The organism is Novipirellula herctigrandis (assembly GCA_007859835.1).
GTDB classification, from domain to species: domain Bacteria; phylum Planctomycetota; class Planctomycetia; order Pirellulales; family Pirellulaceae; genus Novipirellula_A; species Novipirellula_A herctigrandis.
Genome location: SJPJ01000001.1, coordinates 5,935,526 through 5,979,315, shown reverse-complemented (window position 1 = coordinate 5,979,315; position 43,790 = coordinate 5,935,526). Strand labels below are relative to the sequence as shown.

General features: G+C 52.8%; 37 protein-coding genes and 2 tRNA genes. 20 read left to right on the top strand and 19 right to left on the bottom strand.

Annotated features, from left to right (window positions below; genetic code table 11):
* Positions 1-99: 99 nt before the first annotated feature.
* The 3 genes from trpA to CA13_RS21890 all read right to left on the bottom strand — a co-directional run bounded on the left by trpA (position 100) and on the right by CA13_RS21890 (position 3,880).
* Positions 100-903: a tryptophan synthase subunit alpha gene (trpA, locus tag CA13_RS21900; RefSeq protein WP_146400265.1), complete on the bottom strand. Its 804-nt coding sequence runs from the start codon at positions 901-903 to the stop codon at positions 100-102.
* Positions 904-1,145: 242 nt separating this feature from the next.
* On the bottom strand, positions 1,146-2,471 hold the full coding sequence (locus CA13_RS21895; protein ID WP_419194675.1) for a hypothetical protein: 1,326 nt from the start codon (positions 2,469-2,471) through the stop codon (positions 1,146-1,148).
* Positions 2,468-3,880, bottom strand: a complete 1,413-nt coding sequence (locus CA13_RS21890) for an NTP/NDP exchange transporter (RefSeq protein WP_419194674.1) — start codon at positions 3,878-3,880, stop codon at positions 2,468-2,470. The genes CA13_RS21895 and CA13_RS21890 overlap by 4 nt, the downstream gene beginning before the upstream one ends.
* 183 nt (positions 3,881-4,063) lie before the next feature.
* On the opposite strand from CA13_RS21890, the gene CA13_RS21885 reads away from it, so the two are divergent.
* A complete protein-coding gene (locus tag CA13_RS21885) occupies positions 4,064-4,918 on the top strand; it encodes a cysteine peptidase family C39 domain-containing protein (RefSeq protein WP_146400261.1) in 855 nt (284 codons plus the stop codon).
* A 120-nt stretch (positions 4,919-5,038) separates the two neighbouring features.
* Here the strand turns inward: CA13_RS21885 and CA13_RS35470 are convergent, their stop codons facing one another.
* Positions 5,039-5,233, bottom strand: coding sequence for a hypothetical protein (locus CA13_RS35470; protein WP_419194673.1), 195 nt, complete (start codon positions 5,231-5,233; stop codon positions 5,039-5,041).
* Between the two features lie 13 nt (positions 5,234-5,246).
* On the opposite strand from CA13_RS35470, the gene CA13_RS35465 reads away from it, so the two are divergent.
* From CA13_RS35465 to CA13_RS21870, 3 genes are read left to right on the top strand one after another with little or no spacing between them, the layout of a single operon-like run.
* Positions 5,247-5,594 (top strand): TadE/TadG family type IV pilus assembly protein, encoded by a 348-nt coding sequence (locus CA13_RS35465; RefSeq protein ID WP_419194672.1) that lies wholly within the window; start codon positions 5,247-5,249, stop codon positions 5,592-5,594.
* The gene (locus CA13_RS21875; RefSeq protein ID WP_146400257.1) at positions 5,591-6,775 is read left to right on the top strand and encodes a TadG family pilus assembly protein; all 1,185 of its coding nucleotides are present in this window, start codon (positions 5,591-5,593) and stop codon (positions 6,773-6,775) included. Before CA13_RS35465 ends, CA13_RS21875 begins: the two co-directional genes overlap by 4 nt.
* Before the next feature lie 7 nt (positions 6,776-6,782).
* On the top strand, positions 6,783-7,217 hold the full coding sequence (locus tag CA13_RS21870; protein ID WP_146400256.1) for a TadE/TadG family type IV pilus assembly protein: 435 nt from the start codon (positions 6,783-6,785) through the stop codon (positions 7,215-7,217).
* A 104-nt stretch (positions 7,218-7,321) separates the two neighbouring features.
* On the opposite strand, the gene CA13_RS21865 is transcribed toward CA13_RS21870, so the two are convergent.
* From CA13_RS21865 to CA13_RS21855, 3 genes are all read right to left on the bottom strand, one after another.
* Positions 7,322-8,308, bottom strand: a complete 987-nt coding sequence (locus CA13_RS21865) for a hypothetical protein (RefSeq protein ID WP_146400254.1) — start codon at positions 8,306-8,308, stop codon at positions 7,322-7,324.
* 102 nt (positions 8,309-8,410) lie between these two features.
* Positions 8,411-8,953 (bottom strand): hypothetical protein, encoded by a 543-nt coding sequence (locus CA13_RS21860; protein ID WP_146400252.1) that lies wholly within the window; start codon positions 8,951-8,953, stop codon positions 8,411-8,413.
* Between the two features lie 183 nt (positions 8,954-9,136).
* Positions 9,137-10,129 carry an FAD:protein FMN transferase gene (locus CA13_RS21855; RefSeq protein WP_146400250.1) on the bottom strand — a complete coding sequence of 331 codons (993 nt, stop codon included), beginning with the start codon at positions 10,127-10,129 and terminating at the stop codon, positions 9,137-9,139.
* A gap of 229 nt (positions 10,130-10,358) precedes the next feature.
* Here CA13_RS21855 and CA13_RS21850 point away from each other — a divergent pair.
* Together CA13_RS21850 and CA13_RS21845 are read left to right on the top strand one after the other, a co-directional pair.
* Positions 10,359-10,447, top strand: a tRNA-Ser gene (locus CA13_RS21850).
* A gap of 120 nt (positions 10,448-10,567) precedes the next feature.
* Positions 10,568-10,640, top strand: a tRNA-Lys gene (locus CA13_RS21845).
* Between the two features lie 164 nt (positions 10,641-10,804).
* Here CA13_RS21845 and CA13_RS21840 read toward each other — a convergent pair.
* From CA13_RS21840 to CA13_RS21830, 3 genes are read right to left on the bottom strand one after another with little or no spacing between them, the layout of a single operon-like run.
* Positions 10,805-12,028, bottom strand: coding sequence for an MlaD family protein (locus tag CA13_RS21840; protein WP_146400248.1), 1,224 nt, complete (start codon positions 12,026-12,028; stop codon positions 10,805-10,807).
* 56 nt (positions 12,029-12,084) lie between these two features.
* Positions 12,085-12,921: an ABC transporter ATP-binding protein gene (locus CA13_RS21835; RefSeq protein WP_419194671.1), complete on the bottom strand. Its 837-nt coding sequence runs from the start codon at positions 12,919-12,921 to the stop codon at positions 12,085-12,087.
* 8 nt (positions 12,922-12,929) lie between these two features.
* On the bottom strand, positions 12,930-13,691 hold the full coding sequence (locus CA13_RS21830) for an MlaE family ABC transporter permease (RefSeq protein ID WP_419195141.1): 762 nt from the start codon (positions 13,689-13,691) through the stop codon (positions 12,930-12,932).
* Between the two features lie 408 nt (positions 13,692-14,099).
* On the opposite strand from CA13_RS21830, the gene cls reads away from it, so the two are divergent.
* Positions 14,100-15,578 carry a cardiolipin synthase gene (gene cls, locus CA13_RS21825; protein ID WP_146400242.1) on the top strand — a complete coding sequence of 493 codons (1,479 nt, stop codon included), beginning with the start codon at positions 14,100-14,102 and terminating at the stop codon, positions 15,576-15,578.
* A gap of 84 nt (positions 15,579-15,662) precedes the next feature.
* Here the strand turns inward: cls and CA13_RS21820 are convergent, their stop codons facing one another.
* Genes CA13_RS21820 through ectB form a run of 3 tightly spaced genes read right to left on the bottom strand, consistent with a single transcriptional unit; the run spans position 15,663 to position 20,479 of the window.
* Positions 15,663-16,514, bottom strand: coding sequence for a serine aminopeptidase domain-containing protein (locus CA13_RS21820; RefSeq protein ID WP_146400240.1), 852 nt, complete (start codon positions 16,512-16,514; stop codon positions 15,663-15,665).
* Complete coding sequence (locus CA13_RS21815) at positions 16,514-19,135, bottom strand: non-ribosomal peptide synthetase (RefSeq protein ID WP_146400238.1); 2,622 nt, start codon at positions 19,133-19,135, stop codon at positions 16,514-16,516. The genes CA13_RS21820 and CA13_RS21815 overlap by 1 nt, the downstream gene beginning before the upstream one ends.
* Before the next feature lie 3 nt (positions 19,136-19,138).
* On the bottom strand, positions 19,139-20,479 hold the full coding sequence (gene ectB, locus CA13_RS21810) for a diaminobutyrate--2-oxoglutarate transaminase (RefSeq protein WP_146400236.1): 1,341 nt from the start codon (positions 20,477-20,479) through the stop codon (positions 19,139-19,141).
* 428 nt (positions 20,480-20,907) lie between these two features.
* Between ectB and ilvN the strand changes: the two genes are divergently transcribed.
* The 5 genes from ilvN to CA13_RS21785 all read left to right on the top strand — a co-directional run bounded on the left by ilvN (position 20,908) and on the right by CA13_RS21785 (position 26,154).
* Positions 20,908-21,450, top strand: coding sequence for an acetolactate synthase small subunit (gene ilvN / locus CA13_RS21805; protein ID WP_146400234.1), 543 nt, complete (start codon positions 20,908-20,910; stop codon positions 21,448-21,450).
* Positions 21,451-21,534: 84 nt separating this feature from the next.
* Complete coding sequence (gene ilvC / locus CA13_RS21800) at positions 21,535-22,539, top strand: ketol-acid reductoisomerase (RefSeq protein WP_146400232.1); 1,005 nt, start codon at positions 21,535-21,537, stop codon at positions 22,537-22,539.
* A gap of 133 nt (positions 22,540-22,672) precedes the next feature.
* Complete coding sequence (locus CA13_RS21795) at positions 22,673-23,281, top strand: DUF4254 domain-containing protein (protein ID WP_146400230.1); 609 nt, start codon at positions 22,673-22,675, stop codon at positions 23,279-23,281.
* A 355-nt stretch (positions 23,282-23,636) separates the two neighbouring features.
* Positions 23,637-24,857: a BON domain-containing protein gene (locus tag CA13_RS21790; protein WP_146400228.1), complete on the top strand. Its 1,221-nt coding sequence runs from the start codon at positions 23,637-23,639 to the stop codon at positions 24,855-24,857.
* 760 nt (positions 24,858-25,617) lie between these two features.
* Entirely contained in the window at positions 25,618-26,154 is a 537-nt protein-coding gene (locus CA13_RS21785) for a hypothetical protein (protein WP_146403821.1), read from the top strand.
* A gap of 126 nt (positions 26,155-26,280) precedes the next feature.
* On the opposite strand, the gene CA13_RS21780 is transcribed toward CA13_RS21785, so the two are convergent.
* Positions 26,281-27,078 carry an SDR family NAD(P)-dependent oxidoreductase gene (locus CA13_RS21780; RefSeq protein ID WP_146400226.1) on the bottom strand — a complete coding sequence of 266 codons (798 nt, stop codon included), beginning with the start codon at positions 27,076-27,078 and terminating at the stop codon, positions 26,281-26,283.
* 499 nt (positions 27,079-27,577) lie between these two features.
* On the opposite strand from CA13_RS21780, the gene aceE reads away from it, so the two are divergent.
* Together aceE and CA13_RS21770 are read left to right on the top strand one after the other, a co-directional pair.
* A complete protein-coding gene (aceE, locus tag CA13_RS21775) occupies positions 27,578-30,310 on the top strand; it encodes a pyruvate dehydrogenase (acetyl-transferring), homodimeric type (protein ID WP_146400224.1) in 2,733 nt (910 codons plus the stop codon).
* Positions 30,311-30,446: 136 nt separating this feature from the next.
* Positions 30,447-31,886 carry a 2-oxo acid dehydrogenase subunit E2 gene (locus tag CA13_RS21770; protein WP_146400222.1) on the top strand — a complete coding sequence of 480 codons (1,440 nt, stop codon included), beginning with the start codon at positions 30,447-30,449 and terminating at the stop codon, positions 31,884-31,886.
* Positions 31,887-31,964: 78 nt separating this feature from the next.
* Here the strand turns inward: CA13_RS21770 and CA13_RS21765 are convergent, their stop codons facing one another.
* Positions 31,965-32,639 (bottom strand): hypothetical protein, encoded by a 675-nt coding sequence (locus CA13_RS21765; RefSeq protein WP_146400220.1) that lies wholly within the window; start codon positions 32,637-32,639, stop codon positions 31,965-31,967.
* 294 nt (positions 32,640-32,933) lie between these two features.
* On the opposite strand from CA13_RS21765, the gene CA13_RS35460 reads away from it, so the two are divergent.
* Complete coding sequence (locus CA13_RS35460; protein ID WP_419194670.1) at positions 32,934-33,071, top strand: hypothetical protein; 138 nt, start codon at positions 32,934-32,936, stop codon at positions 33,069-33,071.
* On the opposite strand, the gene CA13_RS21760 is transcribed toward CA13_RS35460, so the two are convergent.
* Positions 33,068-34,054 (bottom strand): TIM barrel protein, encoded by a 987-nt coding sequence (locus tag CA13_RS21760; protein WP_146400218.1) that lies wholly within the window; start codon positions 34,052-34,054, stop codon positions 33,068-33,070. The two genes, CA13_RS35460 and CA13_RS21760, sit on opposite strands and share 4 nt — an antisense overlap.
* Positions 34,055-34,356: 302 nt before the next feature.
* Between CA13_RS21760 and CA13_RS21755 the strand changes: the two genes are divergently transcribed.
* The 4 genes from CA13_RS21755 to CA13_RS21740 all read left to right on the top strand — a co-directional run bounded on the left by CA13_RS21755 (position 34,357) and on the right by CA13_RS21740 (position 40,372).
* Positions 34,357-35,790, top strand: coding sequence for a sulfatase (locus tag CA13_RS21755; RefSeq protein WP_146400216.1), 1,434 nt, complete (start codon positions 34,357-34,359; stop codon positions 35,788-35,790).
* A 38-nt stretch (positions 35,791-35,828) separates the two neighbouring features.
* Positions 35,829-37,229 carry a DUF4832 domain-containing protein gene (locus CA13_RS21750; RefSeq protein WP_146400214.1) on the top strand — a complete coding sequence of 467 codons (1,401 nt, stop codon included), beginning with the start codon at positions 35,829-35,831 and terminating at the stop codon, positions 37,227-37,229.
* Positions 37,230-37,694: 465 nt separating this feature from the next.
* Entirely contained in the window at positions 37,695-39,311 is a 1,617-nt protein-coding gene (gene gpmI / locus CA13_RS21745; RefSeq protein WP_146400212.1) for a 2,3-bisphosphoglycerate-independent phosphoglycerate mutase, read from the top strand.
* A 74-nt stretch (positions 39,312-39,385) separates the two neighbouring features.
* Entirely contained in the window at positions 39,386-40,372 is a 987-nt protein-coding gene (locus CA13_RS21740; RefSeq protein WP_146400210.1) for an ROK family protein, read from the top strand.
* 6 nt (positions 40,373-40,378) lie between these two features.
* Here CA13_RS21740 and CA13_RS21735 read toward each other — a convergent pair whose 3' ends face one another.
* Entirely contained in the window at positions 40,379-41,197 is an 819-nt protein-coding gene (locus CA13_RS21735) for an SDR family NAD(P)-dependent oxidoreductase (protein ID WP_419194669.1), read from the bottom strand.
* Positions 41,198-41,402: 205 nt separating this feature from the next.
* On the opposite strand from CA13_RS21735, the gene pyk reads away from it, so the two are divergent.
* On the top strand, positions 41,403-42,836 hold the full coding sequence (gene pyk / locus CA13_RS21730; RefSeq protein WP_146400206.1) for a pyruvate kinase: 1,434 nt from the start codon (positions 41,403-41,405) through the stop codon (positions 42,834-42,836).
* 256 nt (positions 42,837-43,092) lie between these two features.
* On the opposite strand, the gene CA13_RS21725 is transcribed toward pyk, so the two are convergent.
* Positions 43,093-43,293 carry a hypothetical protein gene (locus tag CA13_RS21725; RefSeq protein ID WP_146400204.1) on the bottom strand — a complete coding sequence of 67 codons (201 nt, stop codon included), beginning with the start codon at positions 43,291-43,293 and terminating at the stop codon, positions 43,093-43,095.
* A 127-nt stretch (positions 43,294-43,420) separates the two neighbouring features.
* A partial coding sequence (locus tag CA13_RS35455) for a DUF1559 family PulG-like putative transporter (RefSeq protein ID WP_419194668.1) occupies positions 43,421-43,790 on the bottom strand: 370 nt, incomplete at its 5' end.

Sequence of the window (43,790 nt, the reverse complement as noted above, 5' to 3'; positions counted from 1 at the left end):
GCAATACAACGGGCCACCGCAATACAACGGGCCACCGCAATACAACGGGCCACCGCAATACAACGGGCTACTATTTTTGCGGGCCATGCACCCAATAGATCACGTAGCGTCGTCGATTGCCTTGCGAAGCTGCCCGACAAACTCCGTCACACTTCTAACCACATTTTCCTTACCGCTAGCCGACGCGATTCGCCGGACGATCGCCGAGCCGACAATCAATCCATCGGCAACCGGAGCCAATTGGGCAGCCGTGTCGGGGCTGCTGATTCCAAAACCAATACAAATTGGCAAATCGGTTTGGCCCCGCAGCCATGAAACGTTGTCGACCAAGTCGGTCGGCAGCGCTGTGCGTTCACCCGTGATTCCTGTGACCGAGACGTAATACAGAAACCCCGTGGATGACTCGGCGATCCGAACCTGGCGTTCTCGGGGGGTCGTCGGAGTCACAAGTTGAATCAAGCTGAAATCCGATGCCTTACACAATTTGGCAAACTCGGCCGATTCTTCGACAAGTAGGTCGGGCACAATCGCCCCCGAATACCCTGCTTCGACTGCCTTCTTTATGTAGGTCTCCATCCCAATTCGGTGGATAATGGAATAGCTCACCATTGTTACTCGCGGCAACATGGCATCGCCGGTGAGTCGTTTGCCCAGGTCAAAAACCTGTTGCAGTTTGAAACCGCTTTCCAATGCACGTTGGTACGAGGATTGAATCACAGGCCCATCGGCGACCGGGTCACTGTAGGGAATCCCTAGCTCGCAAAGGTCCGCCCCCGCATCGCCGAGTGCCCGCAGAATCGCCTCAGTCGTTTCAATATTGGGATCGCCGGCAGTGACAAACGGCATCAACGCCTTTTTCTTACTTTGGCGAAGTTCGGAAAATAGTTGATCAATCGCGGACATTGGCTTCGTAGGTTAGGAGAGGGAAATAGAGTTGTCTTCTGCGATACCAAAGTGCGTTCCAGGACGCTCTCTGGCCGCCCGTAAGGCAACATTGGTAGATTCACAATCTCGGAGGGATCATCCTACCCTTAACCGCAATCCCCTTCCCATCCCCCATCAAAACTGGCCCATCCCCCATCAAAATTGGCCCATCCCTCATCAAAATTGGCGCCATTTTGGCCCCGATCGAGGTCACCAATGCGTCAGGTCGACTCAGCGTGTAATCTGGCCTCGATCACGGTGGAGAGCATCAACATCTGCAGCAATTGGCCAATCGTGTGCGAATCCAAGTGTGGCAACGATAACGTCATCGACGGGCACTTCGCAAATCGCGCCGCCTCGATTGCCGTTTCGATCGATTCATTGGTCAAATTTGGCAATGTTTTCCCATCAAATACCGTCGGCGTTTTCCCATCAAATACCGTCGGCACGGGGTCCATTCGCGGCGTATCGACGACCCACTGAACCAAGGCGACTGATCGATTTGGCGGCACGTCGCAGCGATGAGTCCATGCTAACGGGGTCATTTCCATTACAGGCGATAGATGACTTTCCACCAAATTCTGGTACCAGGTACCAATCGCCCCGAGTGCATGAGACCAAGTATTCGTTGCCCGGTGTCGCATACCGCGGTGCTGGGCGAGCAAGTGATGAATCGCTGCATACCGAAGGACATGGTTTTCAGCAAAGGGAGCACTGAGGAAATGCTCGTTCATCGCGGCGGCACCCTCAAGCAGTCTCATACAGTCGAGCCCAAGTAAAGCAGCAGGCATAAGCGAAACGGAAGACAACACCGCGAAACCATCGGTGAGCCCATCCAAGATTTCGTACACATCTTCGCAGCCGAGCGATCGAGCAAGATCCCCAAGAGGATCGCCTTTCTTAGCAATTGGGATCACATAGTCGGCAAGCGTGGCGCCGCCCGCAAGACTCTTTTCAAGCGTGCCCAACGTTTGATGAAATGCAATCTTTGAATGGCCCATCGTGTCGTGATTGTTCCCAATCATCACAACCGCCCAACGTTCTTCGGGCGGCGTGTCAACGTAGCCCCCGAAGACCAACCGACGCTGAAGCGCGGCGTTGACATCGTTGTCAAAGTCGCCTCCGCCAAAATACATCCTCGGTCGACTGCCTCGTTCAGCACGCGAAAGCTCGTTATGAAACGGTTCGCAAGACGCCTGCATGATGCCGTGCGGTCCGTCGACCACGCGATTGCAACCGAGCACGACAACCGCATCGATCTTTTCATGAATCGTATTAGCGATTTTAAAAATCCGGCCAAGCAGCGACCCTTCGCGGCGGGCGACGTAATCGGCTAGTTCCGTTTCAGGCAATCGAAAGAATCGCAAATCCTCATATTGGCCTTGGTTCGATTCATTTTCCACCTTCCCGTCGCATGGAAATGGATTCGCAACCGCAATAGCGTCACGAATGGATTCGGCCGAACCACGAACCGATTCAAGCATTTGCGGCTCAACGCCGTATTCGCATTCAAGGGAATTGGAAATATCTAGGTCAAGAAAGCTCATCGGGAAACCCTTGCTTGGGGTATTGCGAGCGTTTGGGTTGCTGCGAGCGTTTCCTGACGTTTGCCGAGTCGCCATGCGGTGACGAACCAAACTGCCGTCAGCGGAATTGCATACCAATTGATGGCCGTCATGGTAACGCCAACCGCCTGCAAACCACGAAAGACTTGCCCCGCGATGGCGTCTCCGCCACGGAGGACGACGGTATCAATGAAGTTCTTCGATTTGTATTTTTGCTCGCGACTTACCACCGTAAAAAGAACCTCGCGTGCAGGAACCGTAATCCCGTAACCACTCGCACGCGATGCAATCACCAAGGCCACCATAACGGAAAGGGATGGTGCGGTTGCTAATAGGATGAAGCCGATTCCGTACACAACCGGTAAGATCGCTAGAGCAAAACTGATTCCCAACCGTCGCAGGATTGCTCCCGCTAGAGCCGTTTGCACAAAGAGCGTTAGTAGCTGGACGCCCAGGTCAAGAGATGCAAACAATTGAATCCGTGAGGCGGTATCCTTTATCGCGTCGTTTACAATGTTCGCTTGTTGAAGGTACAGCTGGGTTCCCAGGAGTTGCACCAAAAAAAGAAACAGGCAAATCGCTGCCAAGTATGGCGAGCGAAGGACTGCGCCAACACCGGTAAAAACGCCTCCGCCGGTTGCTTGATTTTGCACCGGTTTCGATTGCAGCGTTCCAGTCATGGCCAACTTTGCCGAATTTCGCTCCAATCGCCAAGCGCACCCCAAGCCCACTTCGAGCAACAGTGCTGGCATCAAAAGTAGACTGCTGGTCGATAGATGCGGTGCGATCAACGTCGTGACCAGCGATCCAGCAATTGCACCGGTTGTGCCACCCGCAGCGACTAGCCCGAAAAGCCGCTTTGCTTGATTGCTGGAAAATAAATCAGCCAGCACGCTCCAAAAAACGCTGGTCGCAAACAAGGCGAACACGTTGACCCAGACAAAAAATACGCGAGCGGTCCACATGCGGACCGATTCCGATTCCCATTGCATGAAGATCCAAAACAGGATCAAACAGATAGCAAAAAAGTGGTAGACCACTCGAACGAGCCAACGTCGGGGAAGCTTTGCAACCAGCGCCGAATAGATCGGAACTGCCGCCAAGGTTGCTAGGAACGTAATCATGAAAAGATGGGGCAACTGTTCGGTGCCCCCTTCGATCCCCATCGTTTCACGAATGGGTCGCACCGTGAAATAGCTCAGTAAGATAAAGAAAAACCACGCAAACGCCCACGCGACACAAGCCCGTTCCTCGGCGGCGATTTGCGGAATCCACCGATAGCGAGTTTTGGCTGGACGACCATTGGTGTTTCCATCTTCGTGATCTTCCGATGGATGGGGAGTGGATCGTGGCTCGTTGGTAGCGATCGAGGTTATCTCATTTTGAGTCAAAAGATATTCAGCGGAGCCTCAGGATACATCACTTGGTCAAGCCGAACAGCACCACTTCGAGACTGCATGCGTAGATGGAATGGTGCGCAAAATATCTAGGAAGCAAATTGCGTTGCCCGAATTGCCGCGTTACGATCGCAATTGTCATCTCCCCAATCGTCACCACCTCGTTGAAATCACTTTATGGACGACCTCGGCATAGCCACCGCAACGATCCTTAGTTTATCGCTTGTGGTTGGATTGGTTTGCGGAGGGAGGTTTTATCCGCAGGAAGGCCAGAAGCCAATTTTGGCGATTACCCTCGTCGTTTCAGCAATGTTCGCGTTCTTGTTCTACGCGGCAGGCCGACTTTTTTGGGCACGATGGATCGAAAACTCGGCGGTGATCGAATGGTCAAACTGGACGCCGCTGTTGGCTGCCGCTGCAGCCGGCTGGGTGTTTCGGCTACCCCAAACGCCGCTTTGGCGTCGTGTCGGGCTATCGTTGCTATTGGGCCTGGCCGCTGTGTTGGCGGGCCTTTGGCCATTCCTGGGAATTTGGCTTCGGCCAGCGACGCCAGCCGGGCACCAATTGGCCCAAGGAATCACTCTACAAACGTCTTGGGCAACTTGCAGCCCCGCCGCGGCGTCAACCTTCTTGCGTGCTGGTGGCATCGAAGCGACCGAGCAAGATCTCATTCCACTATGCTTGACGGACTCAAGCGGCACGCCAACGCTGGGGCTCTATCGCGGCGTCAAACTAATGGCGAATCAAAACGGTCGCGACGTCCAAGCGGTCTCAATGACTCTCGATCAATTGGAGTCCGACGACGATTGGCCTGTGTTGATCATGGTCAAGCTTCCCGAATTTGGTGTCGACCTTTCCCTGTACGCTGACCAATGGGGCTGGATTCCTGGGTTGGGACACACCGTCGTCGCGCTAGGGCGGACACCGCAAGGGCACTTTGTTATCGGTGATCCCTCGGTGGGACGAGAACTTTGGACGCGAGAAAATCTAGAAGTACTGTGGCACGGCGACGCGATTCGGTTTGGTCCATAGCCCGCACAATCGATCCAATCGGCCTGTAGTATCCGTTTAATCACACCTGCGTCGATCTGCCCCAGGGCTAACGTGTGCTCACTCTTTTTTCTTGGCTTATTCGTTTCAGTACGGCGAACGTTACCACTTTGGCGACATGTGCCGGTTGAGATTGGCCGATTCATCGGCAGTCGACGTCCCCACGCTGATTAAACCGAACCCCATGCCCCGTTTTTCTTCACGCATATCGTCCCCAGCATCGACATCCCAGTCATCGGCGCGGCCCACTTCAAAGGTGCGGTCACGTCTTGGTGCCACGGTCGTCGAGTTCGCCATCGTTGCGATCCCGATGTTCGTGTTGCTGATTGCGTCGGTCGAATTCGGGCGTGGAATGATGGCAGTTCAGGTGCTAGAGGAGGCTGCTAGGTGTGGGTGCCGTATCGCGGTTCTCAAAAACAGCTCCTCGGAGGATGTTGAATCCGAAATCGACCAACTGGTTCATTCCGCTGGCATTGAGACCTTTACGACTCAAATTGAACCAATGGACTTGGACTCGGCAATCCAGTGGAGCCCTGTAACGGTTCGGATCTCGGCAGATTTTTCCGATATGAGCTGGCTCCCGATGTCCCATTTTCTGTCCGGTTACTCCTATACAGCGTCTTGTATTTTGCCGCGAGAAGGTGATCTTGAAAAATGACAACTTTCCAAACTTGCCCTTTTTCGACCTCCGTTTCGAAACAACGTCACGGCGGAACGATCGTCCTGTTTGCATTTTTCATGGCAATTCTGTTGGGCATAGCTGCCTTTGCGGTGGATTTGAATCGGATGCAATTGGTCCGCAGCCAAATGCAATCGGCCGTTGACGCCGGTGCGCTGGCGGGTGGCTTACAGCTCAAAAAAGATCCAAGCGATATCCAAGCGGCAAAGGATGCCGCAGCCAAGTTCATCCAACTTAACGATGTCGGTTTCTTGGGGAGTGTGCCCGACGAGGCGATTGCTGTCGAGGCGGGTGAATGGGATGCAGACGAAGGCGTCTTTGTCGCCTCGACACCCCATCCTTTTGCCATCAGTGTTCATGCAACGCAATCAGGCGAACAATTTTTCTTTGCCCAGATTTTTGGGCAAACTAGTCTTGCGATTCCGCGTCAAGCGATTGCGTCGGCGCCAAGCGAACCACTCGACATCATGATGGTTCTCGACTTATCAAAATCGATGGGTTCGCAAGGTCGAATCGAGGCTCTTCGAAACGCGTCTCCTCAGTTTGTCACCGTGATCGAAAACTCTTCCAACGACGATCGAATCGGCGTGATGGGCTACGGCGCGATCATTGGAATCTATGACCCCATTGCCGCAGGACATAGCGGCACCGTGTACACGGCGACTCCGGCATGCCTATTCCCTAATCCCGAAGAAGCTTCGACCGACTTCGCCGGAGTGCTCGAAGGCGAATTGAGCGACGATTTTGACTACCTCCGCGACAGCGTACTGAGTTCAAGTTCGTTGCAGACGGATAAGTACAACGGCGCAACGCCGACAGGGGCATCCATCCGCGATGGGGCCCACTACTTGGATGCGAATATACGCGATGATGCCCGTGGGATCATGGTACTAATGAGTGACGGATACGCAAACCGACCCGAAACGGATGCTTCTTGCTACGCAATCTCGATGGCTGAATATGCCGAATCGTTGGGGATCGAAATCCATACAATCAGCCTCGGTGATGAGGCGGATGTGGACGTGATGACCGCGATTGCGACGACGACAGGTGGGAAACACTTTGATGCTCGCGGAGTTGATGCCGAATTGTCCGACGAACTGACGAAGGCCTTTCGTGACATCGCAAACGAAATCAAACGCACGACTCTTGTCCAATAGGCTCGCTATGGCTTTTCAACGAAAATGGCCACGAAACAAGCTTCTTCGTCGCGCGATCGCTGCCGTCGAGTTTGCGGTCATCCTGCCGCCCGTTGTGATGCTTCTGATGGTTTCCATTGAAGTGGCTCGAGCGTTCACGGTTCAGCATGCGTTGCAAGAAGCGTCGATGAACGGATGCCGAATCTACTCGCTCGACGACATGACGCAGCAAGACGCAATCGACATGGCCAACTTGTCACTCGATGAAGCGGGAATCGAAGGCTATACAATCGAGTTTGCTCCGGAAACGAAAGAGGAAATCCTTGCCGACCTCGATCCGGTGACAGTGACGGTTTCCGTCCCTTACAATCAAGTCGGACTGGGAATTCAGTGGTTCCTAGGCAATTCGACCTTATCGGCCGCTGTGACATTGCCGGCAGTGGCACCGAGGCAGAATCCGTAACCGCCTTGCAAATACGGTGCCTCCTTACGGGCACTGTGACGAACGGCACCGGCTTAAGCCTTGTTGCCGCGAGTCCCATTGAAAATGGCTACCGCTGACCACCGTTACCGCATCGTTCCGCGCAACGGCGTCGCGATGCTATTTTCCGCGGTGTACGCACCGACCGGTGGCGCAACATTTGCCGAAAGTGTTGTCAAGTCAACTGCTTGAGAAGCCGTTTGCGGCATCACAAAGAGGGTCGGATCGTCGGTCAATAGTTGATTGACCGTATACGAACCGATGTCGATTTTCATCGCTAACGGAGGTCCAACTGCTGGCGTCAAGCTAATCTCCACACGATGCGGTAACGCACATTGTTGCTCGTCATAGTACCGATGATTCGTAGCGCTGCTCTTGGCGATTAAGCGGTTGTCGGGCGCATACAAAAATTGATCCGTAACGTAGCCAGCCGATTTTTCAAAGAAGCACACCTTTTGATAGATTCCATCGGGCATTTGCATGATGGAGCGAACTTCAAGTTTGCCATCGTCGCGAAGGACAGGCCCCGCAACAACGGTCGCTGGATCAAGTTGAACCAACCCCAAGGCGTCCATGATCCATGTCGGATCGACGGGCAAGACCGCACGGTTGAGTTGCTGTTTGTATTGATCGTGGTCAGCATAGTAGAGGACCTTGGACATCCCCTCAGGGACTTCGAACCAGAAAACTTCGTCATTGCTACCCATGTCCATTCCCGCTCCGAGCATAATTGGTAACGAGGCTCGCATTCGGAAGCGCCGCTCGCGTTGCAAGTTCACGGTTGCACTCAAACGCGGCACGCTAGGCATGGTCAACACTTCTACAGTTGCCGTATTGGTGGACAATTGCTGAACCGAGCCAGTCCGGTTGACCACCGCCGACAACTCCGCAATGGACGGCGCATCGGTGAGAACAGACGGCGGAGGCGGAAAAGGCATCGGCGCTTCATGCCGAGCACAGGTCGCTCCACCAGAGACGAAACAGACAACCAGGACTCCAATCCACAGCAATGATCGCATCCGCGTTTGGCCTCCTGCCAAAGTTTCGTTGTAAGTATAATTTTGCGTTTTCATTCTGAGGCGGCATTTGCCAGCCGCCCGTAGCAAGTCACGCTAAAGCGTGGATTTGCTCGCTTAACTCTACTCGTTGGAAATTCAACTAGCTGGTCACGATAGCTACCCTAAATTCTCGTCTTCATCGTCCGCAACCGCTTCGCATTCACAGTAAAGTAACTCGTTCAATTCTTCTCGTAGTGATTCCGATTCCGATCGTGTGATTTCCGTGATCGTCACATCCATCGTCGACCCATCGGCAAGCACTTCAATTCGCATGACTTCTTTGTCCGACTTGGCCTCATCGCCTTCGTCGTCCTTCGTTTTTTCACAAGGACGAACCAACCGTTTCCGCATCAGCATCAACGCCAACAAATAGCGTGTCTTTGCCTTCTCCGTGAACGCTTCCATTTGCCGTAGCAAATCGATTAGCACTTCGGTGGGCGCTAAAACCAACTTCTTTTCATCCGCTCGTGGCATCCGGCTCTTCCACCACCCGACAGTCCCCTCCGGAGGCCCTTGCCAGCTTTCGGCAGAAAAATCTTGACGAAGGAAATCGTCGTCCGATTCCAAAACGACCGAATAGAACCATTCGCCTTCAGCCAGCGGACGGTTTAACGAATGACAATGCCGAGTGCATCGGCTTACGCGGTATTCGCCAATCATGAGATGGAAAGATTCGACCTGTTAACGAAAAAGGAATCACCGTAATGGTTGTTCATGAAGACGGTAGCACATTTAGTCAGCACCCTGAAAGATGAAATTTGCCGTCGCGGATTGTTCTGGATCGCACTGTTTGCTTCGGATCACACTGTGATCATGATGCTGTTGGTCTATAAGCACTGTTACTTACTCCCCTCGATAGACGATCGGCTTCTCTGTTTGGTCCAATTCACCCTTGGGCGGCTCAATCCATTGCGGCTCTCCGAGTGTTTCGATGTTCACTGCATCTTGTTGACCACGAGCCCGCGTCATAATGGCAAATGGAAAAGGGGCTCGCTCGTGATGGTCGCGAACTTCCTTACCGCCTGACACAAACAATGCAGTCGCGATTGCGTCCGCGTCGGTCGCGTTGTCGATCGCGATAGTCAATGACAGCAAATCGCCCGCGGGATAGCCCGTGCGGGGATCGATGACATGGCCATAGCGGCGGCCTTGGTGATGAAAAAACTGTTTTCCCGATCCACTGGTCGCTAGTGCCGCATCCTTTAGCCACAGCCCGACTAACCGTCGCTGTGGTTTTGTGGGGTGAGCCAATCCGATTGCCCATCCCATCGAACTGCCTGGGTCTTGGTCCCCCGATGCGATGACACTGCTGTTTCCTCCGTGAATCAGAAAATCGTTGACTCCTCTCGCTTTCAAATGAGCCGCCATCCGATCCAAAGCGTCTCCCTTGCCGATCGCCCCCAAATTGATCGCCATCGAGGGGACCGCGAAACGGACCGAAAGCGCATCGCGATCGAGCATCAAATGGCGATAACCAACACGCGAAAGAGCCTCGTTCACTTCATCCGAGCTCGGTTTTTGCCCGCTTCGCTTGGTGAATCCCCAAGCTTCGATCAAGGGGCCTGCGGTGATATCGAACGCTCCCCCCGTCCTTTCGCTCAATCCAATGGCACGTTCTAAGAGAGAAAAAGTGGGGTTCGAAACGACCACGGGTTGGTCAGCGGCGAGTCGATTGACCTTACAAATTTCACTGTCGGGCCGATAAACGCTCAAATCCAATTCGATTTTTTCGACCAAATCGGCCGCTTCGACCGCCGCATCGACCGATTCCGCCCCGGACGGCAACATGATAACGAACTCAGTCGCCATCGCTTTTCGGGTGATTTGGCAAAACATGCAGCGGTTGGGCTCTAAAAAAAAGGCGAACCTTGAATCGTCGACCCCGTGTCATCAACCTAGTGTCGTGAATCAAAATGGCAAGCGTGATTGATACAGTACGAATTCTACTCATAAAGCCCCAATTTGGACTGATCCGAAAAAGGTTTCACCGAGGGTTGCGTTTTCGGAGCGAATTCAGCACAATCTGCGTTGCCCAGTAAAAAGGGTAGCCGAAGAAATGCGTAGAGGAGCGGTGGCTGAGTGGTCGAAAGCGCCGGTTTGCTAAATCGGTGAACCGAGAAATTGGTTCCGCAGGTTCGAATCCTGTCCGCTCCGCTTGAAAACAGCCTGAGAAGCTCGAACACCCGTCCACGGGTGAAAAAGCCAAAACCCGGGCAACAACCCTGTTGCGTCGGGTTGTTTTTTTCGGTCACCCAAAGACGCAAAACAAAACCCGAGAGTGTAGCTCAGTCGGTAGAGCAACGGACTTTTAATCCGTTGGTCCAGGGTTCGAGTCCCTGCACTCTCACTTTTTCTATCATCGCGTGATTCGACTTCCGTTTTGCTAACCGAAGCAGCAGAGTCGCGTGGAATGGGAAACACCCCATCGATTGGAATGCAAATTCCTTGTATCTCGGTCGACAATGAAATCCCGCGTCTCTGCTTTAGACGTGGTTGGCCAGAGGATCGGATCTACTTAAAACCGACGCCGGATGGTCGTTTCGACAAGGCTCCTCGGACACCAAGTTCGCGCGGGTCGCGAGCGATTTTGTCACTGAAAATACGGACATCGTCGATGATGGGGCGGATTTTGGCCGACGCTTCCTCAATGTTTTCAATCGTACGACGAACGTCCCAGTAGATTTCGTCGTCTTCGAGGAACCGCCGAAACGATCCGTCACTGTTATTGAGTGTCTTTCCAAAGGTTTCCACTTGGGCCAAGGTTCGATCAACACTGGCTAAACTCGTCAACACTTGTTCGACCAATTCGCCGCCCCGGTCGGCGAGGGGTTCGGTGAATTTTTCGACGTTTTTTACCGTACGATCAAGACTGTCAACGGTGCTCTTGGCGCTTCGTACCGTGTCTTCAGCCGCGACGCCAACTTTTTCAAAACGATTGCTGACACGTTGCAGTCCTTCGAAGGTCTGCTGAGTGCTTTCGAGTGTCTTTTGTGCATCGTTAAGCAGTTTCGGTAGAAGAGCAATCGAATCCTCTAACCCTTCTTTGAGGGCCGGGTTTCCGACGATCGCTCGCACGTCGCGCATCGCTCCTTGGAATTGCTCCAATGCAGCGACCGCTTCCTCAGCAACTTGGTTGACTTTCGTATCGGCATCACCAACGGTCCCTTGGACTTGAGACGCCAATTCGTCGACGCTCGAACCGGCTCGCGAGATCGAATCACCGGCCGTTCGGATTGACTCAAGCGTCTGCAACATCTGGTCTTCCATATTGAACAGCACCGAGTACGGGTTCTTAGTTTTTTGACCATAGTCGAGGTAATCGCCGTCGCCATACGGCACATCAATAATCGTGCGATCTTGTGGGAAAATTTCGCTAAGTTTTCGCTCATCGGCACGAACAAACTCAATCGTCGAATCCCCTGTGACCAACGAGCTATTGCCAATCGTAGGAACGTAGCGATGGGCGACTTCTTGTTCGCTATCCATCGACAGACTGACGAGCACGCCTCCTGCGGGCAACAGCGAAATGTCTTCAACCCGACCGATGCGAACGCCGTCTCGCAGCACAGGCGTGTTAGCGCTCACACCTTCGGCGGAAGGGAATTTGACAGACAGCGTGTAGTCTTTGCTCAAAACATCCGGGAATGCTCCGAACAAAAATGTCAAAATGATCCCGATACCGATCGCTGAAATAACGAGTACGCCGACGCCGAATCGAAGTTTATTATCATCCATGAATTCTTCTCAGTGACTGAAAGCCGAACAGCCGTTGTTTGACGCGTAAGTGACTCTTAGTCCTCGGACTCAAGTGAAATTTCCCTCAATCGTTCACCTGCTTCTCCTCGTACAAATTGTCGAACCCGCCGATCTTCGGCATGCTCTAAATCGCTTGGCGACCCATCAAAGAGAATTTGCGATTCTTGCGGCGCAAGCCGATTTCGCGGGAAAAACATCAATACTCGGTCGGCCACTTTCCGTGCGGTGTGCATGTCGTGCGTCACGACAATACTGGTGACCGGATAACGACGGCGAGTTTCTAAAATCAGTTCGTTAATCACATCGCTCATAATGGGATCGAGCCCCGTCGTCGGTTCGTCGTATACGACCAATTCAGGACGCAAGATCAGCGCTCGTGCTAACCCAACACGCTTTCGCATTCCTCCGGAAAGTTCTGCGGGATATTTGCGGGCGACTTCCGAGGGCAGCCCGACTTCCGAAAGCAATTGCATCACTCGATCACGGACGTCACCATCGGAAACCGTTTCGTTTTGACGTAGCGGGAAAGCAATGTTCTCGAAAATCGACATACTATCGAACAATGCTGCGTTCTGAAAAACGAATCCGAATCGCTTTCTGGTTTGCGTCAATTCGACCAAGCTCATATCACTTAAACGCCGTCCATCGAAACTGACCCAACCCGTCGTCGGAGCGACCAAGCCAACAATCGTTTTCATGAAAACGGTCTTTCCACAACCGCTTTCCCCAATCACCGCGATCGTTTGACCACGTAAGATCGAAACGTCGATGTCCTGCAAAATGGTTTGATGTTCAAACGTTACACCGATGTTGTCACAGCGAATCAGTTCTTCTGCGTCGGGTTCAACGATCTGGTGGTCGGGTTCAAGCATGGCAGTGCTCATAGGAGTGAGGTCCCATCGGAATAGAATTTGAAGTAAACCGCATCGAGCACAATATTCATGAACAAATCGATCGCCAAGATCAGGACGAACGAATAAACGAAGGCTGCCGTGGCCGCTTTGCCGACGCCTTCGGCACCCGCTTCGCAGTGGAATCCACGGTAACAACTGACAATCGCAATGACACCGCCGAAGAAAAAGCTCTTAAAAATGCCGCTGAACAAGTCAAATCCGACGACGCCGTCACGCGAGTGGTTCAAGTACGCAGCATGATCAATGCCAAGAATCACAACACTGTAAAAATAGCCTCCGACGATGCCCATAAAATCAGCCATGATCGTCAGTGCGGGAATCAACAGGATACAGGCTAAAAACCGAGGGACGACCAAATAGTGAATCGGATCGGCTCCCATGGTCGTCAACGCGTCGATCTGTTCGGTCACTCGCATCGTGCCCAACACAGCCGCCATCGCACTACCTACCCGCCCCGCCAACATGGTTGCCGCCAGAACCGGCCCCAATTCCCTTACGAGCGAAGTATTGATGACCACGCCAAGACGATTCTCCAGACCAATGGCGTGAAACTGGTAATAGCTATTCACAGCCAAAACCATACCAATGAAGGTTCCCGTTAGCGCCACAACAGGAAGACTGAGCACTCCGACTTGGTAAAAATTCACCAAAATCGTTCCGCGCCGCGGCAACCGCGTGAATAGCCACCGGAACATTTGCCAAGCAAATAGCGAGATATCGCCCACCATCGTGACGCCGTCAACGACAGCAGACCCCCAATCGGTAACCCACCGTGTGAGCGGTCCACCGGCATGCGATCGTCCAAATGCGTTTGAACCGTCAGACACGTTTTCTCGATTTCCTTACAAAAAAGATGTCACTGGATTGCCATCGAGCCATCCGCGCAACGACGCACACACCATGACGATGGTATCGGCTAGGTTGAGTGTAGGGATTAGTAAAAAAAAAGGGACGTGCTTTGCTGGCAAGGCAAAAACCAGTCATTGGCCTCTTTTCTTTACGATTCAGAAGGCAATGCGAAGCAAACGAGTGAGCCAACGCTGAGAGCGAACAAATGTCAATGAAATTGCTTAACCCGTTGCCGGTCGCCTTGGCGATTGCTCCATAGAGCACAGCGGTGAGTTATCCTAGTAAGAATGGATGCCATCTTGGATTTTCTAACGCATTGGCCAACGCTAACGGTCGTCTCGGTCGCGATTTTCATTTTGCAGCTATTCGCGATCTGGTCGGCATTTCACGCACTGCGTCACGTACGATCCTCGCAAGCCGTTGTCGCTTGGGTCGTGGGCCTGATTACGCTGCCGTTCTTTGCACTTCCGTTGTATTGGATTTTTGCGAGGCATCGTTTTGAAGGTTACCGCGAAGCGATTCGAGACATTGGGCAGCGGCACCAACAATCCGTGACCGCAATTCGTCGGGAACTGGTCACAGCCACGGATATCCGGTCGACCACGCTTTGCTCCCCAATCGAGCAAGTTTCGGATGTTCTCGACACCCCGATTGCGTACGGTAACCAATTCGAACTGTTAATCGATGGCCACGCATTTTTTGACGAACTCGAATCACAAATTCGAAGTGCATCTCAATACGTCTATGTCGCTTTCTACATCATCCGCGATGACGAAATAGGAAGCCGATTCGCGGACGCCTTGATCGAGCGCGCCGCAGTAGGGGTGAAGGTGCGATTGCTTTACGATGAAGTTGGTTGTTTGCGTTTGCCCAATCGGTATCTAAGCCGCTTGACCAAAGCAGGTGTCGACGTGCGAGCGTTCAATACTCGCCAAGGTTTCGCTAATCGTTTTCAGATCAATTTTCGCAATCATCGAAAACTGATTGTCATTGATGGCAAGCGGGCAATGGTCGGCGGGCTCAATGTAGGTAACGAGTACATTGGTACGGCAAGTTGGGTAACGCGTTGGCGAGACACTGCGATATTGATTCAAGGCGATGCTGCACGAAAGATACAAGCCGTTTTTGCGGGCGACTATTATTGGGCCGCTCGCATTGACTTACCGGAAGCCGACTGGAGCGTGGCGCCGGATCGTGGTGAACGATCCATCGAGACAGGTGGAGTCGCAGCGGTTTGCGCTACGGGACCAGCCGACATGCGTCCGCGAGCGACCATGATGTTCGCTGCTGCGGTCGGTGAGGCTCGCGAGCGAGTGTGGATTGCGACCCCTTATTTGGTTCCCGATGATTCTTCGATGGTCGCTCTGGCGATGGCTAGAGCACGCGGCGTCGATGTTCGTTTTTTGATTACGTCGGTTGCCGATCAGTGGCCGGTCTACTTGGCTGGATTCTACTATGAACGGGAACTTGGAGAGCTAGGCATTCCCGTTTATCGCTACAACGAAGGAATGATGCATCAGAAGTGCGTCCTCGTTGACGACAACTTAGCGATGATCGGTTCGACCAATCTTGACAACCGATCGCTCTATTTGAACTTTGAATTGATGGTCGCAATCGAAGATCGCAAGTTCGTCGACCAAGTCAACAGGATGCTTGAGGCCGATTTCTCCGAATCGACGCTCAGCAACGCGTCGGAGAAACCGCTTCGACCGTGGCTATCCCGAGTCGGAACGGCAATTGCCCGCTTGTTCAGCCCCGTATTATGAAGCTCGTGTTATGAAGCAAGCGATCGAGAAACTGCGTTGACGCAGTGCAAGACGTCTCTGCATTTAGCTTTCCCTTAACCACTGCTAGCTTGGCTGTAACACCACCGGTTCTTCAGTCCGGACGATCTTGGCCGCAATTTCCTTGGTGACATGATCGACCAATGTTTCTCGATCTTCACACAAAAATGCGACATGATCCATCTCGGGGAAGAAGCGAGTGGAAACGCTCGATGATTCCTTCAAGCGAGGAAACATTTCGGCGAATTGTGCTGAGTGGTTGTAGTAATCACCGACGCCGCTTGTGTAGACAAAATGCAACCACGTGCCTTGTTCGATCAGTGAAGCGATTTCGCTTTCGGCTACATCGCGGGTTGGGAATTCGCGGATATCGTCCCCAGGCGTTAACGACGTTGGCGTGTGGTTTCGATGGAATCGCCGACGAACCATGCTATGCCATTTCGTTGGTTTGAGCATGCGAGGAAGGTAGTGCTGTTTGAACCGATGCCAATAGTACTTGGGCGTTCGGTAGCCACATCCATCCATCGCGATGACGCCAACGATACGAGGATCATTCATCGCGACAGCAATCGCATCATCGGCACCGCTGCAGAGTCCAAACAAGATAACGTTGGTGATGCCGTGGTGAGCAGCAAGCCAATCGATCGCTTGTCCGATCTCGTCTGCCGCTCGGTCGAGCGATCGCCCGCCAACGCCAACACCAAAACTCTCTCCGATTCCGGAGAGATCAAAACGGAGGGATGGAATGCCTTTGGCCGAGAGACCGCGTGCGAGATCGACATGCAGTCGAAACGGTCCTGCGTGATGCAACATTCCGGCGGTGACCATGATCACGGCTGTGTTTCCATTGCATGACGCGGGGGCTGACCAAATGCCGAGCAGGTGCTCGTAGTGGCCCATGACGATTGCTTGTTCCATTAAACCGAGTCCTTCGAAAGCAGGGCAACGATCGCAGCAAAACTCTCCGGAGACGAAAACGCACTTTCGGTGTATTGTTCGTCATCCCAGTAGATCGAATCCGACACTTGACGGACAGATCGTTGTTCAGCCAACCATTGGCTTTCTTCGAACGACGCAAACGAGCCTTCCGTTACAACCAACGAACAAGCTTCGCACAAATCACCGATGTGTAGCGACGACAAACTTTGTCGTTTTACACTCGTCATTCGATGGCCGTAGCTCTGATCAATCTCGCTGGCACGGCGAGAGACATTGAAACGTGTCATCCCGGCCAACTGTTGGTCGTGGAATTGGTCGAACATTCCTAGCATCGTGCTACCATCGAAGACAGGATCCCAAGCAACAGTTTTCTCGAACGTCAAATCCGGTAAGGTTGTCAAAACCGTTGCCCCGAGCCGGAGGCCTATTGCCGAGACGTGATCGGTTTCGGATTGTTTGGCAATGAAACACTTCGCGTCAAGGATGTTTCGCCGGATCGACTCGACGGTTAAATCGCCACAGTCGCCTTGGGAGTTTCCGGTTCCCGCGTAATCGAAACGCAATACATCGTAGCCAAGACTGCACAAATGAACGGCAAGTTGCTGCAGGTTTCGATACCCTCGTGTGTATTCGTGCCCGACCGCGTGACACATAACGACGGCTTGATTGCGAATATTTTGGCGAGGTCGATAGTGAATCGCATATAGGTTGTGGCCGTCACTTGGGAAGAAACTAGCTTCGACCAATGGCAACCGATCTCGTAAGGCACGAACATCGGCGTCGTACGTCGAAGGGGTAGCTTGCCCCAGTAATCGCTGCAAATGTGTCGCCAAGGTTGCAATGGTTGGATTGGCAAAGAAATCACGAACGGGCAACTCAATATCCATTTCGGCTGTGAGTCGCGCAACGACCTGGGTGACTAGCAACGAACTGCCGCCGAGCAGAAAAAAGTCGTCGTGAACGCCAATCTCGGGTACGTTCAATACGATTTGCCACAGTTCGACCAACCGTCGTTCCAGATCGTTTCGCGCCGGCACGTAGTTGTCGTCAGTCGCAGCCAAGCCTTCACTTGCCGCGGGTAACGCCTTGCGATCGATTTTGCCATTGATCGTTTTCGGGAACGATTCCAGAAAAACATACCGTGTCGGAATCATGTAGTTCGGCAGAGATCCACGCAGAAATTCGCTAAGCTCTTTGGCGGTTATGGTTTGTTGACCACGAGCAACATAGGCGACCAAAAATTTCTTATTATCGACTTCATCAAAGGTGACTAACGAACTCTGTACACAAGGTGCTTGGTCAAGGATCGCCTCAATTTCGCCCGGTTCAATTCGGTACGACCCAAGTTTAATTTGGTGATCGACGCGGCCGGCGAAATCAATATTGCCGTCTGGAAGCCAACGAGCGAGGTCCCCCGTGCGATAGAGACGCATACTTTTTCCATCGATCGACATCTCGACGAAGGCAGCCTCGGTTAACTCCGGGCGATTCAGATAGCCAAGTGCTAACGCAGGCCCGCCAATGAAAAGATGTCCGGTTTCGCCCTGTTCGACGGAGTTCCCCTTGTCATCAAGAATGTACGCCGTGTATCGCCGTAGTGGTTTACCAATCGGCATATTGGGTGCATCAAAGGTATGATCGGGAATGAACACCGTCGCCGTAACGGTGGTTTCCGTTGGGCCATAGGCGTTGCACCAAAGGACCTCTTGTTGGCACAACTTCTGCCATCGCCGATAGTGCTCCACGGAAACCTTTTCGCCTGTCGCAATCATCAAACGAATTGACTCTGGAATCGGATCATCGGAAGCGACCATCAAGTCAACCCACGAATGCCAATAGGCGGTCGCTAAGTGAACCGCAGTGACGCCGAAACGACGAATGATCGATGACAATTCGTTGCTGTCGTTGGCTCGATCGCGTGGTCGAATGACGACGGCCCCACCGGTCAACAGCGGTGGGAAAATCTCTTCGATCGCAATGTCAAAGCAAAGCGTCGAGAATTGAAGAGTGCGGTCGTCTTCGGTCAGCTCGTAACACTCGATGTCGGCGAAACAATAGGCAGCGAACGCCGAGTGTTGAATCTGTACCCCTTTGGGTTTACCGGTAGAACCGGATGTATACATAATATAGGCGAGATCACTAGGAGCGATTTCAGCGGTGGCGAATTCGGTTGGTGCCGATTCTAAATGCGTTTCGCAATCGAGCCAAATGACGTCGTTTCCTTCAAACAAGTGGCGATAGTGCGAGTGTCCGATGACAACACGAATCGTTGCATCCTCGACCATATAGCCAAGTCGATCGACTGGATATTCAGGGTCCAGTGGAACAAACGCGGCTCCGGTTTTCATAATGCCAAGCATCGCCGCGATCGCTTCGGCGGACCGATCGACACAAAGACCAACATGGGATCCATGGCAAGTGCCAGCCGTATGCAACTTGGCCGCAAAACGATTCGCTGCTTCGTCAAGTTCGCCGTAAGTCCACGTGCCATCTTCCGAATGGATCGCAATGTTCTTGGGTGTGCGACGTCGTTGTTGTGAACAAAGCTCTGGCATACTAATGAGAGCTTCCGACGTCTCGGTCAGACCAGATGGATTCATCGTCTAATTCTGTCCTTCCATGGAACACGATCCTAACGCCATGGAAAGATCGGGAAAGACAACCGCAGGAGACACTTGCTGGACCACACCGGAAGTGCCTTCGGCCATACAATCGTCGATAGCCTTTTCGAGAATCGCCATTCCTTCATCAAGCAGCGGCAATTCAATTGTCAAAGCGGGCATGATTTTCAGCACTTGATCCTGATTTCCCGATGATTCGATTAGCAGTCCTTTGTCAAATGCACCACGAATGATCTTGCTTGACAAATCACCGCTTCGCACATCGAGCCCCCAAATCAATCCACGTCCACGGAGTCGGAAATCAGCATCACGGTACCGATCACAGATTCCTCGCAACCGCTGGAAGACCAATTCGCCTCGCGAAGCGATCTGGTTCTCGAAGCTAACGTCTTCCCAATGCTTTAACACGCCCGCCGCAGCGACGAACGCTAAGTTGTTGCCTCGAAATGTACCGGTGTGTTCACCCGGTTGCCAATTGTCAAGCTCCGGACGAATCAGGACCAATGACATCGGCAAGCCACCACCGATTGATTTGGAGAGACAAACGAAATCCGGCCTAATGCCAGCTTGTTCGAAGCTAAAGAATCTTCCAGTGCGGCCGTTGCCCACTTGGATGTCATCAACAATCAGCCGGATATCGTGCTGCTCACATAGGGATGCGATTCGGCGCAGCCACGAGTCGCTTGCGACGTTGATACCCCCTTCGCCTTGAACGGTTTCCAGAATGACGGCCGCTGGCATCGGTAATCCGCTGCTGCGGTCTTCAAGCATCTTTTTGAGCTGGAGCGACGTATCTTGGGGACCCAAATAGCCATCGAAAGGTAAATGGGTCACGTTATTGTGTGAACCGTAGAACTCGGAGTGAAAGTATTGGTTCCCGGTTAAAGACAAAGAGCCGAGCGAGTGACCGTGATAGGCGTTAGTAAACGCAACGACGTGCGATCGCTTCGTCTGCTTACGCGCCAACTTGATCGCGGCTTCAACGGCGTTCGTTCCCGTCGGACCTGTGAATTGGATGCGATAATCGAGACCCCGAGGTCGAAGAATCAACTGATCGAATGCCTCAAGAAACGCAACTTTGGCCGCAGTCACCGTATCAAGTGAATGTTGCACACCATCGCGGTGGATGTAATCTATCAAAGCCGCTTTTGCGTAGCGGTTATTGTGGCCGTAATTGAGTGATCCTGCGCCGCAAAAGAAATCAATGTAGGACCGTCCCTTGGTATCCGAGAGCGTCGATCCAACCGCCGTATCAAAAATGGCGGGGAAAAGCCGGGCATAACCGCGGACATTCGATTCGATCCGCTCGATAAGGTCGTGCATTTGGGATTAGGCCGTTAGTGGTGTGAAAAGTAGCAAAGGATGTTCGACGGCGTTTGCAGATGAATACCGGCGTCCAGTGAACCTAGCTCGCCAAAAAAGGCTTATCAAATGAACACTTCTGGCCAGAACCAATGCGTCTCAATCGGTGTCGGTTCGATAGCGATTATCCCAAATAGAACGACGATAACGTGGTCAAAGCGGTCGGAGGAGAAGTCAACTGCCAGAAAAACAGGCTGAAAACGGGCGCTTTACAGCGGCTTTTCAGCGGCTTTTCAGCGGAAAAACCGCAGCGAAGCGGGAAGCGGCCCCTTGCGGGCCTTGTTGGGGTATGACCCGAAAATTATCATGCGTGGCTTGCCTTTTCGGCCCAAGCCCTTTTACCCATAGTCCTAGCCCCCATAGTCCTAGCCCCATAGTCCTCGATTGTGATGAGCAACCCCAACCAGCGGCATGTTCTTTGTGCGCTCGTTCAAAACGTGCCCGGCGTTTTGGCGCACATTTCCGGCATGCTTGCGTCCCGCGGATTCAATATTGATTCGCTGGCAGTCGGTGAAACCGAAGACCCCAATCTTTCCCGAATGACGTTTGTCGTCGTGGGCGATGCACACGTCTTGGATCAAGTCGGAAAACAGCTCGAGAAGATCGTCACGGTCGTTCGCGTCTTAGACGTCAGTAGCCGTGATTTTGTTGAACGCGATCTGCTGCTGTTGAAAGTGCAGGCCCCGGCTGGACCGGTTCGCAGCGAAATCCGCGAATTGGTCGACATCTTTCGTGGCAAGATCGTCGATGTTGGACCGGAAGAAATCATGGTTGAAATCAGCGGTCGCGAGAATAAGGTCCAAGCATTCATCGAACGCATGCGGCCCTACGGCATCACCGAATTGTGCCGTACGGGGCGAATCGCGATGGTCCGCAGCGAAAGCCGTATGCCGAGAATCGACCAATTAGCAGGCAAGACTGCCTCGGCCTAGCACTTCGACTCGGCCCAATAAACCATTTCCATACTGAAACACATTTCTATCACCTCAATAAAAGCGAAAGACTGCTTCCCCATTATGGCTGCTACGATTTACTACGAAAACGACGCGGATTTGTCTCACCTCAAAGGCAAGACGATTGCGATTCTCGGTTACGGTTCGCAAGGTCACGCTCAAGCTCAAAACCTTCGAGATAGCGGCTGCGATGTGGTGATCGGCCAACGTCCTGGCTCGGCCAACTATGACTTGGCGGTTTCGCATGGCTTCAAACCGATGTCGATCGCCGATGCGGTCAAGGCGGCCGACGTAGTCAATGTTTTGCTTCCCGATGAAGTCCAAGGTGACATCTACTGCAGCGACATTCGCGACAACTTGAAGAAGGGCGACATTTTGATGTGCTCGCACGGCTTCAACATTCACTTTGGCCAAATTGAACCTCCCAAGGGAATCGATACTTTGTTGGTGGCCCCGAAAGGCCCCGGCCATTTGGTTCGCAGTGAATACGAAAAAGGGGGTGGCGTTCCTTGTCTCATCGCACTTGGCGACGGAGCATCCGAGACGACCAAGCAAGTCGGTTTGGCCTATGCCAAAGGTATCGGTGGGACACGTGGTGGTGTGATCGAAACCACGTTCGCCGAAGAAACCGAAACCGACCTGTTCGGCGAACAAGTGGTTCTTTGTGGCGGCGTTAGCGAGCTTGTCAAAGCGGGATTTGAAACCTTGGTCGAAGCCGGCTATCAACCCGAAATGGCTTACTTTGAGTGCATGCACGAGCTCAAGCTGATCGTCGACTTACTATACCAAGGTGGGCTTAGCTACATGCGTTACAGCATCAGCAACACGGCAGAATACGGCGATTACGTCAGTGGACCGCGGATCATCACGCCTGAAACCAAGGTGGAAATGAAACGCATTTTGACCGAAATCCAAACTGGCGAATTCGCTCGCAAATGGATCTCTGAAAACCGTGCCGGCGCCCCATTCTTCAAAGCCACCCGTCGTCGCGAGCGAACGCACGGCGTCGAGCAGATCGGTTTGGGCCTTCGCCGCATGATGACTTGGATCGACGAAAAGGAAGTTTGATCGGCAGAGGGAAAGTCGTATAGACTTCCCATGCCTCACATTTTCAGCCGCAACGCGAAAGCTTGCGGTTCACGGCCAGCGACCGCACGCGTTCACGTTGCGGTCGGCCACTTCTAAAAAGGATGGTTCTTCGATGTCAAGTACGCCCGTCGCCCCAAACGTGTCGCAGCTTACCAAGCTACAAATCGAAACGGTCAAGCGTTGGCACAGCGAACCAATCGAAAACACTTACTCGGGTTTCGAGGCCCAAGTGTGCCAACAACACGAACACAACTTTCGCTTGTGGCACGAAGAAGACACCGCTCGTAGTCCCTCCGCAACGGATTCCGAAATCGCGAATGTCAAACGAGCAATCGATCGACTCAATCAAGCTCGCAACGATATGATCGAAAAACTCGACGACGCGATTACAGAAATGCTCTGTGACGCAGGCATTGCCCTCGCTCAAAGCAAGCCAATCAACACCGAAACGCCTGGCAGTGCAATCGATCGATTGTCGATCATGTCGCTGAGACTGTTTCACTACGGCGAGCAGCTCGAGCGTGAGGACGCCGACGCCGAGCATAAGCGAAAGGTCGCCGAGCGAATTGCCCTGTGCGAACAACAGCACGGTGACTTGTCGAATTCGCTGCAAGAATTGCTGGACGATATCTTTGCGGGTCGGAAACAGCATAAGACGTATCGTCAAATGAAAATGTACAACGACGCATCGCTCAATCCTGCGATCTATAAGTCAAAGTAGTTCGACAATCCGCGTCCTTTGCCCAAATCGGATCGCCCTTTTCCTAGTCGCGCGATGCGATTTATCTCTACCGAAGGGCTTCGCCACAGCTCCCTCGCCGTGGAACCGCCAGTTTCCCGTGTGGAACGAACAGTTTCATGCGCTAAGGGGACTGAATAATCCTATTTGGCGACAAAATTAGAAAAAACCTACCTTGATAGCCCCCGGATGACCGAAACAACCAACATCACCGGTCTTTTGTGGTCGGTCGCAGGATCAGTTGCCCCTCATGGTGACATCCATGTCGCAGCGTGCGGCTGGGCCTTCGACCGTTTTCAAGCATCGGAGCGATTCACGACTGTAGGGAGGCATTTCCATGCGACGCAAGTATTTCGGATTAGCGATTGCCGCGATCGCTGCTCTTGGGCCGATGCAGGTCTGGGGCGGCGACCGAGAAATCGCAGAGCAAATTATCACACGGTTGAAAGTCAACCGAGATGCAGGAGCGTTGAAGGATTTCACGCTCGACATGAAAGTTGACAAGGGCGTGGTGCTATTCCGCGGCAATGTCTCTCAGCCGAGTCAAAAAGACTTGGTCCTGAAGACCGCCGAGGGTCTCGAAGGCATCAGCGAAGTCATCGACGAAGTCACTGTCACACCGACGACACAACCTGTCGCGGAAGACACGAAAGTCGTTCGTCCAACAAAATCGGTTGCGGTTGTAAAACCAGAACCCGTGAAACCGCAAAAAGCGGAATCGGAATTCTCGTTGAGCCGAGCATTGGCTGCCCAAGCGGCAACCATCGAAAATGAACTGGTGGCGAAGAAGGCACATGTTGCTCAAGCGACCATGCCGAAGCTTGAATCACAGCAAGTCATGCCGGGCGAAGTCCGACCAACGGCTGCTGTGGATCTGAACACTTCACCAATCGTTCATTCAGACGAAAATCTCGTTTCGTCAGTCGTCGAAGCACTCGGCAAAGCCCAACAATCGGGCCAACTCCGCGGCTTTGGCGTCGACGTCTCAAGTAACTCGGGCGTTCTTCATCTGAAGGGTCGTGCGGCATCAGCAGCACAACGCGACGCGATTTTGGACATTGCCTCGTCGGTTTCCGGCGTCAACGGTGTTCATGATTCGATCCAAGTTCCAAGCACCGCAACGTTGGCCCCGGCCCCCGCGGCGGAACTTCGCGATCCAGCACCCCAATATGCTGGAACCCCAGCCCAAATGGCATCGGCTCAAGCTGGAGCCAACACCATGGCGGCACCTTACCGCATGAACCAACAACACCAAGTTCAAGCCAACCCAGCGGGCTACGCTACGGGAGCTCCTATGATGGGAACCCCCGTGCCAATGGCACCGTACAGTGGCGGCGGAGCACCTCGCTACGACTCGCCTAACTTGCCGAACTATGCTTGGCCAGGCTACTCAGCTTCGCCAAACTACGCTGCATTGACTTATCCACAGCAATACAGCCCATCGGCATGGCCTTACATTGGCCCATTTTATCCTTACCCACAAGTTCCTTTGGGATGGCGTAAGGTAAGCCTGGAATGGGACGATGGTTGGTGGTTCTTGGACTTCACTGACAAATAGGGATCCGATCACTGCATCGTAGATCGCTAATAAATATAACCCGCGATTGGGGTCTTCCAATCGCGGGTTTTTGCTGCGCCACACAACCATTGCCGAATACACAAAGGCATCGCTAAACCCAAATCCGACACTGCTATCATTGATCCAATGCGGAAAACGCGTCGTAACTGCTGATTTCAAAAAACGCTACGCGTTCTCGCATCGAAAGCGTGCTGCGATGCACGTTTCGTATGCTTCGGGCCAATAAGCACGGGCCAATAAGCACGGGCCAATAAGCACGGGCCAATTAGAAGATTTCCCATTTTGATGAGGGCCCGGACCTGTCATGGCGTTGCGGCACCAGGACCGATCCTGGCTTCGATAATCCCGCGTAATTTCACGTAATTTCACGTAATATGGTGATCCCACGTCATATGGTGAACCCACATCAATTGTGAAAATGCTCTCGCCCCGGCACGGCTGCAGCAGGCGGCCAGTGAATAACAGTCAGCAAAATTTCGGAACTTTCGGAATTACCCGCAAGATCCTCCTAAGTTATCACGATACTAGATGTACGCAGAACGCGCTTTTACGATCGTGCGATTCAAAGATCCAAAGCCGAATGACGGCCGACACCAAAAGCTCGCCAGCCCAGGTGACTTGCGAGCGGATCCACGAAAGATCGCCTACGACAATGAAACCACGGAAGGTTGCTCGGATGATGACTCCCATTTCAACTGACAAACGCACCACGATTGCTGGACGGCTTGCGTTTTGTACGATGGCATTACTTGCGATCGGATCGAGCGGCTGCTACGGCGTCGGCTCGAACGTCAATCTGGGCTTTCTCGGTTGGCCAATCCCCGTAAGCCCTTACTTCCAACACAAGGCGGAAGAGGATTTTTGGAAGAAAGAACGTTACGATCGCGTTCCAATCCTTGGTCCAACAACCTCAGGCGGTCCTGCTGTGGCATTGGACCCACCTAGCGACGATGAAGTGATCCATGCACTCGAATCGGCTCGTCCGGTTCAAGGGGGGATTCCTTTGATCTGGGAAACTCAGCGTAACGATGTGCGAATCATCAAGGAAAAGATCGCTGACTACATCGATCCACCACGCTTTTATCCATTGATTGGCCCCGCACAACTGCACCACGCTCACTACAAGTGCACGATCTACTTCGACGAAAAGACGACGATTGGCTATCCTGTGCCACACACGCTTCATGACCGCGAAGCGATCGAAGTGGTCTACATTGACCACAACCACTTCCACATGGTCGGCGACGTCGAACCTTACACGACACCGAACTTGTAATCGGTACGCGAAGCGTCATGATCTGCGAATCAATCAAAGGCTAACCGGAAACGGTTAGCCTTTTTTTGTTTCCCACAACACTGAGTTTCCCACAACACTGAGTTTCTCTGGACGCTGAATCCTCTTTCACTCCTTTTCACTCCTTGGCGATCGCCGATTCCAGCCGCCATTGACTCTGACCAATTGGCCCGTGAAAAACGTATTGGCCGGGTCCGATGCAAACAGCACCGCCAAAGCGACATCGTCGGGTGTCCCCCACCGATACATCAGTGACTGTTCTTTTGCTCGGCGGTTCCAATACGGATCGGTGGATTCCCCCCACGAAGTTCGAATCCATCCTGGGGCAATCGTGTTGACACGAAGCTTCGGAGCGACGGATTGAGCTAGACTTTTTGCGTACGCAGTCACGGCCGTCTTTACCGGACCAAACATCTGTCCCGCATCCCCCTCCATCCCTTCGCTGGCTTGGTCCCATCCGATAAAAGTCATCGACGACGGCCTTGCGGACGGTTGTTTCATTAAGCGTTCGGCAACCAAGCGGGATAGCTCGATCGTGCCGAGCACGTCGACCTGCATCAGTCGTTTTAGTTTCTCGTCAAAACTTAGCGAGGCACCTGCGCCGGTTAACACATCGGCTCCTGCGTTGTTGACCCACGTATGGACCTCACCAAGTTCCACGAAACAAGCGGATGCGAACGCTTGAATCGATTCCGAGCTGGTCAAATTACAAGGTATGACGACGGTCGCCGCGCCGTGCTCTGCGCACGCCTTGGCGGTCGCTTGGGCACCGTCGGCGTTCTTGCAATAGTGGATTACCATTCGCTCGACACCTTTGCGAGCAAGCGAGGTCGCGATCGCCCGCCCAATGCCACTCGATGCGCCGGTCACGACCGCATGGGTTTGTTGAAATGCGAGCTGGTTCACGAATGTTGTTTCCCTTCGTTTTGCATGCTTTGCCGTTTAGACGCCCGTAGCGTCACCCGTTTAGACGCCCGTAGCGGCGCGTGTGCGGAAGCCTACCGCGAAAACGAAGCCTAGCTACCCTTGCTAGGCGGTGGAACCTACCCACACAATGGTGAGCAAGGCTACAACAGTTCGCCTCGACAGCCGTTTACCTCGCAAAAACCGACATTGTTGCGATTGGCACCACCGTTTTTCAGGTGCCGGTTCGCCGTAAGCGATTCCTACGGTACAATTCTCGGCCAATAGCCGTTGGACTTGTCCCCGAAGCCGAAAACCAGCTAATCAGCGGCTTTTAATCCGTCTACAATTGTAGACTGATTCGATAAATAAAAGATGATTCGGCCACAGGCGACCGCCGCCACGATTTTGGGCGTTTTGCCATCTATCGGTTGGTCATCCCCGCTGTCAACTTAGCCGTACGCAATAGAAAAATAAGACCACAGAAGAGAAAAAATAGAATATGTCGGATTCCAAAACGGTCGCACAAGAAGAAGTCCAGCAACTCCTTGGAGAACTTGAAGCTCACGAGGCAGAGTTCGACATTGACGTTACCGAAACCCAAGAATGGCTTTCATCACTCGATTATGTCCTTAAAAGTAAAGGTGCCGAGCGTGTTCGTTTCCTGCTCGAACAACTCCGCGACCGAGCTGCTGAGAAAGGCATTCAGTCATCCGAGGACACCAGCACCCCATACGTGAACACGATTCCGGTCAGCGACCAACCTGCATTCCCCGGCAATCGAGAACTCGAACGACGGATCAAGTCGATCGTCCGCTGGAACGCGATGGCGATGGTGGTGCGTGCCAACAAACGCGAAGGAGGTGTCGGCGGTCACATTAGTTCGTTCGCTTCGGGCGCGACTTTGTACGAAATCGCATTCAACCACTTTTTCAAAGGTCGCGGCGAAGACGGTTACTCGGGCGATACAATCTATTTCCAAGGCCACACGGCACCGGGGATGTACAGTCGCGCGTACCTCGAAGGCCGTATCGATGAATCGCACCTAGAAAATTTCCGTCGCGAACTCGCGCCCGGTGGTGGACTCAGTAGTTACCCGCACCCTTGGCTGATGCCCGGATTCTGGGAATACCCGACGGTCTCGATGGGACTCGGACCGATCATGGCGATCTATCAAGCTCGCTTTAACGAATACCTTCGTGACCGTGGACTGAAGGACACAGCCGGCCAAAAAGTTTGGGCCTTCCTCGGTGACGGCGAATGTGACGAACCCGAAACACTCGGTGCGATCGGTTTGGCTTCGCGTGAAAAACTTGACAACCTGATTTTCGTCGTCAACTGCAACCTGCAACGACTCGATGGTCCCGTCCGCGGCAATGGCAAGATCATCCAAGAACTCGAATCGATCTTCCGTGGTGCCGGTTGGAACGTCATCAAGGTCGTTTGGGGAAATGATTGGGATCAACTGCTCGCCAAAGACACTTCGGGGTTACTCGTCAAACGAATGAACGAAGTTGTCGACGGGCAATACCAAAAATATACCGGCATGCCCGGCAGCTACATCCGCGAACATTTCTTCGGGAAATATCCTGAACTGCTGAAATTGGTTGAAAACTATAGCGATGAAAGACTTGAAAAGATGCGTCGTGGTGGCCACGACCCCGAAAAAGTTTTCGCGGCCTATCAAATGGCGACGGAACTGAAGAACGGCAGGCCAACGGTTATCTTGGCAAAAACGGTCAAAGGGTACGGACTTGGCGAAGCCGGCGAAGGTCGCAATGTTGCTCATAACCAAAAGAAAATGAACGAAGAGGAACTGCTTGAATTCCGCACGCGTTTCGGTATTCCGATCAGCGACGAGGAAGTCGGCAAAGCACCGTTCTATCGCCCACCGGCTAACAGCCAAGAAATCAAGTACATGCAGGAACGCCGAGCGAAACTTGGCGGCCCGGTTCCAAGTCGACCGGAACAGCATCCCACGGTCGAAGTTCCCACACTGGATGACTATCGCAAAGTCATCAAAAAGGTGGAGAACAAGAATATCAGTACGACGTTTGCCGTCGTCCAAACGCTGATCGCTCTATGTCGTGACAAAAAAATCGGAAAGCACATCGTCCCAATCGTTCCCGACGAATCGCGAACGTTTGGCATGGAAGGGATGTTCCGTCAATTCGGCATCTACGCTCATGCAGGACAACTTTACGAACCCGTCGATTCCGAGCAGATCACCTACTACAAAGAAGCTCGCGACGGACAAATCCTCGAAGAGGGCATCACCGAAGCAGGCTCGATGGCAAGCTTCAACGCCGCCGGAACCGCCTACAGTGCTCATGGGATCAACATGATTCCAGTCTATATCTACTACAGCATGTTCGGTTTCCAACGTATCGGTGACCTCATTTGGGCCGCCGCCGACATGCGAGCAAAAGGCTTTTTGATCGGCGGTACCGCTGGGCGTACGACGCTCAATGGCGAAGGACTCCAACACCAAGACGGGCACAGCCTACTCAACGCAATCGCTTTCCCTACGGTTCGCGCCTATGACCCAGCATTCGCATACGAAGCGGTCGTCATCATCATGGAAGGCCTGAAGCGGATGTACCAAGATGGCGAACAATGCATCTACTACATCACTTCGGAAAACGAAGCGTATGACCATCCCGAAATGCCCGCTGGCTGCGAAGAAGGCATCATCAAGGGAATGTACAAATACCACAGCCGCGAAGTCGAGAAGCCAAAGGCGCGAGTGCAACTGTTCGGCAGCGGTGCGATTTTGAACTGCGTCATACGGGCCCAAGAGCTACTTGCCGAGAAGTACAACATCGCAAGTGATGTTTGGAGCGTCACCAGCTACACTCAATTGCGCCGCGAGGCTGCCGACTGCAGTCGTTGGAATATGCTTCACCCAACCGAAACGCCACGCCAGAGTTACTTGGAAGAAGTGCTTGAAGGAGTCGAAGGCCCATTCATTTCGTCGAGCGATTATGTGCGAGCACTTGGTGAACAATTACAGCCGTGGATCCCCGGTGACTACTATGTCTTGGGAACCGACGGAATGGGGCGAAGTGACACTCGCGAATCGCTTCGTCGCCACTTCGAAGTCGACAAGGAATCGATCACGATCGCAACACTCAGTCGGCTTAGCAAAGCCGGTTTATTCACGCCCGCCGAAGTGGCCGACGCGATCAAAGATCTCGGCGTCGACCCCGACAAGCCAAACCCGTACTTCGCCTAAGCGTAGCGACGTCGGAACCACGGTATACCGAACCGAGCAAAAACCGCGATCTGGCGAGCGTAGCGACGTTCGCCAGACAAGCAAAGCAAATCATCCTTACTGCAAACTGAACACTGTAAACTGAAAACTGATTGATATGGCTACTGAAGTAAAGCTACCTGAATTAGGCGACGGCATCGAATCGGGTGACGTTCTCGAAGTATTTGTATCCGTTGGTGATGTCATCACCGAAGGCCAAGACGTCGTTGAAATGGAGACCGACAAAGCAACCGTGCCAGTCCCGGCATCCGTCGGTGGGAAAGTGACCAAAATTTTGGTCAATGAAGGGGACACGGTCGCCATCGGCGGCGTGATTTTGGAAGTCGAAGCTGCCAGCGGAGCCGAATCGACGCCGGAGCCAGAACCAGCTCCAGCCAAAGAAGCAATACCGGAACCGGTCGCGGAAGCTCCCCAAGCACCCACACCGCAGGCACCCGCAGCCGAGGCACCCGCCAGCCAGGCTCCCGCAGCCGAGGCTCCCGCAGCTGAACCGCCACAACCCGCTGCTAAAGCTCCGGCAGCCAGCGAAGCCCCACCAGCCTCGGTGACACCTGTCGTTGCGAGCGCCGAAGTGACTGCGGCGCCACAACCGCCCGCCGTCGGTGGTGAGTCCATCGCCGCCGGACCAGCCATTCGCCGGTTCGCTCGCGAAGTTTCGGTCGACCTCAGCTCCGTTCGCGGTACCGGTGAAAACGGGCGGATCACTCGCGAAGATGTCTTGGCGGTCGTTCGTGCGAACCAAGGAGCAGCACAAAATGGCGGGTCCGCCAACACCGCCATTTCAACAGGGCCCCCAGCGGTCAGCTCCGGTGCCTCGACAGCCGATGATTTCGGTACGATTCGTGTCGAGCGAATGGACCGTATGCGAAAAACGATTTCCAAACAAATGCACGCTAGCTGGTCATCGGTACCACGCGTGACCAATTTTGACGATGCCGACATTACGGACCTCGAGCAACTCCGAAAATCCAGCAAAGATGACTACGCAGCCCAAGGGTTGAAGCTAACTTCGATGCCGTTCTTGATCAAAGCCGTTGCCACCGCACTGCGTCATCACCCGACGATCAATGCTGCAATCGACCAAGAGAACGAACAGATTCTCTACAAGGAATACGTCAACGTTGGAATCGCCGTTGACACCGAACGCGGTCTCGTCGTTCCCGTCATGCATAACGCTGACCGAATGGGTGTTCCCGAGATAACGCGTTCGCTTGCAGAAATGTCGGGCAAGGTCCGTGGTGGTCAATTCGCTGTAAGCGATTTGCGTGGCGGTACGTTTACCATCAGCAACCTCGGAGCGATTGGTGGAACCTATTCCACGCCGATCGTGAATGTCCCGGAAGTGGCAATTTTGCTGGTCGGGCGCAGTCGAAAATTGCCCGTCGTGATGCCAGACGATTCGATCCGACCGCGATTGATGATGCCACTCAGCTTGTCGTACGACCATCGATTGGTTGACGGAGGAACCGCCGCCAGATTCCTCAACGATGTCATCGGCTACCTCGAAGCCCCCAGCCGACTACTGTTGGCATTGTAAATTCACGGCAATGCAAATTCACAGCAATGTAAATTCACAGGACCGATGTAGGCCACAACCTGGCCTACGATAATCCCACTACACTGAATCCGTGTCTCCAGGGCTTGGCTCAGAGATTTTCTCTGGGATTGGCTCAGGGTCTCCATTGACAATCATCTCGGGCGAGATGAGAGATTCAATCCAACAGACCATTGCGTCAGTCGGCTCTCGCTCGTACTTGAGATCATCAATGATGAACCTCTTTGCCTTGCCATCATCTGATCGGTAATGCAGGACGCCGATCCCCTTGTTTTCCCATTTCTTTTTGTCGAACTTTTCAATTTGGGAGATTCTGACTTCGTCGCCAAAACTCGAACGTAGACTGTCCTCGGTCGTCTCGATCCAACTATTCTTGGTGCGGAAATACCGAACGAGACTGGGCACTCCGATTAGGGAACCGACAACGATAAAGAAATACTGCAACCAAATCTTTTGCGTCACTGCGCCGACTGTCTCTTCGCTGGTCAAATTGGCTTCGCTCCATCCATTCTCGTTGGCAATGTCGCCCCAGCGTTTCCGCCAACCCGATTTCGCTAATTTCTCATCCGTTTCGAGCTCCGCCTCGAGTGCTTCCCATGCCTGAGCGCGTGGTAGCATGTTAGGAAATTTGACAAATCCATCGTAGATCGAGAGTGCCACAAAACAGAGACAGGCGATTCCCACGAGCAAGTATTTAAGCAGGAATTTGCTTTCAGGATTGGCACGCAGGTTCATTGTTTCCGCTCTACATCGAAAGAAAGTCGAGGTTTCTCAGCCCGCCAAAAAAAGACTGGGCCTTTCCCAAATCGCCCTCGCACTCCGTCCAGACTCGATTTTAGAACATTTTCAAAATGGACGTGGAACCATCGCAGGCCCGGACAGGTCCTGGCCTACATTGAACTTACTGGCCTACGTCTAACTGAGAGCTATTCGAGTGTAGTGGACGAAATGCGAAGACGATCAAGGGGAAAGTGCCCAGTATAAACAGAAGCTTCGCAAGGTCCATCTTGCAAACCAGAATGGACCTCGGTGTATCAAGCTTCCATGATGCCAGTAACCTCCCTGGCCAGCGTCTTTCCAGGAGACAAGGCCAGCGTCTTTTCAGGAGACAAGGCCAGCGTCTTTTCAGGAGACAAGGGAGGCGTTCGCGTTGCCTTAGTGGATTAGCCCGTTGTGGTCGCGGCGGTTTCGCTTAGCTTGGCTGCAACACGCTCAAGTAGTTCTTTGCTCTTGCGAATGCCCACGTATTCGTCTTCGCCGCCTTCGTATTCGATACCGACGTAGCCGTTGTAGCCATGACCAACAACGATGCTCATCATTTTCTCATAATCGGTCTCGTAGGTCTTTCCATTTTTTTCCATATGGACGACTGTATTGCCACCGACAAAATCGTGTGTCTTTGCACTGACGGCTTTTGCATACGGCATCATTAGGTCAACACCTTCGTAATTGTCGAACCACTCCACAGGATTGCGATTGATAAAGAAATTTCCAAAGTCAGGGAGCGTGCCGCAATTTTCCAAATCAACCATCTTGATCGTGTCGCTCAACCATTTGCCGTTACTGCTAAGCCCTCCGTGATTTTCCACAATCACGTTCATACCCTTCGGTGCAGCAAACTCGCTCAATTGGCGAAGCCCATCCGCTGCAAGCTTTTGTTGTTCTTCGTAGCTGCCGCTACTGCCTGCGTTCACGCGGATACTGTGACAACCGAGGAACTTCGCCGCTTCGACCCATTTAAAATGATTTTCAACTGCTCGTTTCCGTTTCGCATCATCAGGATCCCCTAATCGTCCTTCGCCATCAATCATGATCAGAACGCTCTTGACTCCGAGATCGCTGCAGCGACTTTTCAATTCGGTTAAGTAGTCGTTGTCCTCGGCCTTGTCCTTGAAGAATTGGTTAACATATTCGACCGCGTCGATACCGAACTCTTCCTTCGAAACACGAGGGAAATCCATGTTCGTTAAGTTTTTTGATGGATCACGCAAACTTCGGTGAAGCGACCATTCCGCCAAAGAAATCTTGAATGGAGGATCGCTTTGATCTTCCGCACCAAGACTTGGGCCCATTAAACCCGTTGCGGCGACAATTGCTGCCGATGATTGAAGAAAGTGGCGGCGGCTAAGGGAGTATGGGTTTGCAGACATCGTTAGTGAATCCTTACTGCGGAGAAAACGGGGGACACAGAGAGGGCTCGATTATAGTCACAGATGCCCCTTCCATGTATTTTCGCGGTCACACAAAATCGATCGCGTTGTGAAAATGCTTTCGCAGCAATCGGTCGATTGCTAGCCGGCGGCTATCCGTCATCCGGCACTCCAAAATTCTCTGTGTATTTAGCCAAACGCACGAGTCGTTGGTGCGGGCGAATCACGAATCCTTAGGCCGCTATGATACAATGAAAAGCCTGCTTGCCTTTCACTTTGCCTCTTAGGAAACCAACCTCAGCATGAATGCCCATTTTCTCGCGTCTTTGTTTCATCGATATCAATTTTGTGCTCTTGTGGTCGTCACGTGTGTTTGGTTCACCACGTCGGCGCGTGGCGGTGATCATCCGAATGTCCTATTCATTGCGGTTGACGATTTGCGTCCCGAATTGAACTGTTACGGCGATGACAAGATGATCACGCCGAATTTGAATCGGTTGGCAAAGAAAGGGGTTCAGTTCGATCACGCATATTGCAACATCGCGGTGTGTGGTGCGTCGCGTGCAAGTTTGATGAAAGGGCTTCGTCCGAATCCATATCGATTCGTCAACTATTTGACACGAGCAGCGGTGGATGCACCGGATGTTCCTTCGATCCCCATGCTGTTCAAACAGAATGGCTATCATACGCTTAGCAATGGAAAGGTTTACCATCACCAAGACGACGACAAGAATGCTTGGAGCGAAGCGGCTTGGCGGCAGCCGACTAGCAGTCTTTGGTGGGCGCTCCAAGAAAACCGACCGGGATCCGAAAAAGGTGCCGAGCGTGGACCTGCTTACGAATCAGCCGACGTAGCGGATGAAAAGTACGCTGATCACCAAATCTGTGATAAGTCGATCGACGACCTACGACGACTCTCCAAAATCGACAAGCCATTCTTTCTTGCTTGTGGCTTTTACAGGCCTCATTTGCCGTTCAACGTACCGAAAAAATATTGGGACCTGTATCCGGAATCCGAAGTAGAGCTTCCCAACAACATGTTCTTCCCCAAACAGTTATCGAATTCGTTTCGATACACGTGGGGGGAAATGCGGTCCTATCGCGGCATCCCAAAGAAAGGCCCTGTCAGCGACGAAGTGGCGCGAAATTTGATCCGTGGCTACCATGCCAGCGTCAGTTTCATTGATGTACAAATCGGCCGGTTAATGGACGAACTGGAAACGCTCGGCATTGCCGACAACACGATCATCGTGCTTTGGGGGGATCACGGATGGCAATTGGGCGAACATGGATTTTGGTGCAAACACACGAACTTTGAAGTTGCAATTCGCACCCCGTTGCTAATCGTTGCACCAAACGCCAAAGGCAACCGAGTCTGCAAGGAACTTGTGGAATATGTCGACATTTACCCGACACTTTGCGACTTGGCAGGCCTGTCGAAACCAAGTCATTTACAGGGCATGAGCATGACGCCACTTTTAAAAGACGTCGGCGCCGCACACAAGCAGGCTGTAATCACCCGGCATGGCGGAGGCGATGCCATTCGCACACACGACTTCAGCTACATGGAAATGCGTGCGAAGGGTGGCAAAGGAAATCTGCTAGGAGTGGGACTTTTCGACTTAAGAAAAGACCCCGAGCAAAATCAAGATGTGAGTGAGGATCCCGCCTACGCCGAGACGCGAAAGCATCTTGAATCCGAATTAAACGCGGCCAGAGAAGTGAATCTCCAATAACGCAATCTTACAAAGTTCACCAGCAACAAGGCAATACAATGCGTTTCATGATCGCTGCGGCGACTGTTTTGTGTCTAGGAATTTCGTCGCTTTGGCCAACCTGTCAAGCCGAAGAGGGCTTCGCGCCACTTGCCTATCGTCCCGCCCCAGCGGACAACCCGCTCAAAGGATTGGTGCCCTATTCGCGACCGGCGGCGGGTCGGTTTCCGCATAGTATGGAATTCAAGTATTTTCCATTATCCGAATTCATGATCGGCGAGAACGAGTTCCGCTGGGGGACATTGGAATCGCTTCTTGAAGAAGTCAGTGGGCGAGGCAAGCACGCGATTGTACGTGTTTATTTGGAGTATCCAGGACATGAAAACGTGATCCCCAAGTTCTTGATTGATGGCGGATTGAAGGTCGAGCGGTATTTGAACACGAACACTCAACCATTCCCACCGAAGAAGATCGAAACGCCGGACTACTCCGATGCAAATCTTCGCAAGGCATTGGGCAATTTCATCGCCGCTTTCGGAAAGAAGTATGATGGCGATCCGCGGTTGGCCTACGTTACGGCGGGACTGCTGGGGACATGGGGTGAATGGCATACGCATCCTCGCTATGAGCTTTGGGCGAACAAAGAAGTGCAAACCGAAGTGATGCAGGCATACGCCATTGCGTTTAAAAAGACGCCCATTTTATTGCGTTACCCAATGGGCGAAAATGATGAACGCTATGCACCCACGAAGTCTTATCCCTTTGGATACCACGACGATTCGTTTGCCTACTCCACTCGTGTCACGGAACAAACAAAACACGACTACTATTTCATGGCACAGTTAACACGTGCCAAATTGACGAACGTATGGAAACAACATCCGATCGGAGGTGAGATCCGGCCCGAGGTTTGGGGATGCGTGTTTGATACGCCGTCGTGTGTTCCTCAAGACCAATCGTTCGAGCTATGCGTAGACGAAACACATGCCACTTGGTTAATGGACACAGGCATGTTCCGCAAAAAAGCGTCTCAGGATCGTTATGAAAATGCAGTCAAACAGGTTCAGCGTATGGGCTACGAATTCCATATCGAGTCGGCAAAGATTGATGCAACGAAGCGAGCCAAAACGCTCGTTGCAATTCGCATTCGCAATCGAGGCGTTGCGCCTTTCTATCGCGACGATTGGCAGGTCAATATTGGACTCATTGAAAAGCCGGGCGGCAAATTGGTGAAGCATTGGTCGACGACGTGGAAGTTGACGGGAATCTTGCCTAGTGCTGAGGAACCGGCGTTTCGAAACGCGACGATTGATTTGCGAAACGTACCACCGGGCCACTATGCCGTTGCCATTAGCGTCCCCTCGAACTTCAACGGCGGCATCTCGCTACGGTTTGCAAACCAATCGCAGGGTATCGACCGCAAACCGTGGGCAACGATCGGCTCCCTACGAATCGATTGATATCTTTTTGACTGACTCGCCATCGGCCGACTCTTCAACACCACGAGCGAATTCCGATGCCTCGACCACGCTGACATTTCTTGGAGTTTGAGCCAAAGGCACGGGGGGCCAGCAAAGCGAAAGGCTAAATTTGCAGCGACAATCGGCGTTCGGAAACGAATCTGATCCATAAGCAAATTCTATTGCAGCGGGTCGTTGCGAAGCGGCGGCTTTGGCCCAAAATAGACGGACTGGCAAGTCGCCAGCGCGCCATCGCGTCTAACGAATCCCCCATCGAAACTTATCTTTTTGCAGGAAATCCTACGTATTCCGCAGGTAACGAGGGGACTCGATTTGGCGGGACCGGATTTGGCAGGAACCGTACCCCGATCAATTTCGAGGGCCGTTCCGAAATCAGCCATTGTCCGTTAAAACGGTGACTTGAAATGAATCTCGCAAACACCATTCGAGTAGAGAGAAAGAACCTTGACCAGCATTCGCCGCAAGCCAGTTGTATTGATCATCCGCGATGGATGGGGCAAGAATCCTGATAAAAAGTGGGACCATTGTAACGCTGTGCACCTTGGGAAGACGCCCATCGCCGATTCGCTGATGGAAAAGTACCCTAATGTTCTTATCGCCACCTCGGGCGAAGATGTCGGATTGCCCGCCGGAGTGATGGGGAACAGCGAGGTCGGCCATCAAAACATCGGGGCAGGGCGGATTGTGGATCAGGAAGTGATGCGAATCACCCGCGCAATTCGCGATGAATCGTTCTTTGAAAACAAAGTATTGCTTGAATCGATTGAGCACGTCAAGAAATCAGGTGGCAAACTGCATCTACTCGGCTTGATGTCAGACGGCCGCGTCCATAGTGACTTAGACCATGCGATCGCGATCGTTGATTTGGTGAAACGGCACGGCTTGAAATCGGACCAGTTCGCCGTTCATGCGATCACCGACGGACGTGATACTTCGCCGAGGGGTGGGTTGGCGTATGTCGCGAAAATGGAAGCGGCCATGAAGGAAAAAGAGGTCGGCTATGTCGCTACGGTGATGGGTCGTTTTTATGCAATGGATCGTGACTTGCGATGGGAACGTGTCGAAGCTTGTTACAAAACGATGACCCAAGGGTCCGAGAAGACAGCGAATTCAGCTGCCGAAGCGATCCAAGGTTACTATGACCATCCAACCGATTCGAATCGAACGGGCGACGAATTCATCGTTCCCACATCGATCCTTCATAACGGCAAGCCGACGATGGTCGAAGATGGCGACGCGGTAATCTTTTTTAACTATCGCGGTGACCGGACTCGCGAAATTACCAAGGCGTTCGTGTTTGACGACGAAGCTTGGAAGAAGATCGATGGCGGCGGATTCGACCGTGGTAAGCAAATTAACGACCTGTACTTCGCCACGATGACGGGGTACGAATCGGGTTTGCCGGTTCATGTGATTTTTGAGAAGCGAGCGAAGATGCCAAATATCCTTGGTGAATATGTCGCTTCGCTAGGATTGACTCAATTCCGATGTGCCGAAACGGAAAAATATCCGCATGTGACGTTCTTCTTTAACGACTACCGCGACGACCCGTTTAGCCATGAAGATCGCGAAATGGCACCCTCGACGCGCACCGTGTCCACGTATGATCAGGCGCCTGAAATGTCGGCGCACGAGATCACGGATAAGGTGCTAAAGGAAATTGAATCGGGTGAAGCCGATTTATTGATCGTCAACTATGCCAACGGTGACATGGTCGGTCACACCGGTGTCTTGGAAGCGGCAATCAAGGCGGTGGAGACGGTTGATAGCTGCGTCGGACAAGTCGTCGAAGCGACGCTTGCCAAAGGCGGATCATTGGTTGTCACGGCGGACCACGGCAATTGCGAACAAATGATTGATCCGGTCACCGGCGGCCCTCATACGGCACATACGACCTACACGGTTCCGTTGATTGTGGTTGAGCCTGGTTTAGAAGGTAAAAAGCTAAACGAAGGTGGTCGGTTAGCTGACATCGCGCCAACGCTGCTAGAGCTGATGGGCTTGCCAATTCCCAAAGAGATGACCGGCGAGCCTTTACTTAAGGTAGATGGCGTTTCCTAGCGTGATCGTACTTGTGGGATTCGCTTTCAACGATTCGCTTCCTGACTTACTTCCTTTTTTCTGGCACACAGACGATGGCATCCGACACAAAACCGGTTTGGATTGGCTTTGACCTCGGCGGCACCAAAATGCTGGCGATCGCATACGACGAGAATTGGAAGGTAGTCGGTCGGCGCCGGCGCAAAACGAGAGGTCGCGATGGTTCCGATAGCGGAATCGAGCGGATCGCGACCACGATCGACCGCTTGCTCGACGAAAACGACATCGCCAAAAGCGATATTGCCGGCATTGGCGTTGGATGCCCTGGGCCAATCGATTTGGCAAAAGGTCGAATCGTAATGACCCCCAATCTCGGCTGGGACAATGTTGACCTTGGCGACTTTTTAAAGAAGCGTTTTGATTGCGGCGTTGTCGTGATGAACGATGTCGATGCAGGCGTCTATGGTGAGTATCAATTTGGTGCCGCGAAGAACGCTCGCTGTGTCGTCGGCATTTTCCCAGGAACGGGCGTCGGAGGAGGGTGTGTCTACGAAGGCCAAATTCTGCAAGGCGCTCGGTTTAGCTGCATGGAAATCGGCCACACTCGCGTCTCTGGCGACACTCGCGCCAGTGGTTCAGCGATCTCAGGGACCCTCGAAGCCGAAGCGAGTCGCTTGACCATTGCGGCCGAAGCAGCAAAGGCAGCCTACCGCGGTGACGCACCGAATTTGCTCGAAATCGCAGGAACGGATCTGAGCGAGATCCGTAGCGGTGCACTAAAGGAAGCGATCGCAAAGGGCGATAAACTTATCAAGAAACTTGTCGAAGAAGCCGCCTGCAGCATCGGAATATCCGTAGCCAACGTCGTCCACCTGCTCGCTCCTGACAAGATCGTTCTCGGGGGTGGCTTAGTGGAAGCAATGGAGGATTTAATTGTTGGAACCGTTCGCAAGACGGCAAAAGAAAACGTCATGTCGGTTTACAAAGATGTCTTCGAGATCGTTGCGGCCAAGCTAGGCGACGACGCTGGCGCTATGGGCGCTGCCGCGTGGGCCAAACACAAATTGCCCAAAGCAAAATGAAGCTGACTATTCCTTCGACGAGGAAAATTTCAGCAACAACCAATCACCAAGTCGCGGTGACAAGTGACCAACTGCGATTAGGATGCGAAGATAGCCAGGCAGCACAACGTCGGGGCAACGATGTGTGACACAACGCAGAACTGCGGCGGCGACCTTCTCAGGTGGCAGACCTTTTAACTTCGTGCCGCCGCCCGGGCGAGCTGCTTGCGAGGGCACATTGTCGTCGATCTGGGATTGATAACGCGATCCAGCGTCGCTTCGCTGGATTGGCCCAGGGTTGACCAACGCAACATGGACCCCTCGTGGCTTTAGCTCCAACCGCATTTGCTGGGTCAGGCCTGCCAGTGCATGTTTTGCAATGCAATAACCACCCAAATAACGAGCCCCAACTTTTGCTGCAAGCGAGCCAATATTGACGATGACGCCACCGGATATCTCAAGCAGTGGCAAAGCAGCATCGGAGCAGAGCAGGGCAGTGTGGACGTTTTGCTTGACCAGTTCATCGAGCCGATCGGTACTCAAATTTTCGGCCAGTCCACGATCGCTAGCACCAACACAGTTGATCAGCACATCAAGTCGCCCAAAATGCTGCTGTGCGGCTGCGTTTATTTTCGCTGCTCCCGCTTCGGTAGAGACATCCGCGACGACGATGACCGCTGATCCACGGGTTGCCAACTCTTCCCTTGCCAGCTCAAGCCGTGCTTGGTTTCGCCCCACAATCACGATTGCGAAACCCGCGGCTAGAAAAGTTTCGGCGATGGCTTTTCCTAGGCCCGATGAGCCTCCGGTGATGATCGCGACGGGGCTAGGCGGAGATGAGGGCACGGGAACAGGTAATCCAATCGGGTTAAATGAATCTGATGAAAAGGAGAATAAACCAAGGCGCCCGGAGATTCTAGTTGGACAATACAAGATTGAAGGCCGGTGAGAAAATTGAGGGCCCGTGAGCAAATTGCCCCCGCCTACTTATGATCACGATAAAGCGATAGATTGACCGAAAAACAAACCTTATCCGCCCAGGAATCACTCGATGTCCCGACCCCGAATTGAAGAAGCTTCTACAAAAATTGTCGCTACCGTGGGACCGGCCTGTAATAGCGTTGAAAAACTAATTGAATTGATTGAAGCCGGCGCAGACGTGTTTCGCATCAATACGGCCCATGGTGACCGCAACCAGCATGAAGAAGTTGTCAACAACATTCGGCAAGCGGCCGAACAAGTCGGATTCAAACCAGGCATTTTGCTCGATTTAGCCGGTCCAAAAATTCGCCTGGGGCAACTGATTTCCGATCCGTTAAATTGCGAGATCGGAGCGACGATCACGTTCGTTCGAGGCGATGAACCACAAAACGATCACGAAATGACCAGCACGTATGCAAAACTGATTGATGAGCTGAGCACCGGTGACCGTGTGATGCTGGCCGATGGAACGGTTGCACTTAAGGTTGAAAAAGTGGCCGCGGACCGCGCCGAGTGCCGAGTCACCGCAAGCGGGACGGTGCGCAGCCGACAAGGGATCAATTTGCCAGGCGTTAAGCTGTCCGTTTCGGCCATGCGACGGACCGATGTCGACAACGCAATATGGGCGGCACAAAAAGGAATCGACTTCATAAGCCTTTCCTTTGTTCGCAAACCCGAAGATGTTCAGTCACTGAAAAACCTATTGGCCAGCTACGATTCAACGGCACTTGTCATCGCCAAGATCGAAAAACCCGAGGCACTCGAACAACTCGATGCGATTGTAGATGCGTCCGACGGCATCATGGTTGCTCGTGGTGATTTGGGGGTCGAAATCGACGTCGCCGAAACACCCGTCGCTCAGAAACGGATCATCGCGACGTGCCAAGAAAAAATGAAGCCTGTCATTGTTGCAACGCAAATGCTCGAGTCGATGCATACCAGCAGTCGACCAACGCGAGCCGAAGCGAGTGACGTGGCAAATGCGATTCTTGATGGAACCGATGCTTGCATGCTAAGCGGCGAAACGGCGATCGGCAACTATCCCGTGAAGTCAGTTGAAATGATGAACCGCATTTTGCTGTGCACCGAACGTGAAATGTTAAAAGAGAACATCGCTGGTCGCTATCCGAACACACGAGTACACCCCATCACCACCGCGGTCACTCATGCCGCAACAAATATCGCCGAGTCCATTGACGCAAAATTGATCGTGATTTCAACACGAAGCGGTGATACAGCTTGGATTAAGAGCAAAAGTCGTAGTCGGGTGCCAACCTTGGGCGTGAGTGACTCCGATGCCACATTACGCCGACTAACGCTGTTCTGGGGGATCAAACCGATCAAGTCGGCCGAGCTAGATCATACTCCCGAGTTCATTGACCAGATGTGCCGCTGGGGCAGAACGCATTCGGACATCAAGACAGGGGACCAAATCGTCTTTGTCACCGGCACCGGCGTGGTCAAAAAAGCACAAAACATGCTGATCGTGCACACCGTCGAATAGGAAGGACGGTAAGACTTTCGCCAATCGTGCGAGAAAAAAATGGATCGGCCCGTTGAACAACCATCGCTTGGAATGCTCAAGTGCGAAACCGATCCTTTACCGCCAGCTCTGGGCTGGCGCAGCTGCACAGAAAATAGTTGCCCTTTACAGGGACAACTAACGCTAACGGCATGGAGCTAACAAGCCGGCACCTGTTAGCAGGCGTTCAAACGAAGCGGCCGAACCGATCTTGCGACTGGCCGCATCCGAAGACAGGCTAGTTCCCGTAGTTATCATAACCCGCGTCTTGGTTGGCTTCGTACTCATCCATAGCCGCTGCCGCTTCAGCTGGTTGTTCAATAACGGTGTTCTCGCCTTTGTCGCTGCAACCAACTTGACATGCCAATAGGGGACAGCAAGCCAAAGCCACCAGTGCAACCAACTTGGCTGATGCTGGACGGGTGAAATTTCTTTTCATCTTGTTACTTTACTTTGTTGAAGTGTAAAACTTTGTAAACAGGAATAAACGGAACCCGATTGCACGAGATGTACAACCGGGTGGAATGATTTGAATCTTAGATTTCAAAAGCGTCGCTCAAGCGAAACTAGTCTTCCAATGATTCGGTTTCTTTGCTCGCTCGCGTGCCCAATGCACCCCACAAGCCGAAAGGGCTCTTGATACCCGCGTTGCCAGCACCGAGGTAAACGGTTTGCGCACGTGAATTACCAGCCTCGATCGAATCGGTAATGAACTTCACTGCGCCATCAGCCATCAAGACATGGACACCACCTTGGTGCCGCGAACTTGGTGGATACATCCCCCATGAATCGTCGCCGCTAACGCGTGCAGTACATGGACTATTGGGCGGAAGGATGGTGTTCATCCCGGAATGTTGCTGAACTCCGTCGGCCCAGTGGTAACCACGAGCCCAAGAAGCCCGACTGCCATCGCCCGGATTCTTATCCGTCGTCAAG

Bases quoted from the DNA above. Each gene is read 5' to 3' on its own strand.
- CA13_RS35470 (WP_419194673.1), bottom strand. From the start codon at position 5,233: ATGGCGAACTCGACGACCGTGGCACCAAGACGTGACCGCACCTTTGAA.
- CA13_RS21740 (WP_146400210.1), top strand. From the start codon at position 39,386: ATGGCATCCGACACAAAACCGGTTTGGATTGGCTTTGACCTCGGCGGC.
- CA13_RS21755 (WP_146400216.1), top strand. From the start codon at position 34,357: ATGAATGCCCATTTTCTCGCGTCTTTGTTTCATCGATATCAATTTTGT.
- ilvC (WP_146400232.1), top strand. From the start codon at position 21,535: ATGGCTGCTACGATTTACTACGAAAACGACGCGGATTTGTCTCACCTC.
- CA13_RS21875 (WP_146400257.1), top strand. From the start codon at position 5,591: ATGACAACTTTCCAAACTTGCCCTTTTTCGACCTCCGTTTCGAAACAA.
- CA13_RS21865 (WP_146400254.1), bottom strand. From the start codon at position 8,308: ATGAAAACGCAAAATTATACTTACAACGAAACTTTGGCAGGAGGCCAA.
- CA13_RS21840 (WP_146400248.1), bottom strand. From the start codon at position 12,028: ATGGATGATAATAAACTTCGATTCGGCGTCGGCGTACTCGTTATTTCA.
- CA13_RS35465 (WP_419194672.1), top strand. From the start codon at position 5,247: ATGTTCGTGTTGCTGATTGCGTCGGTCGAATTCGGGCGTGGAATGATG.
- CA13_RS21860 (WP_146400252.1), bottom strand. From the start codon at position 8,953: ATGATTGGCGAATACCGCGTAAGCCGATGCACTCGGCATTGTCATTCG.
- aceE (WP_146400224.1), top strand. From the start codon at position 27,578: ATGTCGGATTCCAAAACGGTCGCACAAGAAGAAGTCCAGCAACTCCTT.
- CA13_RS21835 (WP_419194671.1), bottom strand. From the start codon at position 12,921: ATGCTTGAACCCGACCACCAGATCGTTGAACCCGACGCAGAAGAACTG.
- CA13_RS21885 (WP_146400261.1), top strand. From the start codon at position 4,064: ATGGACGACCTCGGCATAGCCACCGCAACGATCCTTAGTTTATCGCTT.
- CA13_RS21870 (WP_146400256.1), top strand. From the start codon at position 6,783: ATGGCTTTTCAACGAAAATGGCCACGAAACAAGCTTCTTCGTCGCGCG.
- CA13_RS21815 (WP_146400238.1), bottom strand. From the start codon at position 19,135: ATGAATCCATCTGGTCTGACCGAGACGTCGGAAGCTCTCATTAGTATG.
- CA13_RS21895 (WP_419194675.1), bottom strand. From the start codon at position 2,471: ATGAGCTTTCTTGACCTAGATATTTCCAATTCCCTTGAATGCGAATAC.
- trpA (WP_146400265.1), bottom strand. From the start codon at position 903: ATGTCCGCGATTGATCAACTATTTTCCGAACTTCGCCAAAGTAAGAAA.
- ilvN (WP_146400234.1), top strand. From the start codon at position 20,908: ATGAGCAACCCCAACCAGCGGCATGTTCTTTGTGCGCTCGTTCAAAAC.
- CA13_RS21830 (WP_419195141.1), bottom strand. From the start codon at position 13,691: ATGGTGGGCGATATCTCGCTATTTGCTTGGCAAATGTTCCGGTGGCTA.
- CA13_RS21795 (WP_146400230.1), top strand. From the start codon at position 22,673: ATGTCAAGTACGCCCGTCGCCCCAAACGTGTCGCAGCTTACCAAGCTA.
- CA13_RS21785 (WP_146403821.1), top strand. From the start codon at position 25,618: ATGGCATTACTTGCGATCGGATCGAGCGGCTGCTACGGCGTCGGCTCG.
- CA13_RS21855 (WP_146400250.1), bottom strand. From the start codon at position 10,129: ATGTTTTGCCAAATCACCCGAAAAGCGATGGCGACTGAGTTCGTTATC.
- CA13_RS21760 (WP_146400218.1), bottom strand. From the start codon at position 34,054: ATGTCTGCAAACCCATACTCCCTTAGCCGCCGCCACTTTCTTCAATCA.
- ectB (WP_146400236.1), bottom strand. From the start codon at position 20,479: ATGCACGACCTTATCGAGCGGATCGAATCGAATGTCCGCGGTTATGCC.
- CA13_RS21770 (WP_146400222.1), top strand. From the start codon at position 30,447: ATGGCTACTGAAGTAAAGCTACCTGAATTAGGCGACGGCATCGAATCG.
- CA13_RS21820 (WP_146400240.1), bottom strand. From the start codon at position 16,514: ATGGAACAAGCAATCGTCATGGGCCACTACGAGCACCTGCTCGGCATT.
- CA13_RS21790 (WP_146400228.1), top strand. From the start codon at position 23,637: ATGCGACGCAAGTATTTCGGATTAGCGATTGCCGCGATCGCTGCTCTT.
- CA13_RS21750 (WP_146400214.1), top strand. From the start codon at position 35,829: ATGCGTTTCATGATCGCTGCGGCGACTGTTTTGTGTCTAGGAATTTCG.
- CA13_RS21765 (WP_146400220.1), bottom strand. From the start codon at position 32,639: ATGAACCTGCGTGCCAATCCTGAAAGCAAATTCCTGCTTAAATACTTG.
- pyk (WP_146400206.1), top strand. From the start codon at position 41,403: ATGTCCCGACCCCGAATTGAAGAAGCTTCTACAAAAATTGTCGCTACC.
- cls (WP_146400242.1), top strand. From the start codon at position 14,100: ATGGATGCCATCTTGGATTTTCTAACGCATTGGCCAACGCTAACGGTC.
- CA13_RS21725 (WP_146400204.1), bottom strand. From the start codon at position 43,293: ATGAAAAGAAATTTCACCCGTCCAGCATCAGCCAAGTTGGTTGCACTG.